Source organism: Streptomyces sp. NPDC006259 (assembly GCF_042870975.1).
Lineage (GTDB): Bacteria > Actinomycetota > Actinomycetes > Streptomycetales > Streptomycetaceae > Streptomyces.
This window is the reverse complement of sequence record NZ_JBIAHY010000006.1, coordinates 114316-170346: the sequence shown is the minus strand read 5'-3', so window position 1 is coordinate 170346 and position 56031 is coordinate 114316. Positions and strand designations below refer to the sequence as shown.

55 protein-coding genes and 1 tRNA gene (2 of these 56 cut by a window edge) are annotated in these 56031 nt (G+C 70.5%); 39 read left to right on the top strand and 17 right to left on the bottom strand.

The window, feature by feature from the left end; translation table 11 throughout:
- The 5 genes from ACFYO5_RS25290 to ACFYO5_RS25270 all read left to right on the top strand — a co-directional run.
- Positions 1–1016: the 3' portion of a hypothetical protein gene (locus tag ACFYO5_RS25290; RefSeq protein ID WP_388712681.1), read on the top strand. The gene continues 787 nt to the left of window position 1, outside the view; 1016 of the gene's 1803 nt are visible here — the last part of the coding sequence; its start codon lies off the left edge, out of view; its stop codon occupies positions 1014–1016.
- 259 nt (positions 1017–1275) lie between these two features.
- Positions 1276–2124, top strand: coding sequence for a helix-turn-helix domain-containing protein (locus ACFYO5_RS25285; protein ID WP_388712678.1), 849 nt, complete (start codon positions 1276–1278; stop codon positions 2122–2124).
- A 95-nt stretch (positions 2125–2219) separates the two neighbouring features.
- Positions 2220–2621 (top strand): ATP-binding protein, encoded by a 402-nt coding sequence (locus ACFYO5_RS25280; RefSeq protein ID WP_388712676.1) that lies wholly within the window; start codon positions 2220–2222, stop codon positions 2619–2621.
- 175 nt (positions 2622–2796) lie between these two features.
- Positions 2797–3648: a sigma-70 family RNA polymerase sigma factor gene (locus ACFYO5_RS25275; protein ID WP_388712673.1), complete on the top strand. Its 852-nt coding sequence runs from the start codon at positions 2797–2799 to the stop codon at positions 3646–3648.
- Positions 3645–4466, top strand: coding sequence for an integrase (locus tag ACFYO5_RS25270; RefSeq protein WP_388712670.1), 822 nt, complete (start codon positions 3645–3647; stop codon positions 4464–4466). The genes ACFYO5_RS25275 and ACFYO5_RS25270 overlap by 4 nt, the downstream gene beginning before the upstream one ends.
- A 100-nt stretch (positions 4467–4566) precedes the next feature.
- Here ACFYO5_RS25270 and ACFYO5_RS25265 read toward each other — a convergent pair whose 3' ends face one another.
- The gene (locus ACFYO5_RS25265) at positions 4567–5238 is read right to left on the bottom strand and encodes a hypothetical protein (RefSeq protein ID WP_388712667.1); all 672 of its coding nucleotides are present in this window, start codon (positions 5236–5238) and stop codon (positions 4567–4569) included.
- A 192-nt stretch (positions 5239–5430) separates the two neighbouring features.
- On the opposite strand from ACFYO5_RS25265, the gene ACFYO5_RS25260 reads away from it, so the two are divergent.
- The 11 genes from ACFYO5_RS25260 (at position 5431) to ACFYO5_RS25210 (ending at position 12748) form a co-directional block, all read left to right on the top strand.
- Positions 5431–5778 (top strand): hypothetical protein, encoded by a 348-nt coding sequence (locus tag ACFYO5_RS25260; protein WP_388712664.1) that lies wholly within the window; start codon positions 5431–5433, stop codon positions 5776–5778.
- Between the two features lie 5 nt (positions 5779–5783).
- Complete coding sequence (locus ACFYO5_RS25255) at positions 5784–7142, top strand: FtsK/SpoIIIE domain-containing protein (protein ID WP_388712662.1); 1359 nt, start codon at positions 5784–5786, stop codon at positions 7140–7142.
- A gap of 82 nt (positions 7143–7224) precedes the next feature.
- Complete coding sequence (locus ACFYO5_RS25250; protein WP_388712659.1) at positions 7225–7443, top strand: hypothetical protein; 219 nt, start codon at positions 7225–7227, stop codon at positions 7441–7443.
- A 24-nt stretch (positions 7444–7467) separates the two neighbouring features.
- Complete coding sequence (locus ACFYO5_RS25245; protein WP_388712657.1) at positions 7468–8142, top strand: DUF2637 domain-containing protein; 675 nt, start codon at positions 7468–7470, stop codon at positions 8140–8142.
- Positions 8143–8155: 13 nt separating this feature from the next.
- Positions 8156–8335, top strand: coding sequence for a mobile element transfer protein (locus tag ACFYO5_RS25240; RefSeq protein ID WP_388712654.1), 180 nt, complete (start codon positions 8156–8158; stop codon positions 8333–8335).
- 16 nt (positions 8336–8351) lie between these two features.
- Entirely contained in the window at positions 8352–8507 is a 156-nt protein-coding gene (locus ACFYO5_RS25235) for a hypothetical protein (RefSeq protein WP_382783691.1), read from the top strand.
- A 24-nt stretch (positions 8508–8531) separates the two neighbouring features.
- Entirely contained in the window at positions 8532–8837 is a 306-nt protein-coding gene (locus ACFYO5_RS25230; protein ID WP_388712650.1) for a SpdD protein, read from the top strand.
- A 101-nt stretch (positions 8838–8938) separates the two neighbouring features.
- The gene (locus ACFYO5_RS25225) at positions 8939–10288 is read left to right on the top strand and encodes a replication initiator (RefSeq protein WP_388712647.1); all 1350 of its coding nucleotides are present in this window, start codon (positions 8939–8941) and stop codon (positions 10286–10288) included.
- Positions 10278–10460, top strand: a complete 183-nt coding sequence (locus ACFYO5_RS25220) for a helix-turn-helix domain-containing protein (protein WP_388712644.1) — start codon at positions 10278–10280, stop codon at positions 10458–10460. Before ACFYO5_RS25225 ends, ACFYO5_RS25220 begins: the two co-directional genes overlap by 11 nt.
- A complete protein-coding gene (gene xerC, locus ACFYO5_RS25215) occupies positions 10460–11626 on the top strand; it encodes a tyrosine recombinase XerC (RefSeq protein WP_388712641.1) in 1167 nt (388 codons plus the stop codon). The genes ACFYO5_RS25220 and xerC overlap by 1 nt, the downstream gene beginning before the upstream one ends.
- A gap of 387 nt (positions 11627–12013) precedes the next feature.
- Complete coding sequence (locus tag ACFYO5_RS25210) at positions 12014–12748, top strand: hypothetical protein (protein WP_388712638.1); 735 nt, start codon at positions 12014–12016, stop codon at positions 12746–12748.
- Positions 12749–13037: 289 nt separating this feature from the next.
- On the opposite strand, the gene ACFYO5_RS25205 is transcribed toward ACFYO5_RS25210, so the two are convergent.
- The 3 genes from ACFYO5_RS25205 to ACFYO5_RS25195 all read right to left on the bottom strand — a co-directional run bounded on the left by ACFYO5_RS25205 (position 13038) and on the right by ACFYO5_RS25195 (position 15173).
- Positions 13038–13111: transfer RNA gene (locus ACFYO5_RS25205), tRNA-Pro, on the bottom strand.
- 41 nt (positions 13112–13152) lie between these two features.
- A complete protein-coding gene (locus tag ACFYO5_RS25200) occupies positions 13153–13938 on the bottom strand; it encodes a Pr6Pr family membrane protein (protein WP_388712635.1) in 786 nt (261 codons plus the stop codon).
- Positions 13939–14246: 308 nt separating this feature from the next.
- A complete protein-coding gene (locus tag ACFYO5_RS25195; protein WP_388712632.1) occupies positions 14247–15173 on the bottom strand; it encodes a metallophosphoesterase in 927 nt (308 codons plus the stop codon).
- Between the two features lie 183 nt (positions 15174–15356).
- Between ACFYO5_RS25195 and ACFYO5_RS25190 the strand changes: the two genes are divergently transcribed.
- Positions 15357–15821, top strand: coding sequence for a GatB/YqeY domain-containing protein (locus tag ACFYO5_RS25190; RefSeq protein WP_356560705.1), 465 nt, complete (start codon positions 15357–15359; stop codon positions 15819–15821).
- 377 nt (positions 15822–16198) lie between these two features.
- On the opposite strand, the gene ACFYO5_RS25185 is transcribed toward ACFYO5_RS25190, so the two are convergent.
- The gene (locus tag ACFYO5_RS25185; protein ID WP_388712629.1) at positions 16199–18514 is read right to left on the bottom strand and encodes a transglycosylase domain-containing protein; all 2316 of its coding nucleotides are present in this window, start codon (positions 18512–18514) and stop codon (positions 16199–16201) included.
- 406 nt (positions 18515–18920) lie between these two features.
- Here ACFYO5_RS25185 and wblA point away from each other — a divergent pair, with 406 nt between their 5' ends.
- The gene (gene wblA, locus ACFYO5_RS25180; RefSeq protein ID WP_356561184.1) at positions 18921–19259 is read left to right on the top strand and encodes a transcriptional regulator WblA; all 339 of its coding nucleotides are present in this window, start codon (positions 18921–18923) and stop codon (positions 19257–19259) included.
- Positions 19260–19273: 14 nt separating this feature from the next.
- On the opposite strand, the gene ACFYO5_RS25175 is transcribed toward wblA, so the two are convergent.
- Positions 19274–20617 carry an ArsA family ATPase gene (locus ACFYO5_RS25175; RefSeq protein ID WP_388712626.1) on the bottom strand — a complete coding sequence of 448 codons (1344 nt, stop codon included), beginning with the start codon at positions 20615–20617 and terminating at the stop codon, positions 19274–19276.
- On the bottom strand, positions 20614–21591 hold the full coding sequence (locus ACFYO5_RS25170) for an ArsA-related P-loop ATPase (RefSeq protein WP_356560699.1): 978 nt from the start codon (positions 21589–21591) through the stop codon (positions 20614–20616). Before ACFYO5_RS25170 ends, ACFYO5_RS25175 begins: the two co-directional genes overlap by 4 nt.
- Before the next feature lie 116 nt (positions 21592–21707).
- Between ACFYO5_RS25170 and ACFYO5_RS25165 the strand changes: the two genes are divergently transcribed.
- From ACFYO5_RS25165 to ACFYO5_RS25150, 4 genes are all read left to right on the top strand, one after another.
- Positions 21708–21866: a DUF4177 domain-containing protein gene (locus ACFYO5_RS25165; protein ID WP_003967454.1), complete on the top strand. Its 159-nt coding sequence runs from the start codon at positions 21708–21710 to the stop codon at positions 21864–21866.
- Positions 21863–22327: a RidA family protein gene (locus ACFYO5_RS25160; protein WP_356560697.1), complete on the top strand. Its 465-nt coding sequence runs from the start codon at positions 21863–21865 to the stop codon at positions 22325–22327. The genes ACFYO5_RS25165 and ACFYO5_RS25160 overlap by 4 nt, the downstream gene beginning before the upstream one ends.
- A 111-nt stretch (positions 22328–22438) precedes the next feature.
- The gene (locus ACFYO5_RS25155; RefSeq protein WP_388712622.1) at positions 22439–23308 is read left to right on the top strand and encodes an NUDIX hydrolase; all 870 of its coding nucleotides are present in this window, start codon (positions 22439–22441) and stop codon (positions 23306–23308) included.
- A complete protein-coding gene (locus tag ACFYO5_RS25150) occupies positions 23305–24135 on the top strand; it encodes an MBL fold metallo-hydrolase (protein ID WP_388712619.1) in 831 nt (276 codons plus the stop codon). The genes ACFYO5_RS25155 and ACFYO5_RS25150 overlap by 4 nt, the downstream gene beginning before the upstream one ends.
- A gap of 468 nt (positions 24136–24603) precedes the next feature.
- On the opposite strand, the gene ACFYO5_RS25145 is transcribed toward ACFYO5_RS25150, so the two are convergent.
- A complete protein-coding gene (locus tag ACFYO5_RS25145) occupies positions 24604–25278 on the bottom strand; it encodes a Crp/Fnr family transcriptional regulator (RefSeq protein WP_020129286.1) in 675 nt (224 codons plus the stop codon).
- A 407-nt stretch (positions 25279–25685) separates the two neighbouring features.
- Here ACFYO5_RS25145 and nth point away from each other — a divergent pair, with 407 nt between their 5' ends.
- The 3 genes from nth (at position 25686) to ACFYO5_RS25130 (ending at position 28811) form a co-directional block, all read left to right on the top strand.
- Positions 25686–26741, top strand: a complete 1056-nt coding sequence (nth, locus tag ACFYO5_RS25140; RefSeq protein ID WP_388713654.1) for an endonuclease III — start codon at positions 25686–25688, stop codon at positions 26739–26741.
- An 80-nt stretch (positions 26742–26821) separates the two neighbouring features.
- Positions 26822–27517 carry an NUDIX hydrolase gene (locus ACFYO5_RS25135; protein WP_388712615.1) on the top strand — a complete coding sequence of 232 codons (696 nt, stop codon included), beginning with the start codon at positions 26822–26824 and terminating at the stop codon, positions 27515–27517.
- A gap of 94 nt (positions 27518–27611) precedes the next feature.
- A complete protein-coding gene (locus tag ACFYO5_RS25130) occupies positions 27612–28811 on the top strand; it encodes a MarP family serine protease (protein WP_388712612.1) in 1200 nt (399 codons plus the stop codon).
- 97 nt (positions 28812–28908) lie between these two features.
- Here ACFYO5_RS25130 and ACFYO5_RS25125 read toward each other — a convergent pair whose 3' ends face one another.
- From ACFYO5_RS25125 to ACFYO5_RS25100, 6 genes are all read right to left on the bottom strand, one after another.
- Positions 28909–29091, bottom strand: coding sequence for a hypothetical protein (locus ACFYO5_RS25125; RefSeq protein ID WP_356560687.1), 183 nt, complete (start codon positions 29089–29091; stop codon positions 28909–28911).
- Between the two features lie 127 nt (positions 29092–29218).
- Positions 29219–30169, bottom strand: coding sequence for an alpha/beta fold hydrolase (locus tag ACFYO5_RS25120; RefSeq protein WP_388712609.1), 951 nt, complete (start codon positions 30167–30169; stop codon positions 29219–29221).
- Complete coding sequence (locus ACFYO5_RS25115) at positions 30166–30654, bottom strand: phage holin family protein (protein ID WP_388712606.1); 489 nt, start codon at positions 30652–30654, stop codon at positions 30166–30168. The genes ACFYO5_RS25120 and ACFYO5_RS25115 overlap by 4 nt, the downstream gene beginning before the upstream one ends.
- Before the next feature lie 81 nt (positions 30655–30735).
- Entirely contained in the window at positions 30736–32187 is a 1452-nt protein-coding gene (nhaA, locus tag ACFYO5_RS25110) for a Na+/H+ antiporter NhaA (RefSeq protein WP_388712603.1), read from the bottom strand.
- A 178-nt stretch (positions 32188–32365) separates the two neighbouring features.
- The gene (gene acs, locus ACFYO5_RS25105) at positions 32366–34324 is read right to left on the bottom strand and encodes an acetate--CoA ligase (RefSeq protein WP_388712600.1); all 1959 of its coding nucleotides are present in this window, start codon (positions 34322–34324) and stop codon (positions 32366–32368) included.
- Positions 34325–34876: 552 nt separating this feature from the next.
- Positions 34877–37576, bottom strand: coding sequence for a SulP family inorganic anion transporter (locus ACFYO5_RS25100; protein WP_388712597.1), 2700 nt, complete (start codon positions 37574–37576; stop codon positions 34877–34879).
- Between the two features lie 264 nt (positions 37577–37840).
- Between ACFYO5_RS25100 and ACFYO5_RS25095 the strand changes: the two genes are divergently transcribed.
- Positions 37841–39124, top strand: coding sequence for a hypothetical protein (locus tag ACFYO5_RS25095; protein ID WP_388712594.1), 1284 nt, complete (start codon positions 37841–37843; stop codon positions 39122–39124).
- Positions 39125–39173: 49 nt separating this feature from the next.
- Here the strand turns inward: ACFYO5_RS25095 and ACFYO5_RS25090 are convergent, their stop codons facing one another.
- Positions 39174–40154 (bottom strand): ATP-binding protein, encoded by a 981-nt coding sequence (locus ACFYO5_RS25090; RefSeq protein ID WP_388712591.1) that lies wholly within the window; start codon positions 40152–40154, stop codon positions 39174–39176.
- Positions 40155–40255: 101 nt separating this feature from the next.
- Here ACFYO5_RS25090 and ACFYO5_RS25085 point away from each other — a divergent pair, with 101 nt between their 5' ends.
- Entirely contained in the window at positions 40256–41080 is an 825-nt protein-coding gene (locus ACFYO5_RS25085) for an oxidoreductase (RefSeq protein WP_356560671.1), read from the top strand.
- Between the two features lie 366 nt (positions 41081–41446).
- Here ACFYO5_RS25085 and ACFYO5_RS25080 read toward each other — a convergent pair whose 3' ends face one another.
- Entirely contained in the window at positions 41447–42283 is an 837-nt protein-coding gene (locus ACFYO5_RS25080; RefSeq protein WP_388712588.1) for an HAD family hydrolase, read from the bottom strand.
- A gap of 579 nt (positions 42284–42862) precedes the next feature.
- On the opposite strand from ACFYO5_RS25080, the gene ssd reads away from it, so the two are divergent.
- The 7 genes from ssd (at position 42863) to ACFYO5_RS25045 (ending at position 48365) form a co-directional block, all read left to right on the top strand.
- A complete protein-coding gene (gene ssd / locus ACFYO5_RS25075) occupies positions 42863–43966 on the top strand; it encodes a septum site-determining protein Ssd (RefSeq protein ID WP_388712585.1) in 1104 nt (367 codons plus the stop codon).
- Positions 43963–45156 carry a TadA family conjugal transfer-associated ATPase gene (locus ACFYO5_RS25070; protein ID WP_388712582.1) on the top strand — a complete coding sequence of 398 codons (1194 nt, stop codon included), beginning with the start codon at positions 43963–43965 and terminating at the stop codon, positions 45154–45156. The genes ssd and ACFYO5_RS25070 overlap by 4 nt, the downstream gene beginning before the upstream one ends.
- Positions 45157–45179: 23 nt before the next feature.
- On the top strand, positions 45180–46025 hold the full coding sequence (locus ACFYO5_RS25065; RefSeq protein ID WP_388712579.1) for a type II secretion system F family protein: 846 nt from the start codon (positions 45180–45182) through the stop codon (positions 46023–46025).
- 81 nt (positions 46026–46106) lie between these two features.
- Positions 46107–46892 (top strand): type II secretion system F family protein, encoded by a 786-nt coding sequence (locus tag ACFYO5_RS25060; protein WP_388712576.1) that lies wholly within the window; start codon positions 46107–46109, stop codon positions 46890–46892.
- Between the two features lie 249 nt (positions 46893–47141).
- Positions 47142–47351, top strand: coding sequence for a DUF4244 domain-containing protein (locus tag ACFYO5_RS25055; RefSeq protein WP_388712573.1), 210 nt, complete (start codon positions 47142–47144; stop codon positions 47349–47351).
- A gap of 34 nt (positions 47352–47385) precedes the next feature.
- Positions 47386–47754: a TadE family type IV pilus minor pilin gene (locus tag ACFYO5_RS25050; RefSeq protein WP_388712570.1), complete on the top strand. Its 369-nt coding sequence runs from the start codon at positions 47386–47388 to the stop codon at positions 47752–47754.
- A gap of 146 nt (positions 47755–47900) precedes the next feature.
- Positions 47901–48365 carry an Rv3654c family TadE-like protein gene (locus tag ACFYO5_RS25045; RefSeq protein ID WP_388712567.1) on the top strand — a complete coding sequence of 155 codons (465 nt, stop codon included), beginning with the start codon at positions 47901–47903 and terminating at the stop codon, positions 48363–48365.
- A 252-nt stretch (positions 48366–48617) separates the two neighbouring features.
- Here ACFYO5_RS25045 and ACFYO5_RS25040 read toward each other — a convergent pair whose 3' ends face one another.
- Positions 48618–51137 carry a DEAD/DEAH box helicase gene (locus ACFYO5_RS25040; protein WP_388712564.1) on the bottom strand — a complete coding sequence of 840 codons (2520 nt, stop codon included), beginning with the start codon at positions 51135–51137 and terminating at the stop codon, positions 48618–48620.
- Positions 51138–51218: 81 nt separating this feature from the next.
- Between ACFYO5_RS25040 and bldG the strand changes: the two genes are divergently transcribed.
- From bldG to ACFYO5_RS25015, 5 genes are all read left to right on the top strand, one after another.
- Complete coding sequence (gene bldG, locus ACFYO5_RS25035; protein WP_009189842.1) at positions 51219–51560, top strand: anti-sigma factor antagonist BldG; 342 nt, start codon at positions 51219–51221, stop codon at positions 51558–51560.
- Positions 51561–51668: 108 nt separating this feature from the next.
- Positions 51669–52100, top strand: coding sequence for an ATP-binding protein (locus tag ACFYO5_RS25030; RefSeq protein ID WP_356560652.1), 432 nt, complete (start codon positions 51669–51671; stop codon positions 52098–52100).
- 328 nt (positions 52101–52428) lie between these two features.
- Positions 52429–54834, top strand: a complete 2406-nt coding sequence (locus ACFYO5_RS25025) for a sodium-translocating pyrophosphatase (RefSeq protein ID WP_388712560.1) — start codon at positions 52429–52431, stop codon at positions 54832–54834.
- Positions 54835–55030: 196 nt separating this feature from the next.
- Positions 55031–55630, top strand: a complete 600-nt coding sequence (locus ACFYO5_RS25020) for a small secreted protein (protein ID WP_388712557.1) — start codon at positions 55031–55033, stop codon at positions 55628–55630.
- Between the two features lie 87 nt (positions 55631–55717).
- Positions 55718–56031: the beginning of a methyltransferase gene (locus ACFYO5_RS25015; protein WP_388712553.1), read on the top strand. 1204 nt of this gene lie beyond the right edge of the window; only the first 314 of its 1518 coding nucleotides appear in the window; its start codon is at positions 55718–55720; the stop codon falls past the right edge of the window.

The following is a 56031-nucleotide window of genomic DNA, read 5'->3' as shown; positions in this document are numbered from 1 at the left end:
GCCTCACCTTTAAGATTTTCCAGCGCTCGAATGAATCTCTCAATGAGCGCCCGATTCCGATTCGCTTGAATTTTCAGGTGACAGAGGAATCATTTCAAGCCTTTGAGCTGTGGCGTAAATATGGCAAGCCGGTCACTCTGCCAGCAGAAATGGATGCTAACCTCCCTGGCGGGTTGGGTGGAAAGATCAGTAATGGAACTATAACGATCACGCCCGCCGATAATGATCCGCATGAGAGTCGATATCGTGTAGTGACGCCCACTGGTAATGTGGCAGGGGAAGTCACATTTCGGATGGTGTCTGCCACGGGCCCTGATGGAACTGGCCGCTGGCTTAGTGGAACGGATCCGAGCGGCGCCGTATCGATTGATGCCCTGGTAAGCGCGACCGATCGCAAATTCAAGGCCCAATTTAAGGTTAACGATATTACCGATCGTGATCCAACAGCGGCCGCGCCCGCACTGGAGTTCATGGCTGCGCTCGATTCGCCTAATCGACTGCAAGTGGCAGCGAAGTATGGGCCCTTTTTTGACATCGAGCAGCTCCCTGAGAACAGAGAAAAACTCCCCGATCTTATCGCTCGCTTTGTTCGCGCTCTGGCCGTTTTTCAAACACGCACAGCTGAACAGCTTGCCATTCCCGATCTATCCGCAATGACGATTGCGGACGTACATCGCGTGATAGATTCCGCAGTTCTTATTCAAGGTCAGGTCATCATCAAGACCTGGGATGGCTTTTCCGTCCCGTCCGTGAATCCTGGAGTTCATTTGGATCCTGATGGGCACTATCAGATTTCAATTCTTAGACCTCTGCGTCTCAAGATTGCCGAACGCGAGATTTCGGTCGGCACGGTTGAAACCGTGGCCCTATCGGCAAAGGTGGTTACCCATAGCGACGGATCTCTTTCCATATTGCCCGCTACTAACAACACGGCTCATGAACGGTTTGCAGAGGAAGAGCCGATGCCTTCGGGCGGGGAACTTCCGGTTCGATGGCGCGAAGTACCCCGACTGTAGGACCCACGGTTTGGTCGAGGTTTGCAGGCGATCAGCTTTCGGCTTGGTGGCTGCCTCTCGACCTGCGAGGCCCGGGCGCCGGCCGGGCTGGAGCGGGACGGAGGCAGGAGCGCAGGCCCGGCCGGGGGCCGGGCCTCGCGCGGGGAGCGGAGCGAGCCGCCTTGAACCAGTAGAGAAAGTTTGAATCGTGGCTGCTCTGCCGGTGCTGATCTGGCTTCCGTCGGCCGGTACCGCGTCCCTCGTGGTGTAGAACCCTGGCATGGGGAGTGAGCGGCGAGAGCTGATGAAGGCGCTTGGGGCACGTCTTCGTGGGCTGCGTGCAGAAGCCGGCCTGACGGGTGCCGCCTTGGCGGAGCGGGCCGGTGTGGGTCAACCGACCGTGTCCAAGGTGGAGAACGGGCGGATGGTCCCGAGTGCGGACGTCCTGGATCGTCTGTCGGATGCTCTCGGCCTGGACGGGTCGACCGCTCGTGAGGTGTGTGACCTCCTGGTCGCGGTGATGGCCGCATCGGAGACCGCCAAGGCTTCCAGTGAGGCTCTTGACGGAGCGACCCTTGATGAAGCGGTGCGATCCGCTCGGCTGGTCCGGTCGTTCCAATGTGTCGTCCTGCCGGCCATGCTCCAGAGTGCGGAGTACGCCCGGCACGTCTTCGACAGCGCACCTCACACGACTCCTGAGGTAGTCGGCCGAGCTGTGGCCGCCCGTGTCGAGCGGCAGAGCCTCTTGTACGAGCCTGGGCGCGAGTCGGTGTTCGTACTGACGGAAGGCGTGTTGAGGACGTGGCCGGGGAGTCCCGCGCTGATGCTCGCCCAGCTCGACCGGTTGATGGCCGTAGAGAGCCTGAGAACCGTCCGTCTCGGCGTCATCCCGTGGCGTCGGCCTGTGCCGGTGATGCCTCGGCACGGCTTCACCCTGTGCGACTCGCGTGCCGTGGTCGTCGAGACCTTCCGCGGCGAACAGGTCGTGGACGACTCCGCCGAAGTGGCCGCGTACGAGGAGACGTTCAGCCGCTTCGCGGGGGCAGCGGTCTTCGGGCCTGAGGTGCGGGAACTGCTGCTTCAGGTGATGGCGGAGTTCCGGGATCTGGAGACTTCCGCCACCCGTTAGAGGAATAATTCCTCAACATGCCTGGCTCTGTGGTGTCGCGTGGGAATACTCTGCCGCTGTGCTGTCTAGTCCCCTAGACGAACTGGAGCTTTCCCATGTCCAAAAAGTGGGCCCGCATGTTCCCTGGCCAAGTCGGACACGTGGCCGAAGCGCGCCACTTCGTTGCCGCTCTCCTTGAGGGCGAGGACTCGACCCTCGTCGAGGATGCCGTCCTGGTCGTCAGCGAACTGGCGACCAACGCCGTCCAGCACACGCGAAGCGGCTGGTATCGCGGATGGTTCCTCGTGGTCATCGGCTTCACTGACGACCTGCTGCGCATCCAGGTGACCGATCAGGGCGGCGACGAAGAACCGATGGTGCGGGGCGTGAAGACTCTGGTGGACGAAGGCGGCCGCGGACTCCTCCTCGTCGACGCGTACGCCAAGGACTGGGGAGTGAAGGACCGGCCCGGCGGTGCACGCTGCATCTGGGTCGACCTGGCGCGGGTGAGCGGCTGATGATGGCCTGCGCCTCGGTGGTCTGCCCCGGTCTGTCGGGCGGTGGGGCGTGAGCCCTCGCGGGGTGCCCCGTCGCAGAGCCGGGTTCTACGTGATCGGCGTTCCTTCTGGACGGCGGCTCGCGCCCTTTCTGTCTAGGGCCCTAGACTCCTGGGTAGTCATAGGAGGTGAAGCCATGTCGGACGAGTTGCGGCGCATTATGGCGATCGATGACCCGTACCTGCTGCTGCGGGAGGTCACGACGCGTCTGGCCGACGCGCAGCAGGAGGTGACCGAACTCGCCCGGCTTCGCCGTCGAGTGGTCCAGGATCTGCACGCCCAAGGGCTGTCGTATGCGCAGATCGCCACGAAAGCCGGCCTGAGCCGGGGCCGGATCCATCAGATTCGCCACACCGGTCCGGCGCCGGAAGGTGCCTTCCTCGGGCGCGGTTCCGTCGTCGTCGCCACCCCCCTGCGGCGGGACGACGAACGCGGGCGCACGGTTGTTGCCGTGGACGATGTCAGCTCGGGCAAGCGTCTCGAGGACCTCGCCCGGTCGTACGGTCTCGATGTCACCTCCGAGCACGTGCCGGTGTCCGGTGAGATCGACCTGAACCGTGACGGCCTGGTCGTCGTCTGCGGCCCGCGGATGTCCCAGCAGATGTGGGACACCTACGCGCAGGATCCGGTACTGCGCTGGGAGCGCGCGGAAGACGGACCGTGGATGCTCGTCGACCGCCGGACCAGCACGGTGTACCGGTCCGGACAGGACAGCGATCCGGCGCGCCCGTACGACGTCGGATACGTCGGCCGGCTGCCACGCCCCGACGGCAAGGGCTCGCTGCTCGCCATCGCCGGTATCCACACGCAAGGCTCCCTCGGCGTCGTCCAGCTGCTCGCCTCCGACCTGAATACGGTCTGGGGGCAGGTGGGTGAGCATCTCTTCTCCACCCTGGTCGGCGTCGAGTACGACCCCGAGACCAGCGAACCGCGCTCCGTCGAACTGCTCACCCCCCTCTACCGGCACGACGAGGAGTCGACGGCGTGAGGGTCACCCTCGGCTCGCTGCCCGCCGAACCGGGCCGGGAGAACGAGGACTTCGCCGCCGCCGCTCCCGGAGCGGCCGTTCTCCTGGACGGCGCCGGCGTCGCCAAGGCGGAAACCGGGTGCACGCACGGTGTCGCCTGGTTCTCCGCGACGCTGGGCGGGCTGCTGCTGAGCACCATCACCGCGCACCCCGCCCGGCCGCTGGCCGCATGCCTGGCCGACGCGATCGACTCCGTCAGATCGCTGCACGAAGGTGTCTGCGACCTCGTCCACCGGGCCAGTCCGACCAGCACGGTCGTTGCCGTCCGGGCTGGTGTGGATGCCCTGGAGTACCTCGTTCTCGGTGACTCCTCGCTCCTCCTCGCGGACAAGGGGCCCGGGGTCACCGTCGTTACCGACCGGCGCCTGGACGACGTCGGCCGGCGGCTACGCGGACCGGTCGACGCGTTGCCGACGGGCTCGCCTGAGCATGCCGCCGCCCTGGCGGAGTACCGCGACGCGCTGACCGGCCTGCGTAACCGGCCGGGCGGCTTCTGGATCGCCGGGCCTGATCCTCGCGCGGCCGAACACACCCTCACGGGGACAGCAGAGCTGGACTCTCTGTCCTCCGTGACGCTGCTGAGCGACGGAGCGACGCGACTCGTCGACCGCTTCGAACTCACCACCTGGCAAGAGACCGTGGCCGTTCTCGACTCGTCGGGGCCTTCCGAGCTGATCCGCCGCGTGCGGGAAGCTGAAGCCGACGACCCCGACGGGCGGCGCTGGCCGCGAGGCAAAACGCATGACGATGCCACCGTTCTGCACTGGGTGCTGCCTTAGGTCTGTTGTGTCTCACGCTGACACAGGCCAGCCTGCTTCAGAGGGGTAGGTCGGTCCCCCTCATGCGGGAATGGGCCGGGCGCATTGCGCTCCAGCGTCCTTAGACGTCACTGTCCTCGACGCCTCCTCGCAACCCCCACTCGTCAAGGCCGGAGTAGATCAACGCAGTACGAGCCGCGGGGAATGACAGAGACTCGGCTTCTCCTGAATACATCGCCACCAGGCAATCGGTACCTCGCCACCAGTTGTCCGCCAGCCCTCTTACCTCTCGCACCGGCTCGTAGGCGTCCAGCTCGACGCCGTCGACAGCGTCACCGGTGATCTTGGTGATCTGCTTCGCCCACATGGAGGCATGGTGGGCCAGCGCAAGCGACTCCACCCATCCCTCGACAGATGCATGGAGCGGAGTCCACTGGTGGGAATGGATGCCGAACTCACCGGCCGGTCCGATCATGAACGAGTAGGGGACTGCGGTCCGCTGATCTCCTGCTTCGAACGACCACCCTTCAGAGGGTGAGCCTTCCGGCGCGTCGGGGTTGAGGTACTTGGGGCCGCCGTCGTACTGCGGCCCGGGCGGCAAGACCAGACCTCCCCATCGCTGTTGGTAGGCAGCCATCCGGTCGATTACTTCCGCTGGGATGTCCCGCTCCAGCCACCACCCCCGGTGCTCCTCGACCGGCTTCACACCGACCCTGATGCCGTGCGCACTCACGAAGGATCGAGCCCTTCGAGTCAGCCCGTCGGGAACGCCGTTGTAGAGGTGGAGGTTCATAGGCGGACGCTACATCGGACGGCTGGACAACCTCAGCTCGTATACCCCCCTAGACAATTGGCGGGGTGTCGGCCTACTGTTGCCGTCAACCCCCCTAGACAGTTGGGGTGGGCCACTCCTCTGCTGTCTAGGGGGGTATCCAGTCGGAACGGTGCCGGCCAACCGGCGCCGCCAACCAGTGAGGTTCAGAAAATGCGTGTCATCCCCGTGGACGTCTCGGCCGCGACGCTGCTCGTCACGAAGCTGCCGGAGGTGAAGGTGAAGGACCGTCAGACCGGTGAGGTAGCTGTGGACCCGGTGACCAACCAGCGGCTCATGGTGCTGGAGCTGGTGTTCATCGCGCAGGGCGGTTCGGACATGATCAAGGTGACCGTTCCGGAGGCGGGCATCGGTGAGGGCCTGGTGATGGGCGCCCCGGTCATCCTGTCGGGCCTCGTCGCCCGGCCCTGGGAGAGCGAGTTCGGCGGGCGGATGCGGCACGGCATCGCCTACCGGGCGGACGCCGTTATGGTCAACGCTCCCGCCTCGGTCCAGGGCTGAGCGCCGTGACCGACACCCTGTGGGCGCTGTCGCTCTGCCTGGTGGCACTCGCTGCGCTGGTGCTGCGGCGTCGTATGCCGGTCGTCTTCTGGTGGCTCGTCGGGTATCCGCTCGTCGCGCTGCGTGTGCTCGCCACCTATCGCGCCACGATGGACGCCTGTGGTCTGACGGTGCCGGCTTCGGCCGTCCGTCGGGCCACGGCCCGGATGATCGGGCGGGAAGCGGCACCCGTACCGCCTCGTCGGTCGTTCCCGGTGCCGACCGGGTCCGGCCTCGTGATGCGGCTGCGGATGGCGACCGGGCAGGCACCGGAGGACTTCATGGCCTCGGCCGACCGGTTGCGCCATGCCTGGTCCGCTCATGCCGTCCACATCCGTCCCACCAAGCCGGGCCGGCTCGAACTGCGACTGATCGGCTGGGACGTCCTCGCGGACGTGCGGCGGCCCCGGCAGCAGAGCGGCGGTCTTCTCTCCCTGCCGCTGGCGCTGCGCGATGACGGACGCTGGCACGTACGGGACTTCCGCGCCGTGCCGCACGAACTCATCCTCGGCGCCACGCAGTCCGGCAAGTCCGTCTACCTGCGCAACCTGCTGTGCGGTCTGGCCCGGCAACCGGTCGTCCTCGTCGGGATCGACTGCAAGTGGGGCGTTGAACTCGCCCCATTCGCACCGCGGTTGTCGGCCCTCGCCGACACCCCGGACCGGGCCAACGAACTCCTCGACGCTCTGCTGGAAGAGATGGAGGCACGGTTCCGCCTCATCGGTCTCGCCTCTGCCGGACCGGACACCGTTCTGACCTCGGACGTATGGGGGCTGCCGGACAAGGTGCGGCCGGTGCCGGTCGTGGTCGTCGTCGACGAGGTGGCGGAACTCTTCCTCGCCGCGAGCCGGGACGACGAGAAGCGGCGCGACGCGATGGTCACCAAGCTCATCCGCATCGCCCAGCTCGGCCGCGCGGCCGGCATCTACCTGGAGGTCTGCGGGCAGCGCTTCGGCTCCGAACTCGGTAAGGGCGCCACCATGCTCCGGGCCCAGCTCACCGGCCGTGTCTGCCACCGTGTGAACGACGAGTCCTCGGCGAACATGGCGCTCGCCGACATCTCCCCTGAGGCGGCGCTGGCCGCCACCTCTATCCCGGCCGAACGACCCGGCGTCGCGATCCTCGGCGACTCCTCCGGCGGCTGGTCCCGCGCCCGCTCCCCGCACCTCACCCTCGACGAAGCGGCGGCCGTCTGCCGCGCAACTGCCGCCCTCGTGCCGGAACTGCCCCGCCTCGACTCCTTCCGGCTGGCCGTCGCCGCCGAGCCCGCCGGGGTGGCCGCTCCCGCCACTCCCGTGCCCACCGCTCGCCCGGTGGCCGAGTAGCCGCACCCCCTTTCCACGGTCGGCGTGACCGCTTCGCGCCACGTCCCTACCCCTCCCATGCCTTGAACCGGAAGGAAGCCCCGTGTCCCGTCCCTCGATCGCCGAGGTCAGCGCCCTCGTCGCCGACCTGGCCGCGCTCCGCCAGAACCCGTACCGCACCTCCGCCGAGTACGCGGCGCTCATGAGTCGTAAGGCGGATCTGCTGGAGCGCATCGCGGCTCACACGCCCGGCGACGCCGACGCCGCCGAGGTGGCCCGCCTGGCCCGTGAGCGTGCCGACTCGCTCAAGCCCGCCAACTGACCGCACGGAAGGGATCGCGAGCCGATGCGTGCCCACCTCGCCCGCGTGGACGCCGTGATTGTCCAAGCCGTCATCGCGGGCGCCCTGTCCTTCTCCCACCTGCACGACCTCGCAGAAGCGGCCGGACAGGGCGGCTGGAAGGCGTGGGCCTACCCCGTCAGCGTCGATCTGCTCCTGGTCGCCGCCTGGCGCCGGATGCGCGAACAGCAGCGTGCCGGACACCCGGCCGGGGGGCCGCGGCTGTGGTTCCTGGTCGCCCTGGCCGCATCCCTCGGCGCCAACGTTGCCACCGCCGGACTTCTCGACCTGGACGACGTCCCCGCCTCGCTGCGCGTCGTGGTGGCCGGCTGGCCCGCCGTCGCCTTCTTCGGCGGAACCCTCCTGGCCCACACGCCCCGCACCCCGAAGGAACCCACGGCCCCGAAGCCCGCGGAGACGGCCCCCGTGGTCGACGAACCCGACCGTGACGCGCTCCCGCCACCGCCCACGGAACCGGTCGCCGACGAGCCTCCCGCCAGCCTCGGCACTGACCCGCCGCCCGCTCCCGCCATCGTCCTGCCGCCCGCCCTCGTCGACCGCGTCCAGGCCCTCGCCGAGGAACACCGCGCCACCACCGGACAGGCGGCCGACCCCGACGCCGTACGCGCCCGGCTCGGTCTCCCGCCCTCCATGACGCCGTCCGTCGCCGCCCACCTCTGAGAAGGGACCGCCCATGAACCCGCGCTTCCGCAACGTCCGCCGCATCGGCCCCGTACAGGTCGCCTCGTACCTCGCCCGCGGCCGCAACCGCCACCTCGCCGCCTGCACGGCGCCGAACTGCGACTTCGCCGCCGAGTACGACAGCCGCGCCGCCGCCGAACTCGCCGCCCGCACCCACCGCTGCAAGGCCTGAGAAGGAGATCACCGCCATGGACGTCCCGCTCTGGTTCGCCGTCCTCGTCGTCGCCGTCCTCGGCATCCAGCTCGCCCGCCCGCCGTGGTGGCTGGTCGCCCTGCTCCTCCTCGGCGGCTACCTCGTCGCCAACAGCATCCTCGCCCCCGCCGTCGCCACCCTCCTCGACTGACAGCCCGCAGAAGGGATCACCCACGTGTTCACCCCGAAGTACCCGCCGCAGGACACCGCCCCGGCCCTCACCATCTCGGCCCCGGCCGTCTCGGCCCCGAACGTCTACAGCCCGACGTCCTACGCCCCCACCCCGGCCCCGGCGCCCAGCCGCCCGGCCGTCCAGCTCACCGCGGGCAGCACGCTCGCCCTCGCGGCCGGCGGCGGCGCCCTGGTCCTCGTCGTCGGCACGGTCCTGGTCTCCATGCTCCTCGCCGTCGCGATCACCGCCGCCTCCGTGGCCGTCTGCGCGGTCACCGTCCGCTCGATCCTCAAGAGCGACCGCCGCTGACCTCATCGCCTCCCGCGCCTCGGCTTGCCCAAACTGTCTAGCCCCCTGGACAAGCCGAGGTGCCTGCCCCAAGCTCTGTCACTTCCTGGAGGAACCCGCACATGCGCCCCGAGACTCCGACCGGAGTCATCCGTCAGGTGGCGAACCTCGCCCAGTTCGGCGACCTCGGCGGCTACGCACGGCAGATCCAACGTCTCGGCGGCTGCGAGCGGCCCGTACGGATGGAGGGCCACCGCCTCGACGTCCACGCCGCAACCGGCGAGATCGTCCGCGAAGTCGTCGACCGCGACCTTCCCGCCGGGCAGCTCCTCATCCGCTGCAACAACCGCCGCGCCACCCGCTGCGCCGCCTGCGCCGAGGTCTACCGCAAAGACACCTTCCACCTCGTCACGGCCGGCCTCAGCGGCGGCAAGGGCATCGGCCCGACCGTCGCCCAACACCCCCGCGTCTTCGCCACCTTCACCGCCCCCTCCTTCGGCCCCGTCCACAACCGCCCCGGCGGCGGACGCTGCCGCTGCGGACGCACCCACGCCGACGACGACCCCACCCTCGGCACACCCCTGCACCCCGACCGCTACGACTACCGCGCCGCCGTCCTGTGGAACGCGCACGCCGGTGCCCTGTGGGCCCGCTTCACCACCTACCTGCGCCAACAGCTCGCCTCCCGCGCGGGCATCGGCCGCACCGAGCTGCGCCACTGCCTCAAGGTGTCCTACGCCAAGGTCGCCGAGTACCAGCGGCGCGGCGCCGTCCACTTCCATGCCGTGATCCGCCTCGACGGCCCCGAAGGCGCCGAGGACACCCCACCGCACTGGGCCACGACGGAACTCCTCGGCGACGCGATCCGCTCGGCCGCTCACCTCGCCGAGACACCCGGCCCGGTCCTCGACGGCCGCGCCCACACCTTCCGCTTCGGCAAACAGCTCGACATCCGCCCCATCCGCTCGGCGGACTTCGCGGGCACCTCCGACCTGTCCAGCCGTGCCGTGGCCGCCTACATCGCCAAGTACGCCACCAAGGGCGCCGAATCCGCGGGCACCCTCGACCGCCCCATCCGCAACCCGATCACCGACCTGATCGGCTCCGGCGTCACCGACCACGCCCGCCAGATGATCCTCACCTGCTGGCACCTCGGCGCCCTGCCCGAACTCGAAGACCTCCGCCTACGCAAGTGGGCCCACATGCTCGGCTTCCGCGGCCACTTCTCCACCAAGTCCCGCGCCTACTCCGTCACCCTCGGCGCCCTCCGCCAGGAACGCGCCGACCACAACGAAGCCCTCACCCGCGAACGCGCCGCCGCAGCCGGCCACCCCCTCCCGGACCCGGACACCGTCCTCGTCCTCTCCCACTGGCGCTTCGCCGGCACCGGCCTGACCGCCGCAGAGACCTGGCTCGCCGCCTCACGCCCCTTCGCTCTCGACCCGGAAGGAGAACCCGACCATGCGTCATGACGAACTGCTCACCGTCGCCGAGGTGATGAGCCGCCTCCGGCTCGGCCGGTCCACCGTCTACGACCTGATCCGCACGCGGCGGCTGCCCTCGGTCACGATCGGCCGGTGCCGACGCATTCCGGCTTCCGCTCTGGGCGACTTCATCGCGGAAGAGATGGGGCGTGCCGCCTGATGACCAAGCGCCGTAGCCGCGGTGACGGCGGCCTGCACTGGGACGAGAAGAGACAACGGTGGATCGCCACGGCGAACCTCGGCTTCGACCCGAGCGGCAAGCGAATCGTGAAGCGGGGGAGTGGCAAGACCAAGACGGAGGCTAAGAACAAGCTCAAGGAGGTGCTGCGGGACCACGAGGACGGCCTCGCCATCGCGCCGACCAACTACACCGTGAAGGACGCTGTCACGGACTGGCTCGCCTACGGCCTGGCCGGCCTCGATCCCAGCACCCTTGCGACCACCACGCTCCTCAGTGAGAAGCACGTCATTCCGGCGCTCGGCGCTCGCAAGCTCCGCGACCTCAGCGCGGAGGACGTGGACCGCTGGCTCGCCAAGAAGGCGCAGACCCTCAGCACCCGCACCCTCCAGTCACTCCACTCGTGCCTGAACCGCGCGGTCAAGCGGGCCATGGCGCGGGACAAGGTGAAGCGCAACGTCGTCGAGCTGTGCTCGGTCCCCCAGGGGCAGGCCGGGCGCCCTTCCAAGGCGCTCACCTTCGCCCAGGCTGAGGCTGTGCTCAAGGGCGCTGAAGGGACCTCGATGTACGCCTACATCGTCGTTGCCCTGCTGACCGGTGCCCGCACCGAGGAACTGCGGGCCCTCACCTGGGATCACGTCTTCCTCAAGGGCCGCCCCGAGATGGACCCGCCGCAGCCTCCCCACATCGCCGTCTGGCGCTCGGTCCGGCGTACCGGAGACACCAAGACCCGGAAGTCCCGGCGTACCCTCGCCCTGCCGGCGCGCTGCGTCGACGCCCTCTGGCAGCAGTTCGAGGATCAGGGCTGGGATCGGCTCGCCGCCGACGAGAAGTGGGAGGAACACGGGCTCGTCTTCTCCTCGGCCGTGGGCAAGCCGCTCGACGCGGCCAACGTCCGCCGTGCCTTCCGGCAGGCGCTCAAGGACGTCGACGGGATCAACGCCGACGAGTGGACGCCACGGGAGCTCCGGCACAGCTTCGTGTCCCTGCTCTCCGACCGGGGTGTCCCGCTGGAAGAGATCTCCCGGCTCGTCGGCCACTCGGGTACGGCCGTCACCGAGGAGGTCTACCGGAAGCAGATCCGGCCCGTGATCCAGACCGGCGCCGTGGTCATGGACGGCATTTTCGGCACTCACCCGAACCGGTAGGGATGGCGTGCGATGGCCCACCGATACCGAATTCGGGTGGGTGGTCCCGGCGCATGGTCGAGGTTCACAGACGATGTGCGCTCCTCGCCTTCAGAGGCGATGGCGTCCTTCGAGCGGCCTTGTCACGGAGTGGTAAAGGAATCAAGGCTTGGGAGGCGGAAGTCGTACACACGACCGGGTGAAATGGAGGTACGGACTGCCCTGCAGAACCCCTCCTAGGGCTTCGCTGGAAGCGATAAAAGTGCAGGTCATGTGCCATTTTGCTCATCGTGATGCAGTTGGCCCTTCGCTGTTTGCGGCGGTGGCGCCGACTGCCGCACCGGGGCCAAGCTCTACGACATCGTCGGCGCCGAAACGGCGTCGCTTAAACGAAGGGCCGGTTCCCGGATGCCCATCGACATCAGCAGACTCGTTCCCCACGAACACTCCGAAGTGACGCGGGCGTTCGCAGCACTACAGGGCCTCAGCTATGCGGCCCTCTGCGCGCGGCAGGCTCTCGCACCGAGCCCCGGTGAGTGGGGTCTGCTTCACTGCACAGCAGGTTCCGAGCGGACGCGTGTGACGCTGGCGACGAGCGACATGAGCTATCACCGTCTCTTGGCTCAGGTATTCAACGGGCCGCGGCATCCTGCTGATACCTCCCTCCCGCCGTCCTGGTCCAACCGGTATGCCTACGGGAGGTATGGATGGCCGGACGACTGGGATCCCGACTCGCCTGGTGATCCGGTTCCGTGGCTCCCGTGCGGCGTGGGTGACATGCAGGAAGTCGGCGCTGCTCACGCGTTTCTCTTCAGCCACACAGGTCCTCAGGTCATTGAGGTGTCCTTCTGCGAAACCATCGAGGGGAGCCGCTGGTCCGTGTTGGACGTTGACAGGTTCTCTCTGCCTGCTGGATACGGCGATTTGTTCGTTGTCGACCCCGACCGGGCCAGGATCGACTGGATAGCGGCACGAGGCGTGGGCGTCTACCCCGGGTGGCCGACACGGGAGGTTCCCCGGTTCGTTACTGCCGATGACGTCGGTGATCAGGCTTCCCTGCTCTGGCGGGGCGGTGCGCAGCCATTCCGGTGGTACGGCGCTGCTGAGACCCTGCTTTCCCACCGCATCGATCACACGGATTGAGAGGTGTGATCTTGTCCGGGAAGCAGCTTGGGGCGGTTCGCCTCATCCGAAATATCAAGAGGCTGCGTGACGTCTGCACCGTAGTAGCGCGCACCTTGCAGGCGGCCTATTACGCGGTACGGCTCTGGGAGTAGGCGCGCTGGGCGCATGACGGTCTCCGTGACTGCTCAAGGGGGCCGTAGCGGCGTCACCACACCAGTTCCTGGTCGTAGTCACGCAGTTAGACACACAGCAACACCAGAGGGCCCTTACCGATCCGGTAAGGGCCCTCTGACCTGCTACTTAACTGTCGGGGTGGCGGGATTTGAACCCACGACCTCTTCGTCCCGAACGAAGCGCGCTACCAAGCTGCGCTACACCCCGATGTCGCTGCTGTACTGCTTGTCGCGGCGACGTCGTTTACTTTAGCCCACCGGTGGCTGGAGACGAAATCCGGTTTTGGTGCGGTGGCGGATGGGGTTCGGGCGGGCGTGGTCGAGGGCGACCAGGAGGATGGCCAGGGCGTAGAAGGCGAGGCCGAGGAGGAGCGCGTTGGCCAAGGTGTGCTTGTAGCCGTGGGCGGCGGCGTCGAGGAAGGGGTAGAGGTAGCGGCCTGGAGCCCCGGGGGAGATCAGGGCGGCGCGGGTCAGGAAGAAGGCAAGGTAGGCCAGGGGGTAGACCAGCCAGGTCGCCGCCTGGCGCAGGTGCAGGTGGCTCGGGGCCGTCAGCAGCAGCCAGTCCAGTACGGCCGCCGCCGGGATCACCGTGTGCAGGAGGTGATGGACGACCGCGTGCCAGCCCGTCGGGGTGCCGGCCGTGCCCGTCACCGAGTACGGGCTCGTCGCGTCCGCCAGCAGCAGGTGGTACACCAGCCCGTTGATCACGGCGTAGAGCAGTGCGGCACCAGTGAGGGCGGAGGGCAGGGGGCGGCGGGCCGTCCAGACGCGGCGGGCTGACACGAGGGTGACCAGGGCCAGCAGGATCGTGCTCTGGACCGAGAACTGGCTCAGCACCCGCAGCGGGCTGCCGAGCAGCAGTGCGAGGGTCACGGCGCCGGCCGCCGCGCCGGTGATGAGCAGACGGAGTACGCCTGCCAGCGGGCGGCGTACCGGCGCCACCACCGCGGAGGCGGGGACGAAGGAGGGCAGGAGCGCGTGGGTCCGCGGGATCGCCGGCAGGTCCGGGATGTCCCTGGGTATCGGGGCGGTCATGCCCTCAAGCTAGATAAAGGGAGCAAAAGGGGCGATGTGGGTGGTCCGTTCGGGGGAGGGAGCCTCGATCCGCTCGTCGCCCCGCCTGACCAGCCCTCGGGCCGCGTCCTCAGCAACCCTCGTCGCCCTGCCCTCACCAGCCCTCGGGCCGCGCCCTCACCAGCCCTCGGGCCGCGCCCTCACCAGCTCCCGGGCCCCGCCCCTCACCAGCCCGCCTGCCCCGCCCCTCACCACACCAGCCCCGGGCCCAACCTCTCACCAGCCCCGGGCCCAACCCCTCCTACTCCCGCCCCCCCCACCTCCCCCTCCTACTCCCTCCCCACCAGCGTCAGCAACGTCACCTCCGGCGGGCAGGCGAACCGCACCGGTGTGTAGCGGTTCGTGCCGCAGCCCGCCGACACGTGCAGGTACGCCGTGTGGTCAGCCGCCGTGTGCGTGGACAGGCCCTTCACCCGGTCCGTGTCCAGGTCGCAGTTGGTGACGAGGGCGCCGTAGAAGGGGATGCACAGCTGGCCGCCGTGGGTGTGGCCGGCGAGGATCAGGGGGTAGCCGTCGGCCGTGTACGAGTCCAGGACGCGCAGGTACGGCGCGTGCACGACGCCCATCGAGAAGTCCGCCGACTCCGACGGGCCGCCGGCCACCTGCGCGTACCGGTCCCGCTTGATGTGCGGGTCGTCCAGTCCCGTCAGCTCGACCGACACGCCGTCGATCTTCAGCGTGCCGCGCGTGTTCGTGAGGTTGAGCCAGCCCGCGCCGTCGAAACCGTCGCGCAGGTCCTCCCACGGGTTGTGGACGACGCCGACCACGGGCGGGTTGCCGTTCAGTCCGTGCCGGCCCTGGATCTTCTCCGAGAGGTAGCGGGCCGGGTTGCGCGGTGTGGGGCCGTAGTAGTCGTTGGAGCCGAAGACGTACGCGCCCGGGAACTCCATCAGAGGGCCGAGCGCGTCGAGGACCTCCGGGATGCCCTCCGGGTCGGACAGGTTGTCGCCGGTGTTGATCACGAAGTCGGGACGCAGGCCGGCCAGCGAGCGCAGCCAGCGCTGCTTCTTGCGCTGGCCGCTCACCATGTGGATGTCCGAGACCTGTAGGACGCGCAGGGGGCGCATCCCGGCGGGGAGGACGGGGACCGTCACCCTTCGGAGGCGGAACGAGCGGGCCTCGAAACCCGCCGCGTACACCAGACCGGCGGCGCCAGCCGCCGCGAGGGACAGAGGTACTCCGTATCGCGCGCGCATACGACCATCGTGTCAGACCGGGTCGGCGACCCGGACCGCACCGTCCCCCGGAACATCCCCGAGACGCCCCTCAGTTGTCCCTGACGTGTCACCCCTTGGGCGAGCGAGGCCGACGAGGGGGCGTACCGGAAGGGAAGTAAATGATGGGGCGGCGTTCCGCCCGCACCTGCGACAATCGAGCCCATGACCACGCTCAAGTCGAAGCTCAAGGAAGACCTCAACGCTGCGATCAAGGAGCGCGACGAGCTCCGCTCCTCGACGCTCCGGCTGACCCTCACCGCGATCACGAAGGAAGAGGTCGCGGGCACGACCAAGCGCGAGCTTTCCGACGACGAGGTGCAGAAGGTGATCACCCGTGAGGCGAAGAAGCGTCGCGAGGCCGCGGACGCCTTCGCGCAGGGTGGTCGCGCCGAGTCGGCCGAGCGGGAGAAGGCGGAGGGCGAGATCCTCGCCGCGTACCTGCCGAAGCAGCTCGGTGACGACGAGCTGGAGGCCATCGTCGCCCAGGCTGTCGCGGAGGCGAAGGCGGCCGGTGCCGAGGGGCCGCGGGCGATGGGCGCCGTCATGAAGATCGTGAACCCCAAGGTGGCCGGCCTGGCGGAGGGCGGCCGCGTCGCCGCCCTGGTCAAGAAGTCGCTCGCGGGCTGACGGAGCGGACGGGGCCGGCGGGCAGGCGGGGCTGGATCGGAAGGCCGCCCGACGGCCAGGCCTGCTGCTGCAAGGCCGGCCGTGCCGTGCCGGGCCGTGCCGGACCAAGGCGTGCGCATGGCCCCCGCGCCCCGCGCGAACAACGCGACGGAAGCGACGAACACGCCTACCACCCTGCCAACAGCGATCCCGACAGCGCCCCCAAAAGCGATACCGACACCGATATCAACAGCGATCCCAACGGTCGCACCGACAGCCCCACCAGAGCAGGCAACCGCGCCATACCCACAGTGACGGCCCCCGTCCCCCTGTCCAGGGAGCCGGGGGCCGTCGCTCATGGGCGTGGGCGTGGGCGCGAGCCGGTAGCCGGGGGAGGCTCAGCCCCGCCCGCCGTTCCCGTTCCCGTTCCCGCCGCCCCCGTTGCCCTGCCCCTGGAAGAGGTTGTCGGGGAGGGTGATGCCGCCCGTGGTGTCACCCGTCGAGCCCGTCGTGCCGCCGTCGACGAGGCCGCCGATGAAGCCGTCGTCGCCGTTGTTCCCGTCGTCGTTCCCGTTCCCACGACCGTTGCCGCCGCGGCCGTTGTCGTCGCGGTCGTCCTCCTTGGGGTCCTTCTTCTCACCGTTCGGGATGCTGATGAGGTGGAAGGGGGGAGCGTCCTTGCCCTCCAGCGCGCCGGTCATGGCGTCCCGCCAGATGGGACCGGGAGTGTCACCGCCGTAGACCTGGGCGTGGTAGGTGCCGCCGATCCAGATGTTGGTCATCTTGACCTTCTGGGAGGCGCTGCCGACCCAGACCGCGCCCGACAGGTTCGGCGTGTAGCCGACGAACCAGGCGTTCTTGCGCTCGTCCGTCGTACCCGTCTTACCGGCGTTCGCGCGGCCTCCGGAGAGGCCGGCCTGCTGGCCTGTACCGGAGTCGACCACTCCGCTCAGCAGGGTGTTGATGCTGTCGGCGGTCTTCTCGCTCATCGCGCGTGAGCAGGTCGACTTCGGGACCTCCAGCGACTTCTTCTCGCCGCCCACCGTCTGGGTGATCGACTCGATGGCGATCGGAGTGCAGTACATCCCGCGGCTGGCGAAGGCCGCGTACGCGCTCGCCATCGTCAGCGGCGAGAGGCCGGTCGAACCGAGGGTCATCGAGGACGGCACCTCGGGCACCTTGTCGCCGTTGCCCTGGACGACGCCGAGGGCGTCGGTCATCTTGACCACGGGACACATGCCGATGTCGCCGAGCATCTCCACGAAGTAGGTGTTGACCGACAGCTCCATGGCCTCCCGCAGCGCGAAGGGGCCGACCTCGGTCTCCGACTCGTTCTCGAGCGTCTCGTCCTGCAGGTTGACCCACGGCTTGCCGCTGCACGTCTGCACCTGCTGGGGGTACGGCATCTTGTACGGCGCGGGGTAGGACTGCGTCGGCGGCTTGCCCTGCTCCAGCGCGGCCGCGGCCACGAAGGGCTTGAACGTCGAACCGGTCGGGAAGCCGAAGTTCGACCCGCCCATCGCGGCGTTGACCGAGAAGTTGTACTCGGTCTCGTTCTTGCCGTAGCCGTACGGCTTCGACTGGCCCATCCCGAGGATCTTGCCGGTGCCGGGCTCCACGAGCGTGGCGGCCGCGGCGACCTTGTCCGACTTGTTGACGTGGTCCTTCAGCGAGTCCTGCACGGACGCCTGGGCCTGCGGTTCGAGCGTCGTCCGGATGGTCAGACCGCCCCGGTTCCAGGTCTTGGCGCGCTCTTCCTTCGTCTTGCCGAAGACCGGGTCGCTGAGGAAGACCCGCTCGACGTACTTGCAGAAGAAGCTGGCGCCCCGCACGGCCGTGATGCAGCCGTTCTTCGGCTGGGTGACCTTCAGGCCCAGCGGGTCCTGCTTCGCCTTGTCGGCCTCGGCCTGCGAGACGTCCCCGACCTCGGCCATGCGCTCCAGCACGACGTTACGCCGCTTGACGGCCTCGGCCTCGTCGTTGACGGGGTCGTACCGGCTCGGCGACTGGACGATGCCCGCCAGCAGGGCCGACTCGGCGAGGGTCAGGTCCTTGGCGTGCTTGGAGAAGTACCGCTGGGAGGCGGCCTCGACGCCGTAGGCCTGCTGGCCGAAGAAGGTGATGTTCAGGTAGTTCTCGAGGATCTTCTTCTTGCCCAGCTCCTCCTCGACCTGGATCGCGTACTTCAGCTCGCGGATCTTCCGGCCGATGGTCTGCTGGGTGGCCTGCGCGACCTTCGTCGGGTCGTCACCGGCCTCCTCGACGAAGACGTTCTTCACGTACTGCTGCGTGAGCGTCGAGGCGCCCTCGGAGACGCCACCGCTCTGCGCGTTCTTGTTCAGGGCGCGCAGGACGCCCTTCAGGTCCACCGCGCCGTGCTGGTAGAAGCGCGAGTCCTCGATCGCGACGATCGCCTTCTGCATGTACGGCGAGATGTTCTTGAGGTCGACGACCGTGCGGTCACGTGAGTAGACCGTGGCGATCTGGTCGCCGTCGGCGTCGAGGATCGTGGTGCGCTGGCTCAGCGGCGGCGTCTTGAGGTTGGCCGGGAGTTCGTCGAAGGACTCCACCGACCCCTTCGCGGCCAGACCCAGCGCTCCGACCGCGGGCAGCGCGATGCCGGCCAGCACGGCTCCCGCGAGCACACTGACACCGAGGAACTTGGCGGCCTGCTGGGTCGCCGTCAGACCACCGCCCGAGCTCTTCTTTGGCATGAGGGCAGCCTACGTTCTCATTCGCCGGACACGCGTCAATGCCTTGGCCTAAGCTGCTCTCAACTGTCACAGCAGCAGGGCTACGTATCAATACGTCCGGCGACCCCGAATCGTTCCGGAGGTTCCTTACTTTCTGGTGAGGGCGTGTCCGAATCCGCCTTGTGTGTCACCGGGCGTCCGTTGTGACTCAAGCAAACCGTCCCGATTCGCCGGGATGGTCGCATATGTCGCAGGCTCACTCCCCCGGGTGATCTGCCGCTTACGCATAGTCCGTTCGGGCCATTCAAGATTGGGCCCGAAGGGGGTGTTGCGCTGTGCCCACCTTCCGTAACGTCCTCAACTGGCGGCGGTGAATATGCCGCTGCCGCCGTGGGGGAGCCTCGATTCGGGAGAGGACGGCGCCGGTATGGGCTGGGTAACCGACTGGAGTGCGCAGGCTGCCTGCCGCACTACCGATCCGGATGAACTGTTCGTTCAGGGAGCAGCGCAGAACAGGGCCAAGGCGGTGTGCACCGGATGCCCGGTGCGGACCGAGTGCCTGGCGGACGCGCTCGACAACCGCGTCGAGTTCGGCGTGTGGGGAGGCATGACGGAGCGCGAGCGCCGCGCACTGCTGCGCAGGCGGCCGACCGTGACCTCCTGGCGCCGGCTCCTGGAGACCGCGCGCTCGGAGTACGAGCGCGGAGCGGGCATCGTGCCGCTCGACGATGACCAGATGTACGAGAACTACGCGGCGGTGAGCTGAGGGGGTCCGTCCCCTCAGACCTCCGCCTCGGGCAGCTCCGGCCGGTTGGCCGCGAGCCGGTTGCCGATGTCCCGCAACCCTGCCAGGTCGTGAACGTCGCCGGGCAGCGCGGCCACTTCGGCCACCGCCACTTCGGGGTGCAGCGAGGCGAAGCGGTCCCGTGTGCGCTGCTCACGGGAGAGCAGGTGCATACGATCGGCGTGCAGCCTCAACAGGCCGGCGGTGAGCTGGTCGGTGGACCGCGCCAGGTCGGAGCCGGTGGGGGAGCCATCGGCGGTGTCACTGTCGGGGGCCGGTGTCCCCGGAGCGGTCGATTCTGAACTGCCGTACGTGTCGGGAGAGTGACGAAGTCCAGCTTTCCCGCCGCCCTGATCCACAATGCGGGCTTCCGCAAGATTTTCGGCGGCGGCGAGCGCCCGCTCGGCGGACAGCTGGGCGGCGCCGCTGCCATGGACCCGGTTGAGCACCAGGCCGGCCAGCGGCATGCGCTCGGCGGCCAGCCGCTCCACGAAGTACGCCGCCTCCCGCAGCGCGTCCCGCTCGGGCGCCGCCACCACGAGGAACGCCGTCCCGGGAGCCTGGAGAAGCTTGTACGTGGCGTCCGCGCGCGTGCGGAAACCACCGAAGGTCGTGTCCATCGCGGCGATGAACGTCTGGACGTCCTTGAGGAGTTGGCCGCCGAGCAGCTTGCCGAGGGTGCCGGTCATCATCGACATCCCGACGTTGAGGAACTTCATCCCGGCGCGGCCGCCCAGCTTGGCCGGGGCCGTCAGCAGCCGGATCAGCCGCCCGTCCAGGAACGACCCGAGGCGCTTGGGCGCGTCCAGGAAGTCCAGCGCCGAGCGGGACGGCGGTGTGTCGACGACGATCAGGTCCCACTCGTCCCGCGCCCGCAGCTGCCCCAGCTTCTCCATCGCCATGTACTCCTGCGTGCCGGCGAAGCCCGCGGAGAGGGACTGGTAGAAGGGGTTCGACAGGATCGTGGCCGCCCGCTCGGCGTCCGCGTGCGCCTCGACCACCTCGTCGAAGGTGCGCTTCATGTCGAGCATCATCGCGTGCAGCTCGCCGTCGCCGTCGACGCCCTTCACCCGGCGGGGCGTGTTGTCGAGCGAGTCGATGCCCATGGACTGCGCGAGACGGCGGGCGGGGTCGATGGTGAGGACGACCACCTTGCGGCCGCGCTCGGCCGCCCTGAGGCCCAGCGCCGCCGCGGTCGTCGTCTTGCCGACCCCGCCCGAACCGCAGCACACCACGATGCGGGTCCCCGGATCGTCGAGCAGGGGGTCGACGTCCAGCGTGCGCACGGGGGCGGGACGGCGGGTGCCCTCCTCCTGGACCTGGGCCTCGTCCGCGCTCATGACATCCCCTGCTTCCGCAGCTCGCCGGCGATTTCGTACAGGCCCGCCAGGTCCACACCCTCGGCGAGCAGCGGCAGTTCGTGCAACGGCAGACCCAGCTCGCCCAGTACGGCACGCTGCTCCTGCTCCAGCGCATACCGCGCGGCGTACTCGCCGGCCTGGGCCAGCAGCGGGTCCACCAGCCGCTCGGCGTGCCCGCCCCGGCGTGCCCCGCCGAGCCCCGCGGCGGACAGCGACCGCGCAACAGAGGAACGCGCCACCGTCCTGACGAGTTCCAGCCCGTCCGCGTCCAACACCTCGGGCCGGACCATGTTCACCACGACCCGCCCCACGGGCAGGCTCGCGGCCCGCAGTTCGGCGATGCCGTCGGCGGTCTCCTGGACGGGCATCTCCTCCAGCAGCGTCACCAGGTGCACGGCCGTCTCCGGGGACTTCAGCACCCGCATCACGGCCTGCGCCTGATTGTGTATCGGGCCGATCCTGGCGAGGCCCGCGACCTCGTCGTTCACGTTCAGGAAGCGGGTGACGCGGCCCGTGGGAGGGGCGTCCATGACGACGTGGTCGTACACGAACCGTCCGCTCTTGTCCTTCCTGCGCACGGCCTCGCACGCCTTGCCGGTGAGGAGTACGTCCCTCAGGCCGGGCGCGATGGTGGTGGCGAAGTCGATCGCGCCCAGCTTCTTCAGGGCCCGGCCCGCGCCGCCCAGCTTGTAGAACATCTGGAGGTAGTCCAGAAGGGCCAGTTCGGGGTCGATCGCCAGGGCGTACACCTCCCCGCCCCCGGGAGCGACGGCGATCTTCCGCTCCTCATAAGGCAGCGCCTCCGTCTCGAAGAGTTGCGCGATGCCCTGGCGGCCCTCGACCTCGACGAGAAGCGTCCGCTTCCCCTCGGTCGCGAGAGCCAACGCGAGAGCGGCGGCGACCGTGGTCTTTCCGGTCCCGCCCTTGCCGCTGACGACCTGGAGCCTGCTCACGTCTTCGAGCGTAACCAGTCGGCGCGCGAGCCAACCGGGAGGCTGTGGATAACCGGTGTCCGATCGGCCACATGGCCGGGGACGAACCCTCGCGTCACAGCGGATAAGGTCGGCCCATGACCAAGTGGGAATACGCAACCGTGCCGCTGCTCGTCCATGCCACGAAGCAGATTCTGGACACCTGGGGCGAGGACGGCTGGGAGCTCGTCCAGGTCGTGCCCGGCCCGAACAACCCCGAGCAGCTCGTGGCCTACCTGAAGCGGGAGAAGGCGTGAGCGCGGTCGAGGCGAGGCTCGCCGAGCTGGGCCTGACCCTGCCCGCGGTCGTACCGCCGCTCGCGTCCTACCAGCCGGCCGTGCGGTCCGGACGGTACGTGTACACGTCCGGCCAACTGCCGATGGTGGAGGGCAAGCTTCCGGTCACGGGCAAGGTCGGCGCGGAGGTCACCCCCGAGGAAGCCAAGGACCTGGCCCGCACCTGCGCCCTGAACGCCCTGGCCGCCGTCAAGTCGGTCGCCGGTGACCTGGACCGCATCGCGCGCGTGGTGAAGGTCGTCGGGTTCGTGGCGTCGGCCTCCGACTTCACCGGCCAGCCCGCCGTCGTCAACGGCGCGAGCGAGCTGCTGGGCGAGGTCCTCGGCGACAAGGGCGTGCACGCGCGCAGCGCGGTGGGCGTCGCGGTCCTGCCCCTGGACGCCCCGGTCGAGGTGGAGATCCAGGTCGAGCTGGCGGAGTAGCCGCTGGAACCGGTGGACACCGGACGGCGGGGGCGGCCCGCCCACGGCGGGCGCACCCCCTGACCTCGGGCACCTCTCGAACATTCGCCCGTCACGGGATAGCCTCCGGCCATGGCGAATGGGCAGTGGTTTCCACCGGACTGGCCGGAACGCATCCGTGCGCTCGCGGACGGCACACTCACCCCGGTCGCCCCGAAACGCGCGGCCACGGTGATGCTCCTGAAGGACGCCGGCGGCGGTCCTGTCGTCCACATGCTGCGCAGACGCGCCTCCATGGCCTTCGCCGGAGGCGCGTACGCGTATCCGGGCGGCGGAGTCGACCCCCGCGACGACGACCACCATGTGCGCTGGGCGGGCCCCACGCGCGCGTGGTGGGCCGAGCGGCTCGGCGTCGAGGAGACCACGGCCCAGGCGATCGTCTGCGCGGCCGTGCGGGAGACGTACGAGGAGGCCGGCGTGCTGCTCGCCGGGCCGACCGCCGAAGCGGTCGTCGGCGACACCACCGGCGACGACTGGGAGGCCGACCGGGCCGCCCTCGTGGCCCGCGAGACCTCCTTCGCGGAGTTCCTCGACCGACGGGGGCTGGTGCTGCGCTCCGATCTGCTGGGCGCCTGGACGCGCTGGATCACCCCGGAGTTCGAGCCCCGCCGCTACGACACCTGGTTCTTCGTCGCCGCGCTCCCCGACGGCCAGCGCACCCGCAACGCCTCCACAGAGGCCGACCGCACGGTCTGGATCCGTCCCGCCGACGCCGCCGCCTCGTACGACGAGGGCGAGCTGCTGATGATGCCGCCCACGATCGCGACCCTGCGCCAACTGCTCCCGTACGGCACGGCCGCCGAGGCCCTGGCCGCCGCACCCGCGCGCGACCTCGCCCCGGTCCTGGCGCGGGCCCGCCTGGAGGACGGCGAGGTCGTGCTCTCCTGGCCGGGCCACGACGAGTTCACCAAGCACGTCCCGGCCGGTGGAGGTTCCGCATGACCGACGCAGCCGCCCTGCCCGGCCGGCCCCGGGGCGGGGTCCTGTCGGGCCCCGCCACCCCGCGCGCGGTCAACGTCCTGGCGCCCAACGCCTCCGCGATGACCCTGGACGGCACGAACACCTGGCTCGTCTCCGAGCCCGGCTCGGACCTGACCGTCGTGATCGACCCGGGCCCGCTGGACGAGGCTCACCTGCGCAATGTCGTCGACACCGCCGGCAGGGCCGGCAAGCGCGTCGCCCTGACCCTCCTCACCCACGGCCATCCCGACCACGCCGAGGGCGCCGCCCGCTTCGCCGAGCTGACCGGCACGAAGGTGCGCGCCCTGGACCCGGCGCTACGGCTGGGTGACGAGGGCCTGGCCGCCGGTGACGTGATCGCGGTCGGCGGCCTGGAGCTGCGGGTCGTACCGACGCCGGGCCACACCGCCGACTCGCTCTGCTTCCACCTGCCGGCCGACCGCGCCGTCCTGACCGGCGACACGATCCTCGGCCGCGGTACGACGGTGGTGGCGCACCCCGACGGCCGCCTCGGCGACTACCTGGACTCGCTGCGTCGGCTCAGGTCCCTCACGGTCGACGACGGCGTCCACACCGTGCTGCCGGGCCACGGGCCCGTCCTGGAGGACGCCCAGGGCGCCGTCGAGTTCTACCTCGCCCACCGCGCCCACCGCCTCGCCCAGGTGGAGACGGCCGTGGAGGACGGCTTCCAGGGCCCCGCCGAGGTCGTCGCCCGTGTCTACGCCGACGTCGACCGCTCCCTGTGGCCGGCGGCGGAACTGTCGGTACGGGCCCAGCTGGAGTACCTCCAGGAGCACGGCCTCATCTAGTCCGGTCCGGCCGGCCCTCGCAGTCTCGGTCGGGTCCCCGGGCCCGGCCTCTCGGTCCGGCTCTCCCAGCCCGGCCGGGATGCTTTTGCGCCGCACGCGCGTATACGGCGGGCCACGGAACCGGGCGGCACCGGGCGGGCCGCAGCCGGGCCCGTGTGCCTCGGCGACGCGGACGCGCCGGCGCGGGAGGAGGAGCGCGAGGGCGCCGCTGATCTCCCGGGCGCGAAGGGGGGTGCCCGGTGGCGGGTGGACGTGCGGCCGGGGCCTCGCCCCGCAGCGGCGTGCACGGACACGCCACGAACCATCCGAGGTCGTACCTCACCGCGTCGCGCAGCAGCCGGGCACGGCCGTGACGCAGCGCGCCGACCCGTCGATCTGGGACGCCCGCACAGGCGCCCTGTCGGCGAAGCCCGGCGGCCCAGCTCACGGCCCAGCCCGTCGGTCAAGCCCGTCGGCCCAGGCCCGCGGTCAGCGAGACCGCTTGGCCAGTCGCTCCACGTCCAGCAGGATGACCGCCCGTGCCTCCAGCCGGAGCCAGCCACGCTGCGCGAAGTCCGCCAGCGCCTTGTTCACGGTCTCGCGGGACGCGCCGACCAGCTGGGCCAACTCCTCCTGGGTGAGGTCGTGGACGACGTGGATGCCTTCCTCGGACTGCACGCCGAAGCGGCGGGAGAGGTCCAGCAGGGCGCGCGCGACGCGTCCGGGAACGTCGGAGAAGACCAGGTCGGACATGGCGTCGTTGGTCTTGCGCAGTCGCCGGGCGACGGCGCGCAGAAGCGCGGTGGCCACCTCGGGGCGGGCGTTCAGCCAGGGCTGGAGATCGCCGTGGCCGAGGCCGAGCAGCTTCACCTCGGTCAGCGCCGTGGCGGTCGCCGTGCGCGGGCCCGGGTCGAACAGCGACAGCTCGCCGATCAGCTCGCTGGGGCCGACCACCGCCAGCATGTTCTCGCGGCCGTCCGGGGAGGTGCGGTGGAGCTTGACCTTGCCTTCGGTGACGACGTAGAGCCGGTCGCCGGGGTCTCCCTCGTGGAACAGGGAGTCGCCACGGGCGAGCGTCACCTCGCTCATGGAGGCGCGGAGCTCCGCGGCCTGCTCGTCGTCTAGTGCCGCGAAGAGCGGGTTGCGCCGGAGGACGTCGTCCACGAGTTCTCTCCTTGTCGACCTGCTCAGGGGATGGTGCTCCCCCGTGTGCCAGGGGTCCGTGTTCCCCATTTTGCCGGACGGTCCAAACAGTGTGATCTGTCACAAGGATGCCGCACAGGTGTCCTGGGGTAAGCGGCAGGGGTCCAATTGGGGGCTGATCTTCAGGGTCCGGGGCGGATGTCGGTGTCGGGCTTTAGGCTGGCCGGGTGTCCGAATCGCCGGTGAAAACACAGGCCGAGGGGGCTGGGCAGGTGGTTGTACGTGGTGATTCCGCTGTGGGCGAACAGGCCTTCGGTGGTGACGAGGAGAGGGCGAAAGCCGTGAAGAAGGCGGCTGCCGAGGGGCCGTCGGCTTCCGAGGGCACGTCCACCGGCCGTAGGCCGGCGGCCGGCAGGAAGGCGGCCCCCGTGAAGAAGGCGGCCGTGCGGAAGGTCCCCGCGAAGGCCGCTGCGAAGAAGGCGCCCGCGAAGAAGGCCCCCGCGAAGAAGGCCCCCGCGAAGAAGGCACCCGCCAGGAAGGCGCCTCCGAAGGAAGCGCCCGCGACGAATGCCGAGACCGCCGCCGCGACGAATGCCGAGACCGCCGCCGCGACCGCCGCCGTGACGGCCGCCGCCAAGCCTCAGAAGTCCCAGAAGCGGTCGGAGCAACGGAAGTCACGGGAGTCTCCCCAGTCGCCGAAGCCTCCCAAGGACGAGTCCCGCACCGCCCTGGTCCGCCGAGCCCGCCGCATCAACCGCGAGCTGTCCGAGATCTACCCCTACGCCCACCCCGAGCTGGACTTCGAGAACCCCTTCCAACTCGTGGTCGCCACGGTTCTGTCCGCCCAGACCACCGACCTCCGGGTCAACCAGACCACCCCCGGCCTCTTCTCGAGGTACCCGACCCCCGAGGACCTGGCAGCCGCCGATCCGGAGGACGTCGAGGAGATCCTGCGCCCGACGGGTTTCTTCCGCGCCAAGACCAGGTCGGTGATAGGCCTCTCCAAGGCCCTGGTCGAGCAGTTCGACGGTGAGGTGCCCGGGCGCCTCGAGGACCTGGTGAAGCTGCCCGGAGTGGGCCGCAAGACCGCCTTCGTGGTGCTGGGCAACGCGTTCGGCCGACCGGGAATCACCGTGGACACGCACTTCCAGCGACTGGTACGGCGCTGGCGGTGGACCCAGGAGACCGAGCCGGACAAGATCGAGGCGGCCGTCGGCTCGCTCTTCCCCAAGAGCGAGTGGACGATGCTCTCGCACCACGTGATCTTCCACGGGCGCCGCATCTGCCACGCCCGCAAGCCCGCCTGCGGCGCCTGCCCCATCGCCCCGCTCTGCCCGGCGTACGGCGAGGGGGAGACGGACCCCGAGAAGGCGAAGAAGCTGCTGAAGTACGAGAAGGGCGGCTTCCCCGGCCAACGGCTGAACCCGCCCCAGGCCTACCTGGACGCGGGCGGCCGGCCCGCTCCTCCGCTGGGGGCCGGATGAGGCAGGGTGCGACCCCGCCGAACCGGAACGATTCGCGCCTCCTCGGGCGTTGGACCACGCAGAGCGGGGGTGGTGGGGCGATGACGCGCGCGAGTGACACGCAGGGCGGGGCGGTGGTCCTCAGCAGGAGGGGACTGCCGGCCTGGCTGGATCCGGTGGTGGACGCCGTGGAGACGGTGCAGCCGCGCCAGCTCAGCCGGTTCCTCCCCCCGGAGGACGGAGGCGGGCGGCAGTCGGCCGTCCTGATCCTTTTCGGCGACGGCGAGCGCGGCCCCGAGCTGCTGCTCATGGAGCGTGCCAGCTCACTTCGCTCGCACGCCGGGCAGCCGTCCTTCCCCGGCGGGGCCCTCGATCCGCAGGACGGCGATCCGCACGGCGACGGCCCGCTGCGAGCCGCCCTGCGCGAGGCAGAGGAGGAGACCGGCCTGGATCCCGCGGGCGTGCAGCTGTTCGGTGTGCTGCCCAAGCTGTACATCCCGGTCAGCGAGTTCGTCGTGACCCCCGTGCTGGGCTGGTGGCGCGAGCCCACCCCGGTCGGCGTGGTCGACCCCAACGAGACCGCCCGCGTGTTCACGGTTCCCGTGGCGGATCTCACGGACCCCGCCAACCGTGCCACGGCGTACCACCCCAGCGGCCACCGAGGCCCGGCATTCCTGGTCGAATCCGCCCTTGTGTGGGGCTTCACCGCCGGGGTGATCGACCGTCTCCTGCACTACGCGGGCTGGGAGCGCCCCTGGGACCGCGAGAAGCTGGTGCCACTCGACTGGCGGTCGTGACAGGGTGGCGTCCGTGCTGTGTGTACCCGGAGGACGACCCTCCGGCCCCCGGCCGGCCTGCCGTGGCCGGGTAGAAAGAGGCGAGGCCTGAACGGTGAACGTGCTGGACATCCTGTTGCTGGTCGCGGCCGTCTGGTTCGCGGTCGTCGGCTACCGCCAGGGCTTCGTCGTCGGCATCCTGTCGGTGATCGGTTTCCTCGGCGGCGGACTCGTCGCCGTCTATCTGCTGCCGGTCCTCTGGGACTGGCTGACCGACAACTCCGAGGTGAGCACCACGGCCGCCGTCGTCGCGGTCGTCGTCGTCATCGTCTGCGCCTCCGTGGGCCAGGCCCTCACCACCCACCTGGGCAACAAGCTGCGCCGCTACATCATCTGGTCCCCGGCCCGCGCGCTGGACGCGACCGGTGGCGCCCTGGTCAACGTCGTCGCGATGCTGCTGGTGGCGTGGCTGATCGGGTCCGCCCTCGCCGGTACGACCCTGCCCACGCTGGGCAAGGAGGTCCGTAGCTCCACGGTGCTGCACGGCGTGTCCGAGGCGCTTCCCGCCCAGGCCGACACCTGGTTCGCCGACTTCTCCTCCGTCCTCGCGCAGAACGGCTTCCCGCAGGTCTTCAGCCCGTTCGCCAACGAGCCGATCACCGAGGTCCAGCCGCCCGACCCGGCTCTGGCCGGCAGCGCCGTGGCGGTCCGCGCGCAACGCTCCATCGTCAAGGTCATGGGCACCGCCGAGAGCTGCGGCAAGGTGCTGGAAGGCACCGGCTTCGTCTTCGGCGAGCGCCGCGTCATGACCAACGCGCATGTCGTGGGCGGTGTCGACGAGCCGACCGTCCAGATAGGCGGCGAGGGCCGCAAGCACGACGCCACGGTCGTGCTGTACGACTGGAAGCGCGACATCGCCGTCCTCGACGTACCGGATCTCGACGCGCCCGTCCTGCAGTTCACCACCGGGGACGCTTCGAGCGGGGACAACGCGATCGTCGCCGGCTTCCCGGAGAACGGCGCGTACGACGTCCGAGCGGCGCGCGTGCGAGGCCGCATCACGGCCAACGGCCCGGACATCTACCACCGCGGCACCGTCCGGCGTGACGTGTACTCGCTGTACGCGACGGTCCGCCAGGGCAACTCCGGAGGCCCGCTGCTCACGCCCGAGGGCAAGGTGTACGGCGTGGTCTTTGCGAAGTCCCTCGACGACGCCGACACCGGCTACGCGCTCACCGCGGACGAGATCCGGCAGGACATCGCCCGGGGACGCACCGCCAACCAGCAGGTGGACAGCGACAACTGCGCCCTGTGAGGCGGTGCCGGCCGTCGAGCGGCGGACTGCGGCCCTGGGGAAGGGGTGCGGCTCGTCGGTCGGCGGACCGGGTCCGGGAGGGTCCCGCGCCAGACCGTCAGTCGCGCGGGTGACGCAGGCGCACCGAGACCCAGCGGGCCCGGCGGCGCAGGATGAGCGGAATGCCCACCCGCAGGTCGCTGCCCTGCAACTGCGGGCCGCTGCCTCGTTGGTGGGAGTCGAGACCACCGGCCGAGTGGTGGTCGCCTGCCGCGTCACTGTAGTCGTGCGTCCAGCCCATACACCGACGTGTGCCCTCGCCCCAAGGTCCATAACCGCCCGGGAGCCCGCCAATTGGCCTATGCGGCAGGCAATTGGCTGTTCGTAGTACAGGCGTTCACCTCCGGGTACCGGTCGCGACGTCCCGGTCACCGATCGGGTTCGGGATCCTTCAGCCAGTTGACCAGTTCGGTGGAGAAGGCGACCGGATCCTCCTCGTGCGGGAAGTGTCCGAGCCCGTCGAACAGCCGCCAGCGGTACGGCGCTTCGACGTACTGGCCCGACCCGGCCGCGCTGCGGGTGCGCATCACCGGGTCCAGGGAGCCGTGCAGATGCAGCGTCGGCACGCGCACCGGCCGCTTCATGCGCCGGTAGAACTGGATCCCGTCCGGCCGGGCCATCGACCGCACCAGCCACCGGTAGGGCTCCACCGAGCAGTGCGCGGTGGAGGGGATGCACATCGCCCGCCGGTACGTGTCGATCGCCTCGTCGTCCGTCGGCCGTGGCCCGGACCACTCCCGGATCAGCCGGCCGACCAGCTCGCCGTCGTCGGCGGTCAGCCGGCGCTCCGGGATCCACGGCCGCTGGAACCCCCAGATGTGGGATCCGGCGGTGGTCTGCCGGACGTCGGCGAGCATCGCCGAGCGCCAGCGCCTCGGGTGCGGCATCGAGGCGACCGCGAGCCGCCGTACGAGCTTGGGGCGCATGACCGCCGCGGTCCACGCCAGATAGCCGCCCAGGTCATGGCCGACCAGCGCGGCGTCCGGCTCGCCGAGGGAACGGATCACGCCGGTGATGTCGAGGGCGAGGTTGGCCGGGTCGTAGCCGCGGGGCGTGCGGTCGCTGCCGCCGACGCCCCGCAGGTCCATGGCGACGGCCCGGAAGCCGGCGTCGGCCAGCGCGGTCAGCTGGTGCCGCCACGTCCACCAGAACTGGGGGAAGCCGTGCACCAGCATCACGAGGGGACCGTCGCCCAGCTCGGCGATGTGGAAGCGCGCGCCGTTGGCGGCGACCTCCCGGTGGGTCACCTTGGTCTCGCCGACGAACTCGGGCCGTACGACTGAGGCCGGCTGAGCCGAAGGGGTGGCGGGGTCCGTCATGACGACGAGCGTGCCACAGGATCGAGGGCCTTCCGGCCATGGTCCCCCGCCGGCTCGGGCCGCGGGTGCGGCTTGGCGTTCTGCAGGACGCCCGCCGACTCCTTCATCGAGGCGGCGACCTTCTGCGGGCCCTTGCTCTTCTTGGCCTTCTTGGCGAAGAGGACGCCGATCAGCGCCAGGACCACGGCGATCAGGACGTTCGCCGCGAAGGACAGCAGGAAGCAGATCGCCAGGTTCCAGTTGCTCCAGGTACGGATGCCGTACGCGAGGGCGAAATTCAGCATCGGCAGCGAGAACAGCAGGATCGCGGCGGCCACCGTGAACGCCCCGCCGCTCGTCGCCCCACGCTTGACGTCCTGCTTGAGCTGGGCCTTCGCCAGCGCGATCTCGTCGTGCACCAGCGCCGACATCTCGGTCGTCGCGGAGGCGAACAGCTGGCCGATGCTACGTTCGGCGCCGACCGGGCTGCCGTCGGGTGCGCTCATCGCGGTCTCCCTCGTCTTGTACGGTTCCGCCGTCTTCTGCCTGACTGCGTGCGGTCCCGTCTTTTGTACCGTCCCGTCAGATCATGCCGGACGGTCGCCCTCCTCGCCCGCCTCGCCCGTCACTTCGGCAAGCCCGTGGCGCGCGGCGGCCTTCTCCGCGGCCAGTCGGCGGTGCTCCGCGGCCTTGCGTTCGTGGATGTCCGCCATCCGCAGGTGGTATGCCGGGTCGTCGTCCTCGTAGATGTCCGGGATGCCGTCGAGGTCCTCGTCGCGCTCCTCGGCCTCGCAGATCCGGCGGTACTTGGCGTTGCGCACCTTCAGCAGGACGGTCGCCAGGACCGCCGCGATCAGCGAGCCCATCAGGACGGCCGCCTTGACCTCGTCGGTGAGGGCCGCGTCGCCGTCGAAGGCCAGCTCCCCGATCAGCAGCGAGACGGTGAAGCCGATACCGGCGAGCGAGGCGACGGCGAAGACGTCCGCCCAGGCGAGGTCCTCACTGAGCGAGGCCCGGGTGAAGCGGACGGTCAGCCAGGTGCCGCAGAAGATGCCGACCGTCTTGCCGACGACCAGGCCCAGGACGACACCGAGCGTCTCCGGTCGGGTGAACACATCGGAGAGAGCGCCTCCGGAGATCGACACCCCGGCGCTGAACAGGGCGAACAGCGGAACGGCGAGGCCTGCCGACAGTGGGCGGACGAGGTGTTCGATGCGCTCGCCGGGGGAGTGCTCCTCGCCCTCGCGGGTGGCGCAGCGCAGCATCAGGCCCATCGCGACGCCCGCGATGGTGGCGTGCACGCCGCTGTTGTACATCAGCGCCCAGATCACCAGCGCCAGTGGCACGTACACGTACCAGCCGCGTACGCCCGTGCGCAGCAGCAGCCAGAACACGCCGAGGCCGACGGCCGCGCCGCCGAGCGCGGCGAAGTCGATGCCGTCGGTGAAGAAGACGGCGATGATCAGGATCGCGAAGAGGTCGTCGACCACGGCGAGAGTCAGCAGGAAGGCCCGCAGGGCGCTGGGCAGGGAGGTGCCGATGACGGCCAGCACGGCGAGCGCGAAGGCGATGTCGGTGGCGGTGGGCACGGCCCAGCCGTCCATGGCGCCGCCGCCGGTGAGGTTCGTCAGTACGTAGACCAGTGCCGGTACGGCCATGCCGCACAGGGCGGCCACGACGGGCAACGCGGCGGCCCGCGGGTCCTTCAGGTCACCGGCGACGAGTTCCCGCTTCAGCTCGATGCCGGCGACGAAGAAGAACACAGCGAGGAGTCCGTCGGCCGCCCAGTGCGCGATCGACAGGTTCAGCCCGAGCGCCTCGGGCCCGAGGTGGAAGTGGCTGACGTTCTCATAGCTGTCGCGCAGCACCGGGATGTTCGCCCAGAGCAACGCGGCGACGGCGGCGACCAGCAGCAGCACACCGCCGACGGTCTCGGTGCGCAGCGCGTCCGCGACGTAGTTCCGCTCGGGCAGGGACAGGCGTCCGAAGACCTTGCGGGGAGTCGTGGCGCGGGGGGTGTCGGCGCGGGGCGCGGTCACGGTGAAGCCTCCGGTGGTGGACAGCACGGAACTCGTGCCGACCAGACTTCCCGGCTCACCTTTGTTTACTTTACCTAAGGTGAATCCGGGGTGTTCCGGCGATTCTCACGTTAGGTGCGAACAGGGCACCCCGCGCACTGGGCGCGGGGTGCCTGGACGTCGGTCCGCGGGGCCTTGCTCAGTCCTCGCTGGGTGCCGCGGGGAGCTTCTTCTGGATGAGGTCCATGACGGTGGAGTCCGTCAGCGTGGTGACGTCCCCCAGCTGCCGGTTCTCGGCCACGTCCCGCAGCAGACGGCGCATGATCTTGCCGGAGCGGGTCTTGGGCAGTTCGGCGACCGGCAGGACGCGCTTGGGCTTGGCGATCGGGCCGAGCGCGGTGCCGACGTGGTTGCGCAGGTCGGCGACCAGGTCTTCGTCCTCGGCGTTCGCCGTGCCGCGCAGGATGACGAACGCGACGATCGCCTGTCCGGTGGTGTCGTCGGCGGCGCCCACCACGGCCGCCTCGGCGACGGACGGATGGGAGACGAGGGCGGACTCGACCTCGGTGGTGGAGATGTTGTGGCCGGAGACGAGCATCACGTCGTCGACCCGGCCGAGCAGCCAGATGTCGCCGTCGTCGTCCTTCTTGGCGCCGTCACCGGCGAAGTACCTGCCCTCGAAGCGTGACCAGTAGGTGTCGAGGAACCGCTGGTCGTCGCCCCAGATCGTGCGCAGCATGGAGGGCCACGGCTCGGTCAGGACGAGGTAGCCGCCGCCGCCGTCGGGCACCTCGTTGGCCTCGTCGTCGACGACGGTCGCGCAGATGCCGGGCAGCGGAGTCTGGGCGGAACCGGGCTTGGCCGCGGTCACGCCCGGCAGCGGCGAGATCATCATCGCGCCGGTCTCGGTCTGCCACCAGGTGTCCACCACCGGTGTGCGGTCCGCGCCGATGTGCTTGCGGTACCAGATCCAGGCCTCGGGGTTGATCGGTTCGCCCACCGATCCCAGGATCCTCAGGCTGGAGAGGTCGAACTTCGCGGGGATGTCGTCGCCCCACTTCATGAACGTACGGATCGCGGTCGGCGCGGTGTAGAGGATCGTCACCCCGTACTTCTGCACGATCTCCCAGAAGCGGCCCTGGTGCGGGGTGTCCGGGGTGCCCTCGTACATGACCTGCGTCGCGCCGTTCGCCAGCGGCCCGTACACGATGTAGGAGTGGCCGGTGACCCAGCCGACGTCGGCGGTGCACCAGTACACGTCGGTCTCGGGCTTGAGGTCGAACACGGCGTGGTGGGTGTACGCGGTCTGGGTGAGGTAGCCGCCGGAGGTGTGCAGGATGCCCTTCGGCTTACCCGTGGTGCCGGAGGTGTAGAGGATGAACAGCGGGTGCTCGGCCTCGAACGCCTCGGGCGTGTGCTCGGCCGGCTGCCGCTCGACGATCTCGTGCCACCACACGTCACGGCTGTCGTCCCAGGCGACCTCCTGCCCGGTGCGCCGGACCACCAGAACGTGCTCGACGTTGTCCACGCGCGCGACCGCGTCGTCGACGGCCGGCTTCAGCGCCGACGGCTTGCCGCGCCGGTATCCGCCGTCCGAGGTGATGACGACCTTGGCGTCGGCGTCCTGGATGCGGGTGGCGAGCGCGTCCGCCGAGAAGCCGCCGAAGACCACCGAGTGCGCGGCGCCGATGCGGGCGCACGCCAGCATCGCGATCGCCGTCTCGGGGATCATCGGCATGTAGACGGCGACCCGGTCGCCCTTGCGCACGCCCAGCTCCAGCAGGGCGTTGGCGGCCTTGGAGACCTCGTCCTTGAGCTGGGCGTAGGTGAGCGCGCGGCTGTCGCCCGGTTCACCTTCGAAGTGGATCGCCACCCGGTCGCCGTGCCCGGCCTCCACATGCCGGTCCACGCAGTTGTACGCGACGTTGAGCCGGCCGTCCTTGAACCACTTGGCGAACGGCGGGTTCGACCAGTCCAGCGTCTCCGTCGGCTCCGTGTCCCAGGCGAGCCGACGGGCCTGCTCGGCCCAGAAGCCGAGCCTGTCAGCCTTGGCCTGCTCGTACGCCTCCGCCGTGACATTGGCGTTGGCGGCCAGGTCGGCGGGCGGCTCGAACCTGCGCTCTTCCTTGAGCAGGTTGGCCAGGCTTTCGTTGCTCACGACATCTCCCTTTCCAAGGGTGTCCGTTGTGTCCCAGGCCACAGCTCATCAGACCCAGGAGCCGGTGACAAGGGTCGACAGGAAATTGGTTTAGACCTGTCGGGGCCGTACGGTGCGGCTCCGTTCCTGTCGCTCCGAGTCATCCGTACCCACGGGTGCCGGTCGGGTGGAGTTCAGGGGTGTAACGGCTTTCACATTCGGGAGAGGGAGGAGCCGAGCCGTGCAGAGACGGGAGCGTGTAGCGAGGAGGTGAGCGGAGCCGGGTGACGCCGGGCGGGTGCGTGGGGAGGGGAGCCGGGTGGCGCTGGGCGGGTGTGTGGGGAGGGGAGCCGGGTGGGGACGGGTGAGGAGCCGGGTGGCGCTGGGCGGGTGCGTGGGGAGGGCGGCCGAGCGGGGCGGGCGCGTGGTGAGGGGAGCCGAGCACGGCGGGTGTGTGCGGAGGGGAAGCCAAGCCGGGCGGGCCACGGGGAGTGGGTGGCGGGGCGGGGCCGACGCACGGGCCAGCTCCGCCCCGCCCCGACGCACGGGCCGGCCCCGCCCCGCCCCGACCTCTCAGGCGCTCAGATCCGCCACTCCCACATGGTCGAACACCTCGGCTCCGCCCTCGCCCACCCCCGCCTCGCTGAGCAGGTAGGCCTGGGCCTCGCCCACGTGGAAGTACATCCCGTGCAGCTCCAGCTCCCCGGCCCGCAGTGCCCGCGCCACCGACTCATGGGCCCGCAGACTCGCCAACTGCTCGACCACATTGGTCAGGCAGAGCTGCTCGACCGCGTCGGCGGCGGCACGTCCGGCCAGCCGCGCCCAGGGTCGGCCGGGGTCGGCCATCCGCTCCAGGCTCGGCAGACCGTGCCGCAGCCACCGCTGCAACGGCGTCCGCGCGCCACCTGGTTCGGTGTCGAGCAGTGCCTGCATGGCCCCGCACCCGGAGTGCCCGCAGATCGTGATGGACCGCACCTTCAGCACGTCCACCGCGTACTCGATGGCGGCCGCCACCGAGTCGTCCCCACTCTCCTCACCGGGAGGGGGTACGAGGTTGCCCACATTGCGCACCACGAACAGGTCGCCGGGGCCACTGGAGGTGATCATCGACGTGACCACCCGCGAGTCGGCGCAGGTCAGGAACAGCTGGGACGGCTGCTGCCCCTCCCGAGCCAGCCGCGCCAGCTCACCGCGCACCAGTGGTGCGGTGTTCCGCTGGAAGGCGCTGATCCCACGGACCAGCTGACGGGCACTCGGCCGGGACCCGGCGGCACCCAGGGGCTGGGTGCGCTCGGTGTCCTCGGCAGGATCGGTGTGCTCGCCCTGCTTGGCGTGCTCGGCCTCCCCCGTCTGTGCGGTGGCTGACGTGGGCGAGGCGGGAGCGGTGGACGTGGCGGGCCCGCTCGTGGCGGCCGACCGCGTGGACTCCGCGGCTTTCACCAGGAGTGCGCCGGAAGAACGCCCGCCTGGCTCCCCGTCGAACGGTTCCACGGGCAGCCCTTCCCGGCGCCCCGAGGTACGACCACCGGGCGACGGTGCCTGCATCGGCCCGTCGCACTGGTGGTTGCGCCATGGTGTCCAGGGGCGGCAGCGGCAACCGGCGAGGGGGCTGTCCGCCGTGTCGGTGGAGACGACGGCTGGGGCGGGGGAGGCGTCCGGCCCGACGCCCTCGGTGTCGGCGCAGGTGTCGGAGTCCATGCTGGGGTCGGCGCCGGTTTGGATGTCGGTCGCCGTGCCGGTGCGGCGGCTGGTCAGCTCCACGGAGCCGCCCTGCGCGATGTGCGTTCTCTGCCAGTCCTGCAACGTCTCGTACGCCGCGTGGTCCATGAAGGAACCGTCCAACTCGACGACGACACGGCATCCTTGTGGCACGTGGTGCAGGGCACGGCTGAGGCGTGGCACCGCCAGAAACGTCAACTGCCCTCGTACGTGTACGTGATGGACACCCTCACTCTCGTCGTGGGTGATGCGGGTGCGGGCGAGGCGACGCATGGAGACGGCGACGGCCACGGCGATGCCCAGGCCCACGCCCTCCAGGACGCCGAGGAACACCACGCCGAGGGTGGTGACGGCGTACACCGGCACCTCGCGGTGGCGGGTCACCGTGCGAATGTGGTGCAGGGACACCATCTGGATGCCGACGGCCATGACCAGGGCCGCGAGCGAGGCGAGCGGGATCAGCTCCAGGACCGGCACCATCAACAGCGCGGCGGCTACTACGAGAACGCCGTGCACCATGGTGGAGTTCCGGCTGACGGCACCGGCGCGGACGTTCGCGGAACTGCGCACCGCGACTCCCGCGACGGGCAGTCCGCCCAGTGCGCCGGAGACCAGGTTGGCGGCGCCCTGCCCGAGGAGTTCCCGGTCCAGGTCGGAGCGGCCGATCACGGCGGGCACCCCGGGACGGGCGGCGATGAGCTTGTCCACGGCGACCGCGCCGAGCAGCGACTGCACACTGCACACCAGCGTGATGGTGAGGACGGCGGCGACGAGTCCGAGCACCGGACCTTCGGGCAGCCCCGCCAGGGCATGGCTGCTCCAGGACGGCAGCTCGACCCGGGGCTGGGTCAGGCCGGCGAAGACGGCGGTCGTGGTGGCCCCGGCGACGGCGACCAGTGCGGCGGGCACCTTGCGCAGCAGGCGGCCCATGCGGCCGGGGATGCGTGGCCAGAGCAGCAGCAGGACCAGAGTGAGGGCGCTGACCGCCACGGCGGCGGGGTGCAGATCGACCAACTGGGCCGGCAGGGAACGGAGGTTGTCGAGGACGGCACTCTGCGGACTGCCTCCGAGGACGATGTGCAGTTGCGCGACGGCGATGGTGACACCGATGCCCGCGAGCATGCCGTGCACGATGGCAGGGCTGACGGCGAGCGCGCTGCGGGCTACCCGCAGACAGCCGAGGCCGAGTTGGGCGAGTCCGGCCAGGACGGTGATGGCACAGGTCGTCCGCCAGCCGTAGCGATGGATGAGGTCGGCGGTGACGACGGTCAGTCCGGCGGCGGGTCCGCTGACCTGGAGGGGCGAGCCACCGAGCCGTCCGGCGACGAGCCCGCCCACGGCGGCCGCCACGAGGCCTGCCTGGAGGGGTGCGCCGGTGGCGAGGGCGATGCCGAGGGACAGCGGCAGGGCGATGAGGAAGACCGCGATGGCGGCGGATACGTCGGCGCCCGCCACGCGGAAGCGGCGGTGCGGGGCGCGCGGGGGGTTGTGGGCTGGGTGGACACGCTGGGTGTGCGGCGAGTCCGGCGTACGAGTGGGGACGCAGGCTGACATGTTTCCCGTCTCCTCCGGGGCTGCGCGGTCGCGTCTTGCGGCCGTGGGTCACGGCGTACAGCGGCGGGATGGATCAACTCTCAGTAAACGAATCGTAATGCAGAGTAAAGCCTGAGCATGGATCTTTCCGGCAAATGGGTCAATAAGTCACTCCCGTGAGTGAACTGGGCATTTCATCGGCTTGTCGTATTAATTCCTTTTCGGGTCGCGTGCGACGTTGGCGGCGCCGTTGTTGGCCCTGGAGAAGGAAGAAGGTGGGCGGAAATGGCCGCCACCCAGAGGATCGCCGCGGGCGCCCTGATCACCGCGGCGGTCGCCGCATCGCTCGCCGGCTGCGCTACGGGAACCGGAGGTGTCCACGGTCTCGACGAAGGGGCGTCGGGGCCTCGGAAGGCGAAGCCGGCGGCCCCCGCGCCCAAGAACGCCGTCCGCCTGATCGGCGACGGCTCCACCGCGTTCACCGGAGCCCAGCCCCATCTGCCCCGACCGGAACGACTGAAGCCCGGACAGAAACCGCCGCAGTTCGTCGTCTTCTCGTGGGACGGCGCGGGCGAGGACAGCCAGCGGCTGTTCTCCCACTTCCGCAAGGTGGCCAAGGAGAACAACGCCACCATGACCTACTTCCTCAGCGGCGTGTACCTCCTGCCGGAGCACAAGCGCGACCTCTACAAGCCGCCCCAGCACTCGCCCGGCCGCTCCGACATCGGCTTCAACGACGAGCAGGGCATCGCCGACACCGTGAAGCAGCTGCGCCTGGCTTGGCTGGAGGGCAATGAGGTGGGCACCCACTTCAACGGCCACTTCTGCGGCAAGGACGGTGGCGTCGGCGAGTGGTCGGTCGAGGAGTGGAAGGAGGAGATCACCCAGGCCAAACAGTTCGTGAAGACGTGGAAGACCAACACCGGCATGGCGAAGGCGGCCCCGCTGCCCTTCGACTACGACAAGGAACTCATCGGCGCTCGCACGCCGTGTCTGGAAGGCCAGGAGAACTTCCGCAAGGCCGGCCGGGAGCTGGGCTTCCGCTACGACACCAGCGGCGTCAACAACCAGGTCTGGCCCGACAAGAAGGAAGGCCTGTGGGATCTGTCCATGCAGCTCGTGCCGTTCCCCGGCCACTCCTTCGAGCAGCTCACCATGGACTACAACTTCATGGTCAACCAGTCCGGCACCGCCACCCAGGGCAACCCCGCCAAGCACGAGTACTGGGGCGACCAGATGCGTGACGGCCTGCTCAGGGGCTTCCAGCGGGCCTACGACGGCAACCGCGCGCCGCTGATCATCGGCAATCACTTCGAGTCCTGGAACGGCGGCACGTACATGCGCGCCGTCGAGGAGGTCGTGGAGAACGTGTGCACCAAGGCGGAGGTGCGCTGCGTCTCCTTCCGGCAACTCGCGGACTGGCTGGACGCCCAGGACCCCCAGCTCCTGGCCAAGCTGCGCGGCCTCGGAGTGGGCGAGACCCCGAAGCAGGGCTGGGCGTCCTTCCTCTCCGGCAGCCCCGCCCCGGCCCCGAAGGGCGTGCCCGGGGCACCGGCGGTCAAGCGATAGCGGGTCGGTCGGCGGCGACGGGCGTCGCGCGGGACGGCCCACGCGACCGTCACACCGAGGCGGCCACGCTCTCGCCGAGGACGAAGCCGGGGTCGACCTGCGCGGCCAGGTCGACCCCCGTGCGCTCGTTCCCCCACGACCGGGCGTTCTTCAGATGGAAGTGCACCATCTGGCGGGTGTAGCGCTCCCAGTCGCGCCGCTCGTACGCCGAGTCGGCGGCCGCCCGCAGCACGTCCAGGGCGTGGCGGTTGGTGGGCTCCAGGGAGTCGAACCGGGGTGGCCGGCCCTTCTCCATGGCCCGTACCCAGTCGGAGTGCCCGACCGTCACGAGCAGGTCGTCCCCCACCTCGGCGCGGAGGAAGTCCAGGTCGTCAGGGCCCTGGACCTTGTTCCCCACGACCCTCAGCTCGACGCCGAAGTCATGGGCGTACTCCTTGTACTGGCGGTAGACGGAGACCCCCTTCCGGGTCGGCTCGGCGACGAGGAACGTGATGTCGAAGCGGGTGAACATGCCGGAGGCGAAGGAGTCCGAACCCGCCGTCATGTCGACGACCATGTACTCGTCGCGGCCGTCCACCAGGTGGTTCAGGCACAGTTCCACCGCTCCCGTCTTGGAGTGGTAGCAGGCGACCCCGAGGTCGGCGTCCGTGAAGGGTCCCGTGACCATCAAACGGACGGCGCCACCGTCGAGTTCCACCGGTCGGGCGCACGCGTCGTACACCGGGTTGTCCTCCGACACCCGCAGCAGCCGCGAGCCCTCGCCGGGCGGAGTGGTCTTGATCATCGTGTCGGCGGAGGCGATGCGGGGGTTGGTGCCACGCAGATAGTCCTTGATCAGCGGCAGCCGGTCGCCCATCGCGGGCAGTGCCGAGGCCTCGGCCTCTTCGAGTCCGAGCGCGGCGCCCAGGTGCTGGTTGATATCGGCGTCGACCGCGATCACCGGAACACCGCCGACCGCGAGATGGCGGACGAACAGGGAGGACAGCGTGGTCTTGCCGCTGCCGCCCTTCCCAACGAAAGCAATTTTCATGTTCACCAAGAGTAGTGGGCCGAACGCGCCGCGTGGCGCAGCCGCGTGAGGAAGACCACTCCATCGTGGGGTCCTCGCCCCCGTTGCGTAATGTCGTACTCATGAGTACGACAGGCGCTACCGCCGATCCGCTCGCAGCCCTGGGATCGCTGCCCGGGGTGGCCGACTCCGTCGAAACCGTGCGCAAGGCCGTGGACCGGGTCTACGGGCACCGCATCATGCGACGCCGGAGCACCGCGATCACCTCCGAGGCCGCCCTGCGCGGCTCCCGCGGCTCGGCGGCTCTCTCCGGCGCGGACTGGGCCCTGGAGGAGGTGCGCCGGCGCAGTGACTTCGGTGCCGACGACGAGGCGCGCGTCGTCGGCGCGGCCCTGCGGCTGACCGCCGAGGCGGGCCAGCTGCTGTCCATCTGGCGGCAGTCACCGTTGCGCGTGCTCGCGCGGCTGCACCTGGTGGCCGCGGCCACCGGCGGTGAGGAGGTCGGACGCCCCAGGCGGGCGGGCGAGCCGGTCGACGAGCCGCTGATCGAGCTGCCGGCGCCGAGCGCGGACGAGGTCTCCGGCCGACTGGAGGGGCTGTCCGCGCTGATCCTCGCGGGCAGTTCCGCCCCGGCCCTGGTCACGGCCGCAGTCGTTCACGGCGAACTCCTCGCTCTGCGCCCCTTCGCCTCGTACAACGGCCTGGTGGCACGCGCCGCCGAGCGCATCGTCCTGATCGGCAGCGGTCTCGACCCCAAGTCGGTCTGCCCCGCCGAGGTCGGCCACGCGGAACTGGGCCGGGCGGCCTACCTCGCGGCCCTGGGCGGCTACGTGTCCGGCACCCCGGAGGGCATGGCGGCCTGGATCGCTCACTGCGGCAGGGCGGTCGAACTGGGGGCGCGGGAGTCGACAGCGGTGTGCGAGGCGCTTCAGCGCGGGGCGGCGTAACGGCGACAGGCTCCCCGGAGGGAGCCTGGAAAAGGGTTGCGGCGGTACGAGGTCTCGTACCGCCGCCGGCATGCTCACCGTGTTACCAGGCGTCCTCGATATGTGCCCATCAGGTCGGGAACTTCGCCCGTCACCTGGTGCGGCTGGCCCGTAATCGACGGGTCGACGTCGCGTGGGTGCTCGGTGCTCATGCTTCGGTCCGTGGGGCCGATTGCGTTATTAAGGTGATCCTCGCGGATGTCCTTGGTCTCGCGGGCCGTTGAGTCCTTTCTACTCCAGGACCCCGAGAAGCGGAAGTGCTGGCGCCGGTTCTTTACTCAAGCTCTCAAACAGGTGGTAAACGGGCACAGTCGGGGAGCGTGCGGCTCAGGCGATCGCTGGCGTCCGCCGCCTGCTGGCGTACCAGACCAGGCCTGCCGTCGCGGCCGCGGCTCCCAGCGCCGCCATCGCGACGAGCGCCGGGCGGGGCGGGACGGAGAACCCGGGAATGCGCTGCTTGAGCCGCACCGGCCGGTGGAAGTCCAGGATCGGCCACCCGCGCGCGACGGCCTCACGGCGCAGCGCGCGGTCCGGATTCACGGCGTGCGGGTGGCCGACCGCCTCCAGCATCGGCAGATCCGTCGCCGAGTCGCTGTAGGCGTAGCAGCGCGCGAGGTCGTACCCCTCGGAGCCGGCCAGCTCCCTGACGGCCTCCGCCTTGGTCGGGCCGTACGCGTAGTACTCCACGTCCCCGGTGAAGCAGCCGTCCTCGCCCACCACCATCCGGGTGGCCACCACGCGGTCCGCGCCGAGCAGCTCGCCGATCGGTTCGACCACCTCCGCACCGGACGTGGACACGATGACGACGTCGCGGCCGGCGGTGTGGTGCTCCTCGATGAGGGAGGCGGCCTCGTCGTAGATGAGCGGGTCGATCAGGTCGTGAAGGGTCTCGGCGACGATCTCCTTCACCTGCTGGACGTTCCAGCCGCGGACCATCGCGGAGAGGTACTCGCGGGTCCGCTCCATCTGGTCGTGGTCCATACCGCCGACGAGGAAGACGAACTGGGCATACGCGGTACGCAGGGCCGCCCTGCGGTTGATCAGCCCTCCTTGGTAGAAGGACTTGCTGAAGGTGAGCGTGCTCGACTTCGCAATGACCGTCTTGTCCAGGTCAAAGAAGGCCGCTGTGCGGGGCAAGGAGTGGTTTTCCACACCCTTGAGCATAGGGGCAGCTCATTCGGCGTAAGGTCGGCGTGTGGGTTTGCCTGAGAGGGCCCTCGGGTACACCATGGAAGTCACGGATCGTTCGCGACCGTGCTAACCCGGTCCGACTCCTCCCCCCCCGAGTCGGCCGTGGAGACGACCCCCGCTCTCCCCCCCGGCGGGGGTCGTCGCATGTCCGGATGGCTTTTCCCCTCTTTCTACGCGGGCGCGGTGCCGTATCGAGGCGACGCGGACCGCGCCTTCGGCATGCCCGCACTCCGTGACGTTGAGTAATCATCGGACTGCTCTGCGGGCGTCGTACACCAGGCGGACAGCGCTCACCGGTATGAGTGACGGCGATATTCACAACTCCCCGCTCGTCCACAGTTATCCACCAAGATCCACATGATTTCCTCCTTCGTCGCACCGTGATTCCGACACGTCCGCTCACGCCGAGTTCAGGACCGGTTCCGTTTTCCGGTCTCCCGAACCGGTTTACGCCGGACGTTCATATGGAGACCGGGTGTCGGTTCTTCACACGTACGGGAATCGCGAGGCCGCGCAGGACTGCGCGCCACGCGGCGAAGGGGGAGGGAAACCGTGACCGGAGCCGTCACACACGAACCGCCGTCCGCTGCCGGAGGGCGGCACGGCAGGCCGCTGATCGTCACCGAGGACGCGGCACTCCTCGACGACCTGCTCAGGCTGTGCGCCGCGGCCGGCGCCACACCCGAGGTGCACCACTCGGTGCCCGAACAGCGCGGCGGCTGGGAGTCCGCGCCGCTCGTCCTGGTCGGCGACGACGCCGCGCGCCGGGTCCGCGGTGCCGCCCGCCGCCGCGGAGTGGTCCTCGTCGGGCGCGATCAGGACGATTCGGGGGTGTGGCGCAGGGCCGTCGAGATCGGCGCCGACCACGTCCTCGTGCTGCCCGACGGGGAACAGTGGCTCGTCGACCGGATCGCCGACGTCGCCGAAGGCGTCGGTCGGCCCGCCCTCACCGTCGGAGTCGTCGGCGGGCGCGGCGGGGCCGGGGCGTCCACGCTCGCCTGCGCCCTCGCCGTCACCTCCGCGCGTGAGGGACTGCGCACCCTGCTGGTGGACGCGGATCCACTGGGCGGCGGACTCGACGTCCTCCTCGGCGGCGAGGCCGTCGAGGGGCTGCGCTGGCCGGCGTTCGCCGCCTCACGCGGACGCGTCGGCGGCGGCGCCCTGGAGGAGTCGCTGCCCGAACTGCATCAGCTGCGGGTGCTCAGCTGGGACCGCGGCGACTGCGTCGCCATTCCGCCTCCGGCGGTGCGGGCGGTGCTCGCGGCTGCCCGCCGCCGCGGCGGCACGGTCGTCGTCGACCTGCCGCGGCGCATCGACGACGGGGTCGCCGAGGTCCTCGCCCAGCTCGACGTCGGGCTCCTCGTGGTCCCCGCCGAGCTGCGGGCCGTCGCGGCGGCCGGACGAGTGGCCTCCGCGATCGGCATGGTCCTGCGCGACCTGAGGGTGGCGGTACGCGGCCCGCACGCCCCCGGCCTCGACGACCGCGAGGTGGCCCGCCTGCTCGGCCTGCCCCTGGCCGGCGAGGTGCCCGTCGAGTCCGGCCTGCTGCGTCCGGACGGCGGCACGTCCCCGCCCGGAGCGTCCGCGCGGGGACCGCTCGCCCGCTTCTGCAAGGAGTTCTGGGAGCGGGCCCTGACCGAGGCGGGTGCCGCATGAGCGCCGGGCCCCGGCTCGACCGGCCCCGAGGATCCGGCACACTCCTCGACGGCGTACGGCAGTGGCTCGTCGAGAGCGGAGCCGAACCCACCCCCGCGCGTGTGGCGCAGGCGCTGCGCGAACAGGGGCGGGTCCTCGGCGACGCGGAAGTCCTGGGCGCCGCCGAGCAGTTGCGCTCCGAGCTGGTCGGCAGCGGCCCGCTGGAGCCGCTGCTCGCCGACCCGTCGGTGACCGACGTGCTGGTGTCGGCCCCCGACCGCGTGTGGGTCGACCGGGGTGGCGGCCTGGAGCTGACCACCGTCTCCTTCCCGGACGCGTCCGCTGTGCGACGCCTGGCACAGCGTCTGGCCGCGGTGGCCGGCCGGCGCCTGGACGACGCCCGTCCGTGGGCCGACGCCCGGTTGCCCGACGGGACCAGGCTGCACGCGGTGCTGCCCCCGGTGGCCGTCGGCTGCACCTGCCTGTCACTGCGCGTGGTACGGCCACGGGCGTTCACCCTCGACGAACTCGTGGCGGCGGGGACGGTGCCGCCGGGTGGCGACCAGGTACTGCGAGCGTTGCTGCGGGCCCGCCTGTCCTTCCTGGTCAGCGGGGGCACCGGCAGCGGCAAGACGACGCTGCTCAGCGCACTCCTGGGGCTGGTCGGGCCGGGAGAGCGGATCGTGCTGGCGGAGGACTCGGCCGAACTGCGGCCGGACCACCCGCACGTCGTCCGGCTGGAGACCAGGCCCGCCAACCAGGAGGGCGCCGGCCTGGTCACCCTTGAGGACCTCGTGCGGCAGGCCTTGCGGATGCGGCCGGACCGGCTGGTCGTGGGCGAGGTGCGCGGCGCGGAGGTCGTCCACCTGCTGGCCGCGCTGAACACCGGCCACGAGGGCGGGTGCGGCACGGTCCACGCCAATGCCGCGGCCGACGTTCCCGCCCGGCTGGAAGCGCTCGGTACGGCGGCCGGGCTCGACAGGGCGGCTCTGCACAGCCAGTTGGCGGCCGCGCTCTCCGTGGTCCTGCACCTGGTGCGCGGCCCGGCCGGGCGGCGACGGATCGCCGAGGTGCATGTGCTGGAGCGGGACTCCTCGGGACTTGTACGAACTGTGCCGGCCCTGCGATGGCAGGCGGACGCGTTCGTGTACGAGCGCGGTTGGGAGCGGCTCAGGGAGCTGCTGGGGAGCGAGGGCGAGCGATGGGAGTGACCGGCGTGGTGGGTGAAGTACCGATGAGCGCGGCCGTCGCCTGTGCCGGGATCGCGGTCCTGCTGTGGGGCGGGCCGTACTCGGCGGCCCGGCGGGCGCAGTCGCTGGTGGCCGGGGGCGGCGTGGTCGGCAGCGGGCCGCCGTCATGGCAGGACCTGACACACGAACTGCGCCGCGTGCGAGGCCGCTGGCGGCCCGAGTGGTGGGCGCCGGTCGTCGGACTGGTCGTGGCCGTGCTGGGCGGTTCCGTACTGCCGGTCGCCGCGGGGGCGGCCGGAGTACCCCTGCTGCGCCGGATGCGCCGGGCCCGCTCGGCGCGGCGGGCGGGGGAGCGGCGGGCCGACGCGGTGATCGCGCTGTGCGCGGCGCTCGCCGGCGAGGTGCGCTCGGGGAGGCAACCCGGCGAGGCCCTCCAGCTCGCTGCCCGCGACTCGGGAGGGCTCGGCGAGGCCCGGGCGGCCGTGCTGGCGGCCGCCCGGTTCGGCGGAGACGTGCCCGGCGTGCTGGCCGGTGCGGCGCGGCAGCCGGGCGCCGACGGTCTGGTGGGGCTCGCCGCGTGCTGGCGGGTGGCCGTGGACCGCGGCGCGGGGCTCGCGGCCGGACTCGACCGGCTCGAAGGTGCGCTGCGTGCCGAGCGGGACCAACGAGCCGACCTGCGCGCGCAGTTGGCGGGAGCGCGTTCCACGGCGGTGATGCTCGCCGGCCTGCCGGTCCTGGGCCTCGTGTTGGGCACCGCACTCGGCGCGGATCCGCTTCACGTCCTGCTGCACACGGGGGCCGGTCTGGGATGCCTGCTCGTCGGCGGGGTGCTGGAGGGGCTGGGGATGTGGTGGGCGCTACGGATCATGCGGGGCGCGGAGGGGGTGTGAGACGCGGGAGGGGGTCGAGAGGCGGGGCGTGTGGTCGGCCGGGTGAGGCGAATGCAGGACGCATGAGGAGAGGGAGGCGGGATGAGCGCGGAGATTGTCCACAGGCTGGGGGTGGCCCTGGGGAGCGTCATGGCCCTGGGGTGGGCGGTGCGGTGGCTGGACACCGTGCGGCGTCGGAGGCGGGCGAGGCAGCGGCTCGCCAAGGTGCTGGCCGGGCCGGCGAAGGTGGAGATCACTCGGCCGCGGGCGCGGGCGGTTGTACGGCGGTGGCTGCCGGAGGTGGCGGTGTTGGCCGCCGGCTGGACGGTGGGCGGCGGATTCGTGGGTCTCATCCTGGGGTTGACCGGGATGGCGGCGCTGTGGTGGTGGCGCCGCAGGTGGCGGGCGACGGATTCGATGAGCGAGGCCGACGCGCGGGCTGCGGCCCGGCAGCTTCCCCTCGCGGCCGACCTGCTGGCCGCGTGCATCGCGGCGGGGGCGGGGCCGGTGATCGCGGCTCAGGCCGTGGGCGAGGCACTGGACGGTCCCGTGGGAGGAGCGTTGGCGCGGGGTGCCGCCGAGGTACGCCTGGGAGGTGAACCCGCCGGCGCGTGGCGGGCGCTGGCCGCGGTGCCGGGGGCCGCCGCGCTGGCCCGGTTGCTGGAACGGGCCGGTGTGTCCGGCCTCCCGGCCGCGGTGCCGGTCGCCCGGATCGCGGCCGACGCCCGCGCCGACTGGGCCCGCGCGGGCACGGCCCGGGCCCGACGGGCGGCCGTCATGGTCACCGCACCGGTGGGGCTGTGCTTCCTGCCCGCCTTCATCGCGGTGGGCATCGTGCCGGTCGTGATCGGCCTGGCGGGCGGGGTGCTGGGAGGGGGTGGCCCATGAGGGGGATCTGACAGGGCGGGGGTTCTGACGGGGAGGCCGGAGCAACCGGGCGGTGGATCCGGCCGGTCGGGCGGTCGGGCGGTCGCCGGATCCGTCGGCTCAGCTCCGAGCAGGTACAGCGGTGGCAAGCAGTTCCCACACGACGTGCGGCGGGCCCGACAGCGGCGCAAGAGGTCGAGTGGCACGAACAGTTCGGCCGGCCCAGCGGGGCCGGTACGGGCCATGGGATCGAGACTCACGGGGGTCGAAATGAGCAAGGCGGTACGAGCGAGGTCGCGTTTCCTGGTGTGCCGGGTGCGTGCGACGCGGAGGGACGCGGGGATGGTGACGTCCGAGTACGCGATGGGAATCGTCGCGGCGGTGGCGTTCGCCGTGGCCCTCTACCAGGTGGTGACGAGCGGAGCGGTCGCGGCGGAGTTGCAGGACATCGTGAAGCGGGCGCTCAGTGCGGGCACATGAGCTGGGCCGGGGGCGAGGCGCGGACCGGGGGTTCGTGACGGCGGAGGCGGCCGTGGTGCTGCCGGTGCTGGTGGCGTTCGCGATGGCGCTGGTGTGGGGGCTGCTGGTCATGGCCGCCCAGATCCGGTGCGTGGACGCGGCCAGGACCGGCGCCCGGGCCGCCGCCCGGCAGGACCCGGCCGACGCGGTCGTGGAGGTGACGCGAGCGACGGCTCCGCGTGGGGCGCGGGTGACGGTCACCCGGGAGGGCGACCTGGTTCGGGTGGTGGTCGTGGCGAGACCGCCGGTGCTGCGCGGGTTGCCGTTCGAGGTACGGGAGGAGGCCGTGGCGGCGGCGGAGGACGCCGGGGTGCCGCCGGACGGTGGCGGCGGGGCCGCGGCCGGACGGGAGGCGAGGCCATGAGGGCACGTGCACGTGGGGGAGGGACGGCGGGTCTCCGGGCGGACCGGAACGCTGCCGGGCGTCGACGCCCGCGGGGAGGCGGTGCCGGTGTCCGTGCCGCTGCGGTGGTCGGTGTTCCGGTCCGTGCCCGTTGGACGGACTCGGGGGTGGAGTGGCTCCGCCGTCGGAGGGACGGCTTCGTGGAGCGGAGCCGGTGTCAGGCCGACCGTGGGTCCGCGACCGTGTGGACTCTCGCCGTACTCGCCGTGCTGTGTGTGATCTTCGGCGCCGTACTCGCCCTCGGGCAGGCCGTCCTGGTCCGGCACCGTGCCGCCGGCGGCGCCGACCTCGCGGCGCTCGCGGCCGCGGACCACTGGACGGACGGTACCGAGGCGGCCTGTGCCCGCGCGGACCGGTTGGCTCGGGCGCAAGGCGCACGGCTGGTGCGGTGCGTGGTCGTGGGGGAGGTGTCGGACGTGACGGCGGCGGCGGGGCGGGGACCGTTCACGGTGGAGATCAGGGCGCGGGCGGGGCCTGCGGGGGCCGCGGCGCCCGTGGCCCCGACGGTGGTGCCCGGAGTGCCAGAGGCACCGGTGGTGGTGCCGGAGGTCGGTGGCGGAGCCGGATGGTGATCCGGACGGTGCTCCGGTTCGTGGAGCCGGGTGTGGGGCCGGGTGGTGGAGCCGGGTCATTTCCCACCGTCCCCACCAACTGCTCACACGGTCCCGCCGTTCTGCACGGCTCACTCTCGCTGCAATGCTCCGGCCCCGTTCACCGATTCGTCCTTCACGGTTTCGGCCGCCATTGCTGAGTCCTCGTACACGTTTCGGACCGCCACCGCTCGCTCCTGCTCACCGCTCAGGCCGCCACCGCTCGGTCCTCCCTCACGGCCCGGTCTCCGCGGTCTCCACGGCCCCGGTCTCCACGGCCCCCGTCTCCCCTGCTCCCTCGTCCTCCGCCGGCGCGCACCGAAGCAGCTCCGTCAGCAGTCTCACCGCGCCTCTCTTGTTCAAGGGGTCGTTGCCGTTGCCGCACTTGGGGGACTGGATGCACGACGGACAGCCGGCCTCGCACTCGCAGGAGGCGATGGCCTGGCGGGTGGCGGTCAGCCAGGAGCGGGCCGTGTGAAAGGCGCGTTCGGCGAAGCCCGCGCCGCCGGGATGGCCGTCGTAGACGAAGACCGTGGGGAGGAGGGTGTCGGGGTGAAGGGGGATCGACACGCCGCCGATGTCCCAGCGGTCGCAGGTCGCGAAGAGGGGCAGCATGCCGATGGAGGCGTGCTCGGCGGCGTGCAGGGCTCCGCCGAGGATCTCGGGGTTGATGCGGGCGGCGTCCAGCTGGTCCTCGGTGACCGTCCACCACACGGCGCGCGTGCGCAGCGTGCGGGGAGGGAGGTCGAGCTTCGACTCCCCCAGTACTTCACCGGTGATGACACGCCGACGCAGGAAGGAGACCACCTGATTGGTGACTTCGACGGAGCCGTAGCACAAACGTCCGTCGCCCCAGGGGATTTCGACGTCTGTCTCCAGGACGGAGATCGCCGTCGTGTCGCGGGCGACCGTCGAATACGGCGGGTTCGCCTCCTCGACCAGGGCCACCGAGTCCTCCAGGTCCAGGGAGCGCACCAGGTAGGTGCGGCCCTGGTGCAGATGGACGGCTCCCTCGTGGACGGCCGAGTGGGCGGCGCCCTCGTCCACCGTGCCGAGCAGGCGGCCTGTGCCGGACTCGACGATCTGGACGGGCCGGCCGCCCCCGCCGCGGATGTCGGTGAGGTCGGCGGCCCGTTCGCGACGGGTCCAGTGCCAGGCCTTCGTCCGGCGGCGCAGCAGCCTCGCGGCCTCCAACTGCGGCAGCAGTGCCTCGGTCTCCGGGCCGAAGAGCGCGAGGTCGTCCTCGGTGAGGGGGAGTTCGGCGGCGGCCGCGCACAGGTGCGGGGCGAGGACGTAGGGGTTGTCGGGGTCGAGGACGGTCGATTCCACCGGGCGGGCGAACAGGGCCTCCGGGTGGTGGACGAGGAAGGTGTCCAGCGGGTCGTCCCGGGCGACCAGCACGGCCAGCGCGCCCTGTCCCGCCCGTCCGGCCCGTCCCGCCTGCTGCCACAGGGAGGCGCGGGTGCCCGGGTATCCGGCGATGAGGACGGCGTCCAGACCGGAGACGTCGATCCCCAGTTCTAGGGCAGTGGTGGCGGCCAGGCCGAGGAGTTCGCCGGAGTGCAGGGCCTGTTCGAGGGCGCGGCGTTCCTCGGGGAGGTAACCCCCGCGGTAGGCCGCGACACGCCGGGCCAGTGACCGGTCCACCTCGGCGAGGCGTTCCTGGGCGATGAGGGCGATCAGCTCGGCGCCGCGCCGGGAGCGGACGAAGGCCACGGTACGGACGCCCTGGACGGCGAGGTCGGTGAGCAGGTCGGCGGTCTCGGCGGTGGCGGTGCGGCGGACGGGGGCGCCCTTCTCGCCCTGCATCTCGGTGAGGGGGGGTTCCCACAGGGCGAACACCAGTTCACCGCGTGGTGAGGCGTCGTCGGCCACCTCGACCACCGGAAGGCCGGTGAGGCGGCCGGCGGCCACCGAGGGCTCGGCGGCCGTCGCGGAGGCCAGCAGGAAGACGGGCGAGGCGCCGTAGCGGGCGCAGAGGCGGCGCAGGCGGCGCAGCACCTGGGCCACGTGGGAGCCGAACACGCCGCGATACGTGTGGCACTCGTCGATGACGACGTACTTGAGGGACTTCAGGAAGGAGGACCAGCGCGGATGGGACGGGAGGATGCCGCGGTGCAGCATGTCCGGGTTGGTGAGGACGTAGTTGGCGTACTGGCGGATCCATTCGCGTTCCTCGACGGGAGTGTCGCCGTCGTAGACCGCCGGGCGTACCGCCGTGCCCAGCGGTTGTGAAAGTTCCTTCACGGACCGGCACTGGTCCGCCGCCAGCGCCTTGGTGGGCGCGAGGTACAGCGCGGTGGCACCGCGTCCGTTCGGGGCCTGCGAACCGTCCAGGAGGGTCGACAGGACCGGCACGAGGTACGCCAGGGACTTGCCGGACGCGGTGCCGGTCGCCACGACCACCGACTCGCCGTCCAGGGCGTGCTCCGCGGCCGCGGCCTGGTGCGCCCAGGGGTGCTCGATGCCGCAGGCCTGCACGGCCGCGATGACCTCGGAACGAATCCGGTCAGGCCAGACGGCATGGCGCCCCGCGCGCGGGGGCACATGCTCCGTATGAGTGATGCGCGACGCCCGGCTCGGCCCCGGGGCGAGCCGGTCCAGGATCTGGCCCGGCGACAGGCGGGGCGCGGGCTGTGCCGAGGGTCGATCGGATCGGTGATTCTTGGCCATCGGCACCGAGTGTGTCACTGGCGTGACGGACAATGGAGCCAAGGCGTCGTGCACGCCTGCCGGTAAGTGATTGAATGCCATCGCGGCTGGCGTACCGTCCCGGGGGCTCCTGCTCAGGTGTTCCGAGGGGCGACCGCTCGATAGCAAGGTGCTGGAGGATCCGTGGACCTGTCCCTGTCGACCCGTACCGTCGGCGATCGTACGGTCGTCGAGGTCGGTGGCGAAATCGACGTATATACCGCGCCCAAGTTGCGCGAGCAGCTGGTCGAGCTGGTGAACGACGGCAATTTTCACCTTGTCGTCGACATGGAGGGCGTGGATTTCCTCGACTCCACCGGGCTCGGCGTGCTGGTCGGTGGCTTGAAGCGGGTGCGTGCCCATGAGGGCTCGCTGCGCCTGGTCTGCAACCAGGAGCGCATTCTGAAGATCTTCCGCATCACCGGTCTGACCAAGGTGTTCCCGATTCACACCTCGGTCGACGAAGCGGTCGCGGCCACCGACTGACCACTCCGTCCGGGCCCTCGTGACCCGGACGGCCCAGTTGTAACCGGGGTACCGGGCTTTCGGCAGCCCGGCCCCCCGACAGCACGCCCGTAGTTCCGAGGGGGACGCATGGCCACCGTTGAACTCCGTTTCAGCGCGCTGCCCGAGCACGTCAGGACCGCCCGACTGGTGGCGGCAGCGGTGGCGCGCAGGTCCGGGGTGGACGAGGCCGTTCTCGACGAGGTCAGGCTCGCCGTGGGTGAGGCCTGCACTCGTGCCGTCGGACTCCATCAGAGCGGTGGCATCACCGCACCGGTGAAGGTGGCGCTCATCGAGGAGGAGAAGCAGTTCTCCATCGAGGTGGGGGACGAGGCCCCGCGGGTCGCGCCCGGTGACCGGGCGTCGGGCTCCGGGGACCTCGACGCGGATGTCGAGGAGGACGAGATGGGCCTCGCGGTCATCAGCGGCCTCGTCGACGACGTGGAGGTCACCGCCGGGGAACACGGCGGACTGATCCGTATGACCTGGCCGACCACACCGTCGGCCGCGGCGCTCGGCTGACCCCGCGCGCTCCGTCCGGCCCGGCCGGACCGATGCGTACCCGAAGGGCCTCACTCCGGTGGGGCCCTTCGGCATGTGCGCAGGTGTGAGGGCGCGCTTACAGTGGTGCCAGGAAGTGAATCTTGGAGAAGTGAATCTTGCCGCGCGGGGAGTGAATCTTGCCGCGAATTTCGTGAATGGGTTCACGAGCGGCAATGCCTCGGAGGCATTACGGTGACGGATTCCCGTGCGAAGACGAATTCCGTTTACCGCACACTGTTTTGATCAGGTTCCGGTACCTACAATCCGTCCACCATCTTGAGCTCAGCCCAAGCGTCAAGGAGGACGAATGGCGGGGCTTTCTACCCCTCATCGGTTGGACCACTCCTCAACTTTCGCGGCCGCGGTGCTGACCGACGGCAACCGACTCCTCGTGGTGGTCATCGCCGTCGTGGCGCTGGCCGCGCTCGTGGTCGCGGGCGTGCTGCTGCGCCAGGTGCTCGCGGCGGGCGACGGCACCGACAGCATGAAGAAGATCGCGGCGGCCATCCAGGAGGGCGCCAACGCCTACCTGACCCGCCAGTTGCGCACACTCGGCGTATTCGCCGTCGTGGTGTTCTTCCTGCTCATGCTGCTGCCCGCGGACGACTGGAATCAACGCGCCGGACGATCGATCTTCTTCCTGATCGGCGCGGCGTTCTCGGCGGGCACCGGCTATATCGGTATGTGGCTCGCCGTACGGAGCAATGTGCGCGTAGCCGCGGCAGCCCGGGAAGCCACTCCGGCGGAAGGGGAACCGGAAAAGGATCTCACCGCCGTTTCGCACAAGGCGATGAAGATCGCATTTCGCACGGGCGGCGTGGTCGGCATGTTCACGGTGGGGCTCGGTCTGCTCGGAGCCTCCTGCGTGGTGCTGGTGTACGCGGCCGACGCGCCGAAGGTCCTGGAGGGCTTCGGTCTCGGCGCGGCGCTCATCGCGATGTTCATGAGGGTCGGCGGCGGCATCTTCACCAAGGCCGCCGACGTCGGCGCCGACCTCGTCGGCAAGGTCGAGAAGGGCATTCCGGAGGACGATCCGCGCAACGCCGCCACCATCGCCGACAACGTGGGCGACAACGTCGGCGACTGCGCGGGCATGGCGGCCGACCTGTTCGAGTCGTACGCGGTGACACTGGTCGCCGCGCTGATCCTCGGCAAGGTGGCCTTCGGCGACGCCGGGCTCGCGTTCCCCCTGCTGGTACCTGCCATCGGCGTGGTCACGGCCATGATCGGCATCTTCGCGGTCGCGCCGCGCCACTCCGACCGCAGTGGCATGTCCGCGATCAACCGGGGCTTCTTCATCTCCGCGGTGATCTCGCTGGTGCTGGTCGCCGTGGCCGTGTTCGTCTATCTCCCCGGGAAGTACGCCGACCTGGACGGCGTCACCGACGCCGCGATCCAGGGCAAGAACGGCGACCCGCGCGTCCTGGCCCTCGTCGCGGTGGCGATCGGCATCGTGCTGGCCGCCGTCATCCAGCAGCTGACCGGCTATTTCACCGAGACCACGCGCCGTCCGGTGCGCGACATCGGCAAGAGTTCGCTGACCGGCCCGGCCACCGTCGTCCTCGCCGGCATCTCCGTCGGCCTGGAGTCGGCCGTCTACACCGCACTGTTGATCGGCCTGGGCGTGTACGGAGCCTTCCTGCTGGGCGGTACGACGATCATGCTGGCGCTGTTCGCGGTGGCCCTGGCCGGCACCGGCCTGCTCACCACGGTCGGCGTGATCGTCGCGATGGACACCTTCGGCCCCGTCTCCGACAACGCGCAGGGCATCGCGGAGATGTCCGGCGACGTCGAGGGCGCGGGCGCGCAGGTGCTCACCAACCTCGACGCCGTGGGCAACACGACCAAGGCCATCACCAAGGGGATCGCCATCGCCACGGCCGTGCTGGCGGCGTCGGCCCTCTTCGGGTCGTACCGCGACGCCATCACCACCGGCGCGCGGGACGTCGGCGAGAAGCTCTCCGGGGACGGCGCGCCGATGACCCTGATGATGGACATCTCCCAGCCCAACAACCTGGTCGGCCTGATCGCCGGCGCGGCGGTCGTCTTCCTCTTCTCCGGGCTGGCGATCAACGCGGTGTCGCGTTCGGCGGGTTCCGTCGTCTACGAGGTGCGGCGGCAGTTCCGGGAGAAGCCCGGGATCATGGACTACAGCGAGACGCCGGAGTACGGCAAGGTCGTCGACATCTGCACCAGGGACGCCCTGCGGGAACTCGCCACGCCCGGACTGCTCGCGGTACTCGCGCCGATCTTCGTCGGGTTCACGCTGGGTGTCGGCGCGCTCGGCGCGTTCCTCGCGGGCGCGATCGGCGCGGGCACGCTGATGGCGGTGTTCCTCGCCAACTCCGGTGGCGCCTGGGACAACGCCAAGAAACTCGTCGAGGACGGCCACCACGGCGGCAAAGGCAGCGAGGCCCACGCGGCGACCGTCATCGGCGACACCGTCGGTGACCCCTTCAAGGACACCGCGGGGCCCGCGATCAACCCGCTGCTGAAGGTCATGAACCTGGTGGCGCTGCTCATCGCGCCCGCGGTGATCAAGTTCAGCTACGGCGACGACAAGAACCTCGGCGTACGGATCGTGATCGCGGTCCTGGCGCTCGCGGTGATCGTCGGTGCGGTCTACGTCTCCAAACGGCGCGGTATCGCCATGGGCGACGACGACAACGCCGACGAGTCGGCCGCGTCGACGGATCCGGCGGTCGTTTCGTAGGCACCGGGGACGGGCCGCGGCAGCTCAAGGGGCGGGCGGACGGCGCGTGTTGGCGCGTCGGCCGCCCGCCCCGTCGTGCGCGCGCCGGAGCCGTGAGCCTTCTCTCCCTAGGTATAAACGGCTTAATCAGCCCTATAGCGGACATTAGTTCTGGGGTTGTCGCCCGGTCGGCGTGTATGTTCCGGGGCCGAGAGCCATGGAAGGGACCGATCCGGTGAACAAGAAGCTCGCGGCCGCACTGTCCGGCGGTGCGGTACTCGTACTGGCCCTGTCGGGATGCAGCAGCGACGAAGGCAACAAGGAACTCGACGCCTGGGCCAAGCAGGTCTGCGACGCCCTGCCCGCCCAGGACGCGAAGGTCGACGCGGCCAACGCCGCGATCAAGAAGGCCGCCACGGACAACAACGCCCCGGTGAATGTCCAGAAGACCGACTCCCAGGCCTTCCAGGACATGTCCGACGCCTACAAGGCACTCGCGCAGGCCATCCAGAAGGCGGGTACGCCGCCCGGCGTCGACAACGGCGCGAAGAAGCAGAAGGACGCCGTGACCGCCCTCAACGGCCTCTCCACCTCGTACGCCGACCTGAAGACACAGGTGGACGCGCTCGACACGAAGGACCAGGGGAAGTTCGCCGACGGACTCCAGGACATCGCCACCGAACTCGGCAAGCTCAGCAAGAGCGGCAACACCGCGCTGGCGAACCTCGAGAAGGGCGACGTGAAGTCCGCCATGGCCCAGCAGGACAGCTGCAAGAAGGTGGCGGCCTCGTCGTCGGCCCGCGCCACGACCGGCTGACCGCGGGGCGGAACGGCGGCTGGCCGCTGGGCCGGACGGCCGACCGGGGCGGGGCGGGCGGCACGTGAGCGGGACACAATGGGGGGCGTGAGTAACGCCACCCTGTCCCCCCTGCCCTCCGCCGGCCACCCCGACGTCGCCGCCCGGCTGCGCGAGGCCCTGCTCGCGGCCTCCTTCACCGCCGACGGCCTCCTCGACCTGCTCGGCGCCCCCGCGTACGCGGCCCTCGCGCGCAGCGAGACCGTGCCCGCGCTGCGCGCCACCCGCGGGGACACGCCGCTGGAGACACTCGTCCGTCTCTTCCTCCTCCAGCAACCGGTGCCGTACGCGCGCGTGGAGGACGTCCTGCCCGTGCACGCGTGCGTGGAGACCGGCTGGCTGACGCGCGCGGGAGCGAACGA

Coding starts and splice junctions, on each gene's coding strand:
- ACFYO5_RS25285 (WP_388712678.1), top strand. CDS start 1,276: ATGGGGAGTGAGCGGCGAGAGCTGATGAAGGCGCTTGGGGCACGTCTT.
- ACFYO5_RS25280 (WP_388712676.1), top strand. CDS start 2,220: ATGTCCAAAAAGTGGGCCCGCATGTTCCCTGGCCAAGTCGGACACGTG.
- ACFYO5_RS25275 (WP_388712673.1), top strand. CDS start 2,797: ATGTCGGACGAGTTGCGGCGCATTATGGCGATCGATGACCCGTACCTG.
- ACFYO5_RS25265 (WP_388712667.1), bottom strand. CDS start 5,238: ATGAACCTCCACCTCTACAACGGCGTTCCCGACGGGCTGACTCGAAGG.
- ACFYO5_RS25260 (WP_388712664.1), top strand. CDS start 5,431: ATGCGTGTCATCCCCGTGGACGTCTCGGCCGCGACGCTGCTCGTCACG.
- ACFYO5_RS25245 (WP_388712657.1), top strand. CDS start 7,468: ATGCGTGCCCACCTCGCCCGCGTGGACGCCGTGATTGTCCAAGCCGTC.
- ACFYO5_RS25240 (WP_388712654.1), top strand. CDS start 8,156: ATGAACCCGCGCTTCCGCAACGTCCGCCGCATCGGCCCCGTACAGGTC.
- ACFYO5_RS25235 (WP_382783691.1), top strand. CDS start 8,352: ATGGACGTCCCGCTCTGGTTCGCCGTCCTCGTCGTCGCCGTCCTCGGC.
- ACFYO5_RS25225 (WP_388712647.1), top strand. CDS start 8,939: ATGCGCCCCGAGACTCCGACCGGAGTCATCCGTCAGGTGGCGAACCTC.
- ACFYO5_RS25220 (WP_388712644.1), top strand. CDS start 10,278: ATGCGTCATGACGAACTGCTCACCGTCGCCGAGGTGATGAGCCGCCTC.
- xerC (WP_388712641.1), top strand. CDS start 10,460: ATGACCAAGCGCCGTAGCCGCGGTGACGGCGGCCTGCACTGGGACGAG.
- ACFYO5_RS25210 (WP_388712638.1), top strand. CDS start 12,014: ATGCCCATCGACATCAGCAGACTCGTTCCCCACGAACACTCCGAAGTG.
- ACFYO5_RS25200 (WP_388712635.1), bottom strand. CDS start 13,938: ATGACCGCCCCGATACCCAGGGACATCCCGGACCTGCCGGCGATCCCG.
- ACFYO5_RS25195 (WP_388712632.1), bottom strand. CDS start 15,173: ATGCGCGCGCGATACGGAGTACCTCTGTCCCTCGCGGCGGCTGGCGCC.
- ACFYO5_RS25190 (WP_356560705.1), top strand. CDS start 15,357: ATGACCACGCTCAAGTCGAAGCTCAAGGAAGACCTCAACGCTGCGATC.
- ACFYO5_RS25185 (WP_388712629.1), bottom strand. CDS start 18,514: ATGCCAAAGAAGAGCTCGGGCGGTGGTCTGACGGCGACCCAGCAGGCC.
- wblA (WP_356561184.1), top strand. CDS start 18,921: ATGGGCTGGGTAACCGACTGGAGTGCGCAGGCTGCCTGCCGCACTACC.
- ACFYO5_RS25175 (WP_388712626.1), bottom strand. CDS start 20,617: ATGAGCGCGGACGAGGCCCAGGTCCAGGAGGAGGGCACCCGCCGTCCC.
- ACFYO5_RS25165 (WP_003967454.1), top strand. CDS start 21,708: ATGACCAAGTGGGAATACGCAACCGTGCCGCTGCTCGTCCATGCCACG.
- ACFYO5_RS25155 (WP_388712622.1), top strand. CDS start 22,439: ATGGCGAATGGGCAGTGGTTTCCACCGGACTGGCCGGAACGCATCCGT.
- ACFYO5_RS25150 (WP_388712619.1), top strand. CDS start 23,305: ATGACCGACGCAGCCGCCCTGCCCGGCCGGCCCCGGGGCGGGGTCCTG.
- ACFYO5_RS25135 (WP_388712615.1), top strand. CDS start 26,822: ATGACGCGCGCGAGTGACACGCAGGGCGGGGCGGTGGTCCTCAGCAGG.
- ACFYO5_RS25125 (WP_356560687.1), bottom strand. CDS start 29,091: ATGGGCTGGACGCACGACTACAGTGACGCGGCAGGCGACCACCACTCG.
- ACFYO5_RS25120 (WP_388712609.1), bottom strand. CDS start 30,169: ATGACGGACCCCGCCACCCCTTCGGCTCAGCCGGCCTCAGTCGTACGG.
- ACFYO5_RS25115 (WP_388712606.1), bottom strand. CDS start 30,654: ATGAGCGCACCCGACGGCAGCCCGGTCGGCGCCGAACGTAGCATCGGC.
- ACFYO5_RS25100 (WP_388712597.1), bottom strand. CDS start 37,576: ATGTCAGCCTGCGTCCCCACTCGTACGCCGGACTCGCCGCACACCCAG.
- ACFYO5_RS25095 (WP_388712594.1), top strand. CDS start 37,841: ATGGCCGCCACCCAGAGGATCGCCGCGGGCGCCCTGATCACCGCGGCG.
- ACFYO5_RS25090 (WP_388712591.1), bottom strand. CDS start 40,154: ATGAAAATTGCTTTCGTTGGGAAGGGCGGCAGCGGCAAGACCACGCTG.
- ACFYO5_RS25085 (WP_356560671.1), top strand. CDS start 40,256: ATGAGTACGACAGGCGCTACCGCCGATCCGCTCGCAGCCCTGGGATCG.
- ACFYO5_RS25080 (WP_388712588.1), bottom strand. CDS start 42,283: ATGCTCAAGGGTGTGGAAAACCACTCCTTGCCCCGCACAGCGGCCTTC.
- ACFYO5_RS25070 (WP_388712582.1), top strand. CDS start 43,963: ATGAGCGCCGGGCCCCGGCTCGACCGGCCCCGAGGATCCGGCACACTC.
- ACFYO5_RS25065 (WP_388712579.1), top strand. CDS start 45,180: ATGAGCGCGGCCGTCGCCTGTGCCGGGATCGCGGTCCTGCTGTGGGGC.
- ACFYO5_RS25060 (WP_388712576.1), top strand. CDS start 46,107: ATGAGCGCGGAGATTGTCCACAGGCTGGGGGTGGCCCTGGGGAGCGTC.
- ACFYO5_RS25055 (WP_388712573.1), top strand. CDS start 47,142: ATGAGCAAGGCGGTACGAGCGAGGTCGCGTTTCCTGGTGTGCCGGGTG.
- ACFYO5_RS25040 (WP_388712564.1), bottom strand. CDS start 51,137: ATGGCATTCAATCACTTACCGGCAGGCGTGCACGACGCCTTGGCTCCA.
- ACFYO5_RS25030 (WP_356560652.1), top strand. CDS start 51,669: ATGGCCACCGTTGAACTCCGTTTCAGCGCGCTGCCCGAGCACGTCAGG.
- ACFYO5_RS25025 (WP_388712560.1), top strand. CDS start 52,429: ATGGCGGGGCTTTCTACCCCTCATCGGTTGGACCACTCCTCAACTTTC.
- ACFYO5_RS25020 (WP_388712557.1), top strand. CDS start 55,031: ATGGAAGGGACCGATCCGGTGAACAAGAAGCTCGCGGCCGCACTGTCC.